Origin of the sequence: Klebsiella sp. CN_Kp113, assembly GCF_040064585.1 — a bacterium.
Taxonomy (GTDB): domain Bacteria; phylum Pseudomonadota; class Gammaproteobacteria; order Enterobacterales; family Enterobacteriaceae; genus Klebsiella; species Klebsiella michiganensis.
Genome location: NZ_JBEAID010000036.1, coordinates 1 through 57671, shown reverse-complemented (window position 1 = coordinate 57671; position 57671 = coordinate 1). Strand labels below are relative to the sequence as shown.

The window sequence follows — 57671 nt, the reverse complement described above, 5'->3', positions numbered from 1 at the left end:
TTCTGGCGCCGATATCCAGCACCTGTTTAATCAGGCTGCGATTGCCCTCTACCGGGCGAATGACCGGCTGGCTGGCGTAGGGCGCAATGGCCTGCAGCTGATGATAAAGATCCTGGATGGTATTGGGCGCATGTTCGCCGTCAATCAGCAGCCAGTCGTAACCCGAGGTGGCGGCAATCTCAGCCATATAAGAAGAGGTCGAGCTCAGCCACAGGCCAATTTGCGCTTCCCCTTGTAATAATCCCGCTTTAAATGGGTTCGATAAAATTGCGTTCATAGTTCTCCCTTACATTAATGCTGTACGCTGCCAGCCTGCGGCACGGCGCGGTTCACGCGCAGTGAAAAGATAATAACCACCCCGACAATCGCCACGCAGGCGAGCGTCACTAATCCGGCAGAATCACTGGCGAACATGGTTTCAGCCTGGACGCGGATAATGGGCGCCAGAAACCCGCCGATAGCGCCGAACAGGTTCACAAAGCCGATGCCAGCGGCCAGCGCCGTACCGGACAACAGCTGCGTCGGCATGGTCCAGAAGACCGGCTGCACGGCAATGACGCCGACGGCGGCAACGCACAGCGCGATAATCGCCAGCACCGGCGACACCAGCCCGGAGACCGCAATGCCAATTGCCGCCGCCAGCAGGGTGAATGCCGCCACATTACGCCGCTCGCCGGTGCGGTCGGAGTAGCGCGGAATCAGCCAGGTACCGAACAGCGCCGCCACCCACGGGATCGCGGTCACCACCGACGCCACGAACCCCACCTTGGTGCCGAGCAGCGCGGCAACCTGGGTTGGCAGGAAGAAGATCAGGCCGTAAACCGCCACCTGAATGGTGAGATAGATAATCGCCAGCTGCCAGACGCGGCCGTTACGCAGCGCATCGGACAAACGCGAGGTCACCTTTTTCTGCTCTTCGCTGGCCAGCTCGCTGATTAACGCCTGTTTTTCGGCAGCGCTCAGGAAGCGCGCCTTTTGCGGCGTATCGTCGAGCCAGAAGAAGGTGAAGAACCCCGCGCCGACCGCCAGCAGCCCCTCAATGATAAACATCCAGAACCAGCCGGGATGCCCCATAAAACCGTGCATTTCCAGCAGCGCGCCGGAGAGCGGCGACCCGAGGGTCAGCGCCAGCGGCGCGCCCATATAAAACAGCCCCATAATGCTGGCGCGGTTCTGCTGCGGAAACCACTGGGACGTCAGGTAGATCATGCCCGGGAAAAAACCCGCTTCCGCGGCGCCCAGCAGGGTGCGCACCAGCAGAAACTTCGCTTCGGTATCCGCCCACGCCATCGCCGCGGAGAGAAGCCCCCACAGCAAGGTGGTGCAGCCGATCCACTTTCTTGCGCCGAATTTGCGCATCAGCAGGTTAGCGGGCACCCCGAGAAAGGCGTAGACCACAAAGAAAATCCCCGCCCCCAGCGCATAGGCTTCGTTGCTAAGGCCGGTATCCAGCTGATAGGTCTCTTTGGCAAAGCCGATATTCGAACGGTCAAGAAACGCCAGCACGTACAGCGCCAGCATAAAGGGGATCAAACGGGCGCGGTTTTTCTTCACCACGCTCTCAAGCAAGGCGTTGCTCATCGTAATATCCTCAACAATAGGCCGCACATCTGCGCTGTGCGGCACGACGGGATCAGTGGCTATAAGGACGTTTCAGATTACAGTCGCGGTTCAGCTCCACGCCGAAGCCCGGTTTGTCCAGCACGGTTTTATGAATGCGCCCGTCCACCGGTACCGGCTCATCAACCAGAATCGGGTCAAACTGCGGACGCATCGTTGAACAGTCCGGGCTGGTCATCAGGAACTCGCTGAACGGCGTGTTGGTAAAGGTAATGACCGCATGGTGCGAATAGACCGACGAGCCGTGCGGCACCACCAGCTGGCCGCGCGATTTGGCGATCGCCGCAATCTCCACCAGCGTGGTCAGGCCGCCGCACCAGCCCACGTCAGGCTGCATAATATCGATGCCGGTTTCCGACAGCGTGCGGAAGGATTGCAGCGTACCGTGGTGCTCGCCGCTGGTGACCATCATGCCGGCAGGCGCATTGCGTTTAAGCTCGCGATAGCCTTCATACTGCTGCGGCGGCAGGCACTCCTCGATCCACTTAAGGTTAGAGGGTGCGCAGGCGTGGGCCAGTTTAGTGGCGTAGTTAACGTCCTGGCTCATCCAGCAGTCCAGCATCAGCCAGAAGTCCGGGCCGCACTTTCCGCGCATATCGGCCACCATAGCGGCATCTTTGCGGATCCCCGCGTCGCCATCGTGCGGCCCCCAGTGGGTCGGCATTTTGCCGCCAATAAAGCCCATCTCTTTCGCCAGGTCCGGACGCGCCCCGGTGGCGTAGAACTGAATTTCATCGCGCACCGCGCCGCCCAGCAGTTTGTAAACCGGCAGCCCAACCACTTTGCCGAACAGATCCCACAGCGCCAGGTCGACGCAGGAAATCGTATTCATCACCAGGCCGCCGGATCCGGAGTAGTACAGGGTGGCGTTGAGCATCTGGTCATGGATCAGTTTGATATCGCTGACGCACTTGCCTTCGATAAAGCGGTTGAGGTGTTTTTCCACGATAAAGCAGCCCATCTCGCCGGCGGTCGATACCGCAAAACCGGTCTGCCCGTTTTCGGCTTCGACCTCAACGATCAGCGTGCCGAGAACGTTGATGCCAAACGACTGGCGGGACTGTTCATACTGTTTATATTTGCTCATCGGCGTGGCGATATGATCGTCAATCCAGTGATTTGCCCCCTGGTCATGATAATCGCCGCCGCCAGCGCCTTTCTCTGCGGTAGCACCGCCGATAAACCAGGCGCGGACGTGTTTAATTTTCGGTAGGGTCATGATCTTCTCCTTATTATGAGGCTTGTTGTTCGAAGGGGCTTTTCCACCCCAGCAGACGGGAAATATCTTTGGCGCAGGCAATCGCCCTACCGGCGAGGTAATCGCGATTGTCTTCATTGATTTGCAGACGGGTACCCACCACGGAAATGGCGGCGGTCAGCTCGTTATTGGCATTAAAAACCGGCGCCGCCACGCAGCGAACGTCGGGATAGTCTTCGCCGTTATCGAAGCTCCAGCCGCGGGCGCGAATACGGCCCAGTTCATCACGAAGCTGTTGGGCGCTGGTGATGGTGGTTGGCGTCGCACGCTCCCACTGCAGCTCGCTGATAATCGACTCCTGAACCCGCTCGGGCTGCCAGGCCAGCAGGCATTTACCAATGCCGGAACGATATAACGACAGGCTCTTACCTTCGTGCGAACGCACGCTGATGGTGGCCGGGGATTCAATCTTCAGAATGTAGTAGGCGTTGCCGCTGTCGATGATGCCCAGGTGGCAGAGCAGCCCGCACTGATCCATCAGCTGCGTCAGGCGCGGGCGCGCCAGTTCGCGCAGGTCCATTTTGCTCAGCGCCTGCCCGGCCAGCTCAACCAGCTTGGTCCACAGGCAGTAGTTATCCTGATTATCCATGCTGAGGAAGCGCTGTTTTTTCAGCTCTCCCAGCAGCAGATAGGCGGTGCTTTTCGGAATACCCAGTTCGTCAATAATGGTCGCCGCGCTGCAGGGGCCGATGCGGGCGATCAGATTGAGAATATCAATGGCGCGGGTCAGCGCCGGGACTTTGCTTGATTCCAACATACTGGACTCCAATCCTGAATACTGGAATCAGTGTTGCGGTTGTCGGGCGTGTAAATTGTGAGCGACTTCAAATGACGACGCTATTCCAGCCGGGTGGACGTTCAGAGGGAGAAAAATGCGAGATAGTGCACAGAATATTTTAAAGCAAGTACAACAGGCTGGACTCATCGCGCGCCGGGAGGGGCTCCCGACGCGGAGGTGGGTTTACGCTGAGAGAGATTCGACGACGTTAATCCAGCCGTGTTCACCGGCCACCGGCTGGCCGTTCAGCCAGCGGCGCAGCATGTTGAGGGCCATCATCGCGCACACTTCCTGACGCACCTGGAGGCTGTGGCGGTTGGTGGTGAATTTCACCCGCAGCGCGTGGGTGCCGTCCGGCGTGGAAAGCGCAAAGTTCAGGTGATCGCTCTCCTGACCACTTACCGCCAGCGCCAGGCCGGCAAAGTGTTTTTCGCGCCGTTCCGCCGCCCAGCGCGCAGACTGCGCCAGGGTCTCCTCCTGCGCCGGAATGACTTCGCTGGCCAACAGCGGAGCGTTGACGCGAGAAAGCTGTAGCGCCAGCAGACCACCGGTAAACTGCTCGCTCAGCGTCAGGCTTAGCTGACGCTGCTGCAGGCGACGGGCGATCTGCGCAGGCAGGCCTTCGGTACCTTCGAAAATCATGCTCTCTCCGGCCACCTTCTGCACTTCCGGCCACAGCGCCAGCATCGCCTCGCGCTGTTCGGCAGGCCCGGTCAGCTTCAGTTCGATAATCGGCATCGAGGAGCGATAGCCCATTACGACGCCCGGCGGCAACTGCAGATGGTCGAGGCTCTGCGCCAGTTCGCTTTCGGAACGGCCGAAGGTGGTCAGGCGCAAACACAGCGGCGCAGCGGATAGCGGGAAACGTTCGCGCAGGCGCGGTAAGATTTCCTGTTCAACCATCACCTTAAATTCGGAAGGCACGCCGGGAGTAAAAAACATCAGGCAGCGGTTTAGCTGCACGGCAAAACCGCATGCGGTCCCGACCGGGTTGTTGATCATCTCGGCGCTTTGCGGAATTTCCGCCTGTTTACGATTGCTGGCGGCCATGGGTCTTCCGCGCTCGGCAAAGAAACGGGTCATGGTTTCCAGCCAATCTTCGTGCAGAATTAACCCTTCGCCTTTGGCCGTCGCCGCGGCCAGCGCGCTCAAATCGTCGCTGGTCGGCCCCAGGCCGCCGTTAACGATCAGCACGTCAGCGTGTTCGCTGCGCTCGCGTAAAATCGCCACCAGGGAGTCGAGGTCGTCACCCACGGTATGGCGACGCTTTAAGGGTAATCCTTGATTAAAAAAGAAATCCGCCAGCCACGCGGCATTGGTGTCGATGATTTGCCCATGCAGCACTTCATCGCCGGTGGACAGCATTTCCACGTTTAACATTGTGAACTCCAGCCTGATAAGTAGAAATACTATATCGCAAAGCGGCTGGTGAAAAAGCCTGAAAATCAGGCGCGGCGGAATACCGCGCCGGAGAGATTAGAAGCTGGCGTTGACGCCGACGTACGGACCGTCCGCGACCGCGTTATCGCGGTTGCCGTCTTTACCCGCCAGGTTAAGGTAGCGGTAACCAGCTTCGATGCTCAGAGGGCGCATAATGGTAAAGCGCGCGCCGGCATTGGCTTCCTGATAGCTGTCGATACCGCTGGAGAGTGAATCGGGAGAGTAATAGTATTCGCCGAACAGACGGAAGCTGTCGCCGATTTTCCACTGCAGACCGCCGCCAACCGCCGCCGCGTAGCCTTCATCGCCATTGTTCGGGTTGGTGTAAACGCCTTTTCCGCCCACGGTGGCCAGGAATGGCCCCAGGGGAATGTTCAGGCCCAATCCCAGCCCCGCCGCATCGCCGTCGTCATCATTGTGCAGCCAGTTGCCGGTTACCGCCAGGCCGGTCGATTCCGTACCGAATCCGACGCCAAGGTTAGTGTAGTGCTCGCCGGCCTGCCCGCTGACGCTGATCGCATTTGCCGCCGTCGAGACGAACATCATGCCGGCCAGGGCCATAAATATGCTTTTTTTCATTTTTATCTATCCAGAAAATAATAATAAGAAAATCCCAAAAAACCGCGAAATTGTACTGCTCCGTTTTAAGGAATCAATGCGTTATAGCGCGCTTTTACCGCGTGATTGTAACCAGTTGCTTCGGGAGCCTTGTTAACGGTCTCAGATATCAATTCAATAGTCAGGGTCAAATTGCTGGGTCTCAGCCTTTATTATACAAATAGGCTCCAGCTTATTTCGTCGTCGCAAAGAGATGAATAAGTTACATAAAACTTTGTCAGGAGATAAAGATGAGCAAAAAAGGATTAACCACCGCCGCCGGCGCCCCGGTTGTCGATAATAACAATGTCGTCACCGCAGGCCCGCGCGGCCCGATGCTGCTGCAGGATGTCTGGTTTCTGGAAAAACTGGCCCACTTCGACCGTGAGGTTATCCCGGAACGCCGAATGCACGCTAAAGGCTCCGGCGCTTACGGTAAACTGACCATTACCCGCGATATCACCCGCTATACCCGCGCAAAACTGTTTGCCGAAATCGGTAAAACCACCGATCTGTTCCTGCGCTTCTCAACCGTCGCCGGAGAACGCGGCGCCGCTGATGCCGAGCGCGATATTCGCGGTTTCTCGATCAAGTTTTATACCGAAGAAGGCAACTGGGATCTGGTGGGCAACAATACGCCCATTTTCTACCTTCGCGACCCGCTGAAGTTTCCCGACCTTAACCACGTCGTGAAGCGCGACCCGCGCACCAACCTGCGTAACCCCACCTGGAAATGGGACTTTTTCTCCCTGCTGCCGGAAACGCTGCATCAGTTAACGATTGATTTCAGCGACCGCGGCCTTCCGCGCTCCTATCGCCATATGCACGGTTTCGGCAGCCACGCGTTCAGCTTTATTAATGCCGATAACGAACGTTTTTGGGTGAAATTCCACTTCAAATCCCAGCAGGGGATCGCCAACCTGATGGATGATGAAGCGAAACGCCTGGTGGCAGAGGACCGCGAGAGTTCGCAGCGCGATCTCTATGAGTCGATTGAAAAAGGCGATTTCCCGCGCTGGACCTTCTACGTGCAGATCATGCCGGAAGCGGACGCCAGCCGGGTCCCTTATAACCCCTTCGATCTGACCAAAATCTGGCCGCACGCTGATTATCCGCTGATGGAAGTCGGCGTGCTGGAGCTCAACCGCAACCCGGACAACTACTTCGCAGAAGTTGAGCAGGTCGCGATGAATCCGGCCAATGTGGTGCCCGGGATCGGCTTCTCTCCGGATCGCATGCTGCAGGGACGGCTGTTCTCCTACGGCGATACCCAGCGCTATCGTCTGGGCGTCAACCATCATCAAATTCCGGTCAATGCACCGCGCTGCCCGTTCCATAACTACCACCGCGACGGCGCGATGCGCGTTGACGGCAATAGCGGCAACGGCGTCACCTATGAACCCAACAGCTTTGGCGCGTTTCAGGAACAGCCGGACTTTAGCGAGCCGCCTTTAAGCCTTGAAGGCGCGGCGGCCCACTGGAATCATCGGGAAGATAACGACTACTTCAGCCAGCCGCGCAGGCTGTTTGAGCTATTAAGCGAAGAGGAACATCAGCGTATGTTCCAGCGTATCGCCAATGATATGCGGGATATCCCTGAGTTTATTCAGCAGCGACAAATTGGCCTGTTCAGTGAAGTCCACCCCGACTACGGCGCGGGCGTGGCTGCGGCGCTGAAAGCCTTAAAGCACGGAGAGTAATGCTGATGGCAGCCCTTGCGGCTGCCATTTTACGGTTTTTAAACGCGCTTAGTGCTGAAGCTTGGCGAGCTGCCGCAGCGACAAACCGGTTAGCTTTGCGACCTGAGAGGGCTCAAGCCCATCATCCAGCATCGCCTGAGCAATGCGTTGCGTCGCCTCCTGCTGTCCTTGATGCCGGCCTTCTTGTCGGCCTTCATTCCGGCCTTCCTGTCGACCCTTTCGTAAACCTTTTTCTATCCCCGCCTTCATTCCCTGAAGGACCCCCTCTTTACGGCCACGCTCTTCCAGAAAATGAGCAATATTCATCAGCGTCTCCTTATGCGGCTTGAGTGGCGTCTTTTGCGCGAGCTTGCGTAAAAAGGCCACCGGATCGGCGGCGTTGCCCGCCTGAAGCATATAATTCAGCAAAGTTTTAAACTGCCGACGCGTAGTGTATCCCAAGGATAATATCCTGACCAGTTGCTCAGAAATGTCCATCAAATCCCGCTGGCGGATATGTTTTTGCAGCAGTTCCAGCATAGCGACACGGCGGTGCTGCACAAGCCGATCGTCAGGAATCACCGTGACGTCTATCAGTGGAAAACGCTGGCTATACAGCCGCTCGGCCACCTCTGGCTGAGGGAAATCATCCAGCCAGCGCGTCGAGTACGGGTAAGGAGCGATCCTGCCGTGATAAAATAGCAGAGGAATAACCAGCGGCAGCTGATGATGCCCTTTATCAAGGTGGCGCTGCATGGCCGCGATGGCGTATCGCATCAGGCGAAACGCCATATGCCTGTCGGGAGAGCTTTGATGCTCTATAAGAATGTAGATGTACCCCTCTCCGTGCTGGGTTTTTAGCGAATAAAGAATATCCGAATGGCTTGCGCGTAGGTCCTCTTCAATAAAACTGCCGGATTCCAGCTGCAGCGTTCGCAGATCGCACTGTTCCCGCAAATGCTTCGGCAAATGAATAGACAAAAAATCGCGCGCCGTTGCCCGTTGGGACAAAAGGTGTTTAAACACCGCATCGTGCGGTGAGTGGCTTGCAATCTGTTCCATGATGGCCCCTGACCCGTTAACCTACGCTCACCCTACCACCGCACGCGTTCGCCGCGCGTTTTCGCTTGCGGTTTGCCGAGGCGGCTCGCAAACTGGGCCTTCCCGTTAGTTATCCCTGTCATCAGTAAGGAGAAATCATGCGTCAAAGGACTATCGTCTGCCCGCTCATTCAACATGAAGGCCACTATCTGCTGTGCAAAATGGCCGACGATCGCGGCGTATTTCCCGGCCAGTGGGCGCTCTCCGGCGGCGGCGTCGAGCCAGGCGAGCGCATTGAAGAGGCGCTGCGGCGAGAAATTCGCGAGGAGCTGGGCGAAAAACTGCAGCTGACCCAGATTACGCCGTGGACCTTTAGCGACGATATCCGGGTTAAAACCTACGCCGATGGCCGCCGGGAAGAGATTTATATGATTTACCTGATCTTCGACTGCATCAGCGCCAATCGCGAAGTGACGATCAACGAGGAGTTTCAGGACTACGCCTGGGTGAAGGCAGAAGATCTTCCCCACTATGATTTGAACGCGGCGACCCGCAGGACGCTCACCCTGAAAGGCCTACTCTGAACCCACGGTCAAAAAGCGCAGTCTGACCTTCAGCCCGCCCAGCGTTTCGCTACGCAGCAGCTGCGGATGGCTGCGGTGCAGGCGCGCAATATCGCTGACCAGCGCCAGTCCAAGCCCGGCGCCGGGGTTGTCACCCACGTTTTCCAGACGATGGAACGGCATGAGCGCCTGCTGAATCTGCGCATCATCGATCCCCGGCCCGCTGTCTTCGACGTCCAGCAGCACCGCCTCTCCGTCACGATGCAGGCTGACCGTGACGATACCGCCCTGCGGCGTATAGCGAATCGCGTTATCCAGCAGATTCGCGCACAGCTCGCTCAACAACACGCCATCGCCGGCAATGGTCACCGTCGAGGGTTCCCCCTCATAGCCGAGATCGATAGCCTTGCTCCGCGCCTGCTGAAGACGCGAAAAACAGCTGTTGTGGACGATCTCATGCAGGTCCACCGGCGGGAACGCGTGTTCGCCCTGCTCTTTCCGTTTGATGGTAGCCAGCTGCAGCAGGCGTTCGGTAAGCAGAATAGTACTGTCAAGCGTGCCGCTCATCGCCTCCAGGCTCTCTCGCCACAGCCGGGGATCGCCGCTCGCCAGCGCCACTGAGGCCTGCGTTTTCAACACCGCTAACGGCGTTTTGAGCTGATGCGACGCGTCGGCGCTAAAGCGCTCCTGGCGGGAGATCATCACCCGTAACCGGTCGATATAGCGGTTAAAGGCCACGATCAGCAGACGGGTTTCCGACCACGGCAGCAGCTCCGGCAGCGGCGTCAGCAGGCCGGGTTCGCGCCGCACCATGAGCGCCGAAAGCCGGCGCATCGGCCGCAGCACGCGGCGCAGCAGCCAGCCGGTGAGCACCAGCGTCAACAGCACTAATAGCCCCTGCGAGATCCATGATGAAAACAGCAGCTGTCCCGCCAGCCAGCGCCGCGACTGCAGCGTTTCGGCGATGTAGATTTCCGCCATGCCGACAACGCCGCCTTCGTTAACCGGCTGCAGCAGGCGCGCTACGCGAATGGCCTGACCGCGATATTCAGTATGATAAAACCACGCCAGCGCCGGATAGAGTTCGGTACGAGAGGTCGATGGCGGCATCGACGGCAGGTCGTCAAAACCGGAAATCACCCGCTTCTCGGGATCGAGTACCTTATAGTACAGCCGATCGTTCATATTCAGCTCGAAGCTGTCCAGCACCACCCAGGGGACATTCACCTCCAGCCTACCGCGGCGAACCACCAGGCGCTCCGCCACCGTGCGGGCGGATGAAAGCAGCGTGCGATCGTAAGCCTGGGTTGCCGCCTGCAGAGCGCTGACGTAGCTATTGAACGCCGACAGCCCCCATAGCAAAACCAGCGGCAGGCCGAGAAACAGCAACAGTTGAGCGAATAACGACTGCGGTTTACCCCACCTCATGAGCGAGCTCCAGCACGTAGCCCAGGCCGCGCAGGGTCACGATACGCACGTTGCTCTCCTGAAGTTTCTTACGCAGACGATGGATATACAGCTCAATGCTTTCCGGGCTGACGTCATCGTTCAGGCTGAAAACCTGTTCAAACAGCTGCTGGCGCGACACCGGCCGCGTACGGCGAAACATCAGCACCGTCAGCAGCGCCTGTTCGCGCGGCGTCAACGACAGCGTTTGGCCGCAGAGTAAAAAATAGCCTTCATCGCGATATTCCAGCGCGCCGATCTGCTGAACCTCATGCACCTGGCCTTCGCTACGCCGCAGCAGCGCGCGCAGCCTGGCATCCAGCTCTTCAAGTTCAAAAGGTTTCGGCAAATAGTCATCGGCGCCGACGTTCAGCCCTTTCACCCGATCCGCCACCGCGCTGCGGGCGGTGAGTAGCAAGACGGGAAGGGTCTGCCCGCGCTTTCGCAGGCGCTGCACCACTTCCAGACCGTCGAGTCCCGGCATGCCAATATCCAGCACCGCCAGCGCATATTTTTCGCTTTGCAGCAGATGATCGGCCGCGCGACCATCAAATACGCAGTCCACTGCAAACCCGCCCTGCACCAGCGCTTTCTCCAGCCAGTGAGCCAGCTCACGGTTATCTTCTGCCAGTAAGAGACGCATATCACATCCTGAAAAGTTGCTGCCGCATTGAAAGGGAAATGAAAGGTAATTGTTTTAACAATCACGCAACCGAATAGCCACATGCCGGTTCACATAATTAAAAAAACGTCCCCTGTATCTGACTGAGGAAGCTTATGAATATGCCATTCCTGCGCCGAGCTGGCGCCATTGCATTATGCCTTTTAACCGCCTCTGCCCTTGCCGCCGAGGCGCCTTCCCGTACCGAATGTATCGCGCCCGCCAAGCCCGGCGGCGGCTTCGACCTCACCTGCAAGCTGATCCAGGTCAGTCTGATGGAAACCGGCGCCATCGAAAAACCGATGCGCGTCACCTACATGCCCGGCGGCGTAGGCGCTGTGGCCTATAACGCGATCGTCGCCCAGCGCCCCGGCGAACCCGGTACCGTGGTCGCGTTCTCCGGCGGCTCGCTGCTCAACCTGGCGCAGGGCAAGTTTGGCCGCTACGGCGTGGATGATGTGCGCTGGCTGGCCAGCGTCGGCACCGATTACGGCATGATCGCCGTCCGCACCGACTCGCCGTGGAAAGACCTGCCGTCGTTTATGGCGGCGATGGAAAAAAATCCCGCCAGTATCGTCATCGGCGCCGGCGCCTCCATTGGTAGTCAGGACTGGATGAAAGCGGCGCTGCTGGCGCAAAAAGCCAACGTCGATCCGCACAAAATGCGCTACGTGGCGTTTGAGGGCGGCGGCGAACCGGTCACCGCCCTGCTGGGCAATCATGTGCAGGCGGTCTCCGGCGATCTCAGTGAAATGGTGCCTTATCTCCAGGGCAATAAAATCCGCGTGCTGGCGGTGTTCGCTAACGAAAGGCTGCCGGGTGACCTCGCCGATGTGCCGACCGCCAAAGAGCAGGGCTATGACCTGGTCTGGCCGATTATTCGCGGCTTCTTCGTGGGTCCGAAAGTCAGCGACGCCGACTATCAGTGGTGGGTGGATGAGTTCACGAAATTGCAGCAGACCGACGCGTTCAAAAAGCAGCGCGAGCTGCGCGGCCTGTTCGAATTCAATATGAACGGTAAGGAACTGGACTCCTACGTTAAACAACAGGTGGAAGCGTATCGCCTGCAGGCGAAATCCTTTGGCCTGGCCAAATAATTTACGGAGGTTGCGATGAGCGATCGTATTTTTGCCGGAGTGTGGCTGCTGCTCTGCGCGGGTGGAATGTTTATCGCCTGGCAAATTCACAGCGAATACGCCTATGAGCCCGTCGGCCCACGCCCTTTCCCGGTCGGCATTATCGGCCTGATGCTGGCGTGCTCTGTCTTGCTGCTTCTGCGTCGGCCCGACGCCATCACGTGGCCCGGGCACCGGGTTTTACAACGTCTATTAACCATGGTGGTTGCGCTGGGGATCTATGCGTGGGGTTTTGAATGGCTGGGTTTTCCTCTGGCCACCGCGCTGCTGACCGCCGTGTTTGGCCTGCTGTTTGGTGCCACCCTGCCCGCCGCCGGGATAGCCGGCGTCGCGATGGGCATCGCGCTGTGGTACGTCTTTGACGCCCTGCTTGATGTCACCCTGCCGCTCGGCGTTTGGTTGAGTTAACGGAGAAGGTTATGGATATCTGGATTTATTTATCGCAGGGCTTCGCCGTTGCCATGACGCCGGGCAACCTGACCATCGCGCTAATTGGCTGCTTTGTTGGCACTATCGTCGGTCTCCTGCCGGGTCTGGGCCCGATTAACGGTGTCGCGATCTTACTGCCGCTGGCCTTTGCTCTGCACCTGCCCGCGGAATCAGCGCTAATCCTGCTGGCTACGGTCTATATTGGTTGTGAATACGGCGGGCGCATTTCGTCTATCCTGCTTAACGTACCCGGTGATGCCGCCGCCATTATGACCGCTCTCGACGGTTATCCGATGGCGCAGCAGGGACGCGGCGGCGTAGCGCTGTCGATCTCTGCCGTGAGCTCCTTTGTTGGTTCAACGATCGCTATCGGCGGGATCATCCTGTTCGCCCCGGTGCTGGCGCAGTGGTCGCTGGCGTTCGGCCCGGCGGAATATTTCGCCCTGATGATTTTTGCCATCGCCTGCCTTGGCAGCATGATGGCGGAAAATCCGCTGAAGTCATTTCTCGCCGCGTTAATCGGTTTAGGGCTGGCGACGGTGGGCGTTGATGCCAATACCGGCGTGTACCGCTTCACGTTCGACAGCGTTCATCTTTCCGACGGCGTGCAGTTTATCGTGGTGGTGATTGGGCTCTTTTCGGTTTCGGAGATTTTGCTGATGCTGGAGAGCACCAGCGGCGGGCAGAAGCTGGTACGGAAAACCGGACGCATGCTGTTTAACGCCAAAGAGGCGGGCCAGTGCGTGGGCGCGACCCTGCGCTCATCGGTGGTGGGTTTCTTTGTCGGCATTCTGCCGGGCGCAGGGGCGACCATTGCCAGCGCCATCACCTATATGACCGAGAAAAAGCTTAGCGGCAATAGCGCTACCTTCGGGAAGGGCGATATTCGCGGCGTCGCGGCGCCGGAAGCGGCGAACAACGCCTCCGCCTGCGGCTCGTTTATTCCGATGCTCACGCTCGGCGTTCCCGGCTCCGGGACCACCGCGGTGATGATGGGCGCCCTGACCCTCTACAACATCACGCCGGGACCGGCGATGTTTACCGAACAGCCGGATATCGTCTGGGGGTTAATTGCCGCGCTGCTCATCGCCAACGTGATGCTGCTGATTATGAACATTCCGCTGATCGGCCTGTTCACCCGCATGCTGACGATTCCGCTATGGTTTCTGGCCCCGGCCATCGCCGCCGTGTCCGCGGTCGGCGTCTACGCGGTGCACAGCACCACCTTCGACCTGCTGTTGATGGTTGGGCTGGGCGTGCTGGGCTACATTATGCGTAAGATGCACTTCCCGATGTCGCCGCTGATCTTAGGGTTTGTGCTGGGAGAGATGCTGGAGCAGAACCTGCGCCGCGCGCTGTCCATCAGCAACGGCAACGTGGCGATTCTGTGGCAAAGCGGCGTAACGAAAACGCTTCTGTTTCTGGCCATCGCGGTGATTGTTGTCCCTCCGCTGCTGCGGTACTGGCGGAAGCGCCAGCTTAATACGCAGGGCGACCTGCCCTCTTCCTGATGCTCAACGTCATTGGCGGTCGCTCTGCGCCGCCAATGACGGTATACGTTGAATTTCCACCACATCTGCCTGATAGTTATCGTTTTAACTTTCTGGTGATCCGTTATGACCGTCGCCGCATCCCGTTCGGGGTTAACATTCGCCGCGTTGGCGCTGGCCCTGATGCTTGTTTACACCGGTATCAGCGCAGGGGATAAGCTCACCTGGCTGATGGAAGTGACGCCGGTGATTATCATCGTTCCGCTTTTGCTGGCCACGCGCTCGCGCTATCCGCTGACGCCGCTGCTTTACACGCTGATTTTCTTCCATGCCATCATTTTGATGGTCGGCGGTATGTACACCTACGCGAAAGTGCCCATCGGCTTTGACGTCCAGGCGTGGTTGGGACTGAGCCGTAACCCCTATGACAAGCTGGGGCACTTTTTCCAGGGGCTGGTGCCGGCGCTGGCGGCGCGGGAGATTCTGCTGCGCGGCGGCTACGTTCACGGGCGAAAAATGCTCGGTTTCGTGGTCTGCTGTATTGCGCTGGCGATTAGCGCCGTCTATGAACTGATCGAATGGTGGGCGGCGCTGGCGCTGGGACAGGGCACTGATGAGTTTCTCGGCACCCAGGGCGATCCCTGGGATACCCAGTCGGATATGTTTTGCGCCCTGCTCGGCGCGCTGACCACCGTTTTAGCGCTGGGCCGCTGGCATACGAAGCAGCTACTGAACGTCCAGCGCGTCTGAGTCGGGCATCGCCTGCTGGTTGACCCAGTCACGTAGCGCCCGGCGGGAAATTTTAATTCCGCCGGTTTTCAGCGATTCAGGCAGCCGCAGCCAGCGCACTGGCTGCTGAAACCGCGCCAGCTTATCGGCGCACCAGCCCGCCAGCGCGGACGGGTCGTCATGCTCGCCGCACTCCACCACCGCCACCGGCCGCTGGCCAAACTCCGCATCATCCTGCGGCACGATGAAAACTTGCGTAATCCACGGATGAGCGCCAATCACCCGCTCCACTTCTTCCGGCTGAATACCTTCTCCGCCGCTAAAAAAGAGGTTGTCCACTCGTCCGAGGATAGTCAGCCTGCCGTGCTCCAGCCGGCCCCGATCGCGAGTGGCGAACCAGCCGTCGGCATTAGCGAGGGGGACAATTTGCCCATCGCGCCAGTAGCCTGCGGCGATGCTGTCCGACCGCAGCCACACTTCACCATCGACAATCCGCACTTCGCGCCCCGGCAGCGGCTGCCCGACATCCGCCAGGCCGTCCGCCTCCTTGGCGCATACCGTGGAGGCAAACTCGGTGAGGCCGTAGCCGCACCAGCAGCGAATACCGCGCTTACCGGCCTGCTCGGTTAGCGCCACCGGGATCGCCGCGCCGCCGAGCAGAACCGCTTTCAACGACACCTCGGCGTCGCCGCTGAGCAGGCGCCAGAGCTGGGTCGGCACCAGAGAGGCATGGGTACAGCCGCGTAACGCCTGTTCCAGCGGCTGCTTGTCGCGTACCGTCAGGCCTGCGCCAGCTAACAGCCAGCGCCAGAGAATCCCCTGGCCGGAAACGTGAAACAGCGGTAGCGACAGCAGCCAGTCGTCCTGCGGCGCAAAGGGTATCATCGCCAGCACGCCCTCTGCGCTGGCAAGATGGGCGCGAAAAGCGTGCACCGCCGCTTTCGGTAGTCCCGTCGACCCCGAGGTTAGCGTCATGGACGCGATACGATCTTCTCGCCAGGCGACCGCGTGCACGCCGTCGCCGGCGCGCAACGCTAATGGATTAAGCGCCACCGGAAGGTCGCCGCCGTTTAGCACCAGCGCGTGGCGCAGTCCCAGAGACGGCAGCAGTTCCGCCAACAGAGGAGCAGGCAGCTGCGGATTCAGCGGCAGGACGCGCGCGCCGCACTGCAGGAGGGCCAGCCACGCCAGCAGAGCATCGGGCTGGTTGTAAGCGCGAAGCAGCACGCCATCGCCGTCGCGAACGCCCTGGGCGTGGAATCCCCCCGCCAGCGCATCAATTTGCGCGCACAGTTCCCGCCAGCTTAGCCGCCGCTCGTTCAGGCGCAGCGCCTGAGCCTCTTCTCGCAGCCGCCGCCAGTGGCGCCAGGGCCAGTCGCTAAAGGTCACAGCAGCGGCTCCAGCTCATCAACGTGCAGACACGGCAGCTCGCTTTCCGGCCAACGGCGCACCAGCTGGGCACGCATCAGGCTCAGCGTGTCCAGACCGGGGATCGTGTCCGGGGTCAGCCAGGCGGCGATTCGCGCCAGCTGCGTCAGGCCAAGGCTCGACTCAATGGCGGAACTGATGACCGCCGTTAGCCCCAGGGCATGCGCCTGCGCCACCTGCTGCCGCACTTTTTGCAGACTGCCGGTCAACGTCGGTTTAATCACCACCGCCCGCAGCCCCGGCTCGGCGGAAAAGGTAAAGTCCGCCTCGCGCAGGCTCTCATCCCAGGCGATAGCGATACCCGTTTGTTGGGCAAAAGCGCGCGAATCATCGCGGTTTTTACAGGGTTCTTCGAGAAAGGCGATGCGGCTGCGATAGTGTGGATTCACGTATTTGGCAAACTGCTGCGCTTTCAGCGGCGTCCAGGCGCGGTTAGCGTCGAGGCGTAGCGTCAGATCGGGAATCGCCTCCAGCAGCAGGTTGACCACCATGCCGTCGCGCACCGCCTCATACAGGCCGACTTTGACCTTGGCGACTTTTTCGCCGGGCATCAGCGAAAGCCTGGCGAACAGCTCGTCCGGATCGCCGGCGCAGAGCGGCGCCGCGCGATAGTCCGCAGCCTGCGGCAGCTCGCCGCACAGTTCCGCCATTGCGCAGCTCGCCCCGAAAGCCGCCGACGGCGGCGTTGGCAACGCGCCCTCTTCGCCATCGCGCCAGGCGCTCGCCCACGCCAGCAGCGCAGCCTGCGCCTCATCCAGCGTTTCCAGGCTGAATCCGGGCAGGGGAGATATTTCCCCCCAGCCTTCGCGCTCGCCGTCGCGCAGGCGCAGAAGCAAACCATCGCGGGTTTTTAACCGCCGTTCACGCAGCACCACTCCCGCGTCCATCGGTAGCTGCCAGCGGTAGACCTGCGCCTGCCGCATTACGGATTCCGTTTAAATTTGCTGAAGTCCGGCTGGCGCTTCTGATTGAAAGCGTTGCGCCCTTCCTGACCCTCTTCGGTCATGTAAAACAGCATGGTGGCGTTACCCGCCAGCTCCTGCAGTCCCGCCTGGCCGTCGCAGTCGGCGTTCAGCGCCGCCTTCAGGCAGCGCAGCGCCATCGGGCTGTTCTGCAGCATTTCCCGGCACCAGCGCACGGTCTCTTTTTCCAGGTCCGCCAGCGGCACCACCGTATTCACCAGCCCCATATCCAGCGCCTGCTGCGCGTCGTACTGCCGGCACAGGAACCAGATCTCACGGGCTTTTTTCTGCCCGACGATGCGCGCCATATAGGAGGCGCCCCAGCCGCCGTCGAAAGAGCCGACTTTCGGGCCGGTCTGGCCGAAGATGGCGTTTTCCGCCGCGATAGTCAGATCGCACATCATATGCAGGACGTGGCCGCCGCCGATGGAGTACCCCGCCACCATCGCCACCACCGGTTTCGGGCAGGTGCGGATCTGGCGCTGAAAATCGAGAACATTGAGGTGATGAACGCCGGAATCATCCTGGTAGCCGCCGTAGTCGCCACGGACTTTCTGATCGCCGCCGGCGCAAAATGCTTTATCGCCTTCACCGGTCAGAACGATGACGCCAATATTGTCGTCATAGCGGGCATCCGCCAGCGCCTGAATCATCTCTTTGACGGTCAGCGGGCGGAAAGCGTTGCGTACCTGCGGGCGGTTGATGGTAATTTTGGCAATCCCGTCCGCCGATTTTTGGTAACGAATGTCGGTGTAGCCTTCGGAGCAGTCCTGCCATTCAATCGGGGCGTAAAGCATGGCTTCATCAAGAGAGATCATAAAGTGTCCTTCGGTTAACTCGCTAAAAACTGCGCCAGACAAGCCACGACAGCGTCAGGGTTTTCCCGATGCGCGTTGTGTCCGGCATGATTAATCACGTGCGCGGTGGCGGAGAGTTCACCCGCGATGGCGCGAAACTTGCCGTCGCGTTCGCCGCAAAGGTAATGAAAAGGGAAATCGCGCGCCCGTAACGACGCGCGCAGATCGAGTTGTTCCGCCAGCGAGCTGGCCTGCAGCATCGCCGCCAACGCTCCGCCGTTATTGCGGCTGCGTAGCGCAACCAGCGACGCCCGCTGCGCTGCGTCCAGGGAAGCGAAGACCGGCTGCTGATACCAGTCGGCAAAGACCTGGGTCAGCGGCTCGCGGCGAAAGCGTTCAACCCAGGCGGCATCGCTGTGCCGGCGCAGCCTACGCTGGTTATCATCCCCCAGGCCCGGATGCCCCCCCTCGACGACAAGCCCGCAGAGCCCTTCGCGCGGCTGGCTGACATAGAACATCGCCACCCGTCCGCCGAGGGAGTATCCCACCAGCCAGTAATTAAGTATGTTGTAACTATTAAGCGTATTCTTAATCAACTCGCTGACATCGGCAAAATGGTTGACGGTAATATGCGCCGATCCGCCGTGGCCCGGCAGGTCAATATAGAGACGCGGATACGCGCCAAACGCCTGCCCCACCGTGCGCCACTCATGACAATCCCCGGCAAAACCGTGCAAAAAGACCAGCCAGGGATAGCCCGGCAGGCCGCTTTCAGCCACCGCGTGCAGCGTCATAGCTGACTCACCTGCGCCAGCAGCTGCTGAAGCGTTTGCGTACCGTCGGTTTCATTAACCGCCAGCTCAATCAACGTCGCGCCGGGTCCTCGCCAGGCAACGTCCAGCACCTGCTCCAGCTCATTCCAGTCCGCAGGGCGATGGTAAGTCAGATTGAACATCGCCGCCGCGTGCGCGAAATGGATATTCTGCGGCATCAGATAGAACTGGCTGCGCTGCTCCTGCGGCGTGGGCAGCAGAGAAAAAATCTGCCCGCCGTTATTGTTGACGACAATCAGCACCAGCGGCGCGGAGGCCTGACGCAGCAGGGCCAGCGAGTTGAGATCGTAAAGCGCCGAAAGATCGCCGACGATAGCCAGCGTCGGACGCGCGCTGGCGCGCTGCACCCCGGCCGCCGTCGCCAGCAGGCCGTCTATTCCGCTGGCCCCGCGATTGCTGTAGACCGGGTAACCTGCCGGTAGCTGCGACAGCGCGTCAATTAAGCGCACCACCAGGCTGTTGCCGACAAACAGCTGGCCCTGTTCCGGCAGATAGCGCCGGATTCGCTGCGCCAGCTGGGCTTCGCCGAAATCCTCGCTGCTGGCGACCGCCGCCTGCCATGCCTGGCGCGAAAGCTCGGGAATGACGGTGGGCCACGGCTGTCGTTTTTCCGCCGGATGCTGTTCAAGCCAGCGGTCGATGGCGCACACCAGCCGGCGACCGCGATGCTGGGCGGGATCCAGTCGCCCCGGCAAATTATCCACCAGCCAGTACTCTTCGGGTTCGCAGGTGGCCTGCCACTGCAAAACGCGTTTGCTGGTCAGGCTGCTGCCCAGTTGAACAACGATTTGCGCCTGCGCCAGTTCACTGACCGCCTTGCCGTTGCCCAGCCACAGGTCGGCGCAGGGGAGCGGCTGCCCGGTTTGCGAGAGCACATCGCCAATCAGCGGCCAGCCGAGGGTTTTCGCCCACTCGGCCACCTTGACGCCCTCTTCCGCGCTCATCCGTCCGGCGACCACCACGCCGCGTTTCTGCCGCCAGAAAAACCAGTCGCGCTGCTTTTCACTTTCCAGATGCAGAGAGTGACGCAGCCAGGGCTTGTCGCTCTGCCACCAATCACCGAGCTGCTGCTGCCACTCGGCGCCGGTGTCGTCCATATCGCCATACAGCGGTTCGGCAAACGGACAGTTAATATGAACGCCGCCGCAGTGTAGCGCGCCGAGCGCCTGGTCGAGGGTCGAGACCAGCCAGCGGGCGGAGATATCCTGCGACGGACGCGGCAGGGATAGCGTCTGCGACGGGTGCGAAGCAAACATGCCCGGCTGGCGAATCGCCTGATTCGCGCCGCAGTCAATCAGCTCCGGCGGCCGGTCGGCGGTCAGTAAAATGAGTTTTTCACCGGTCAGCCCGGCTTCAATCAGCGCCGGATAGAGGTTAGCCGTCGCGGTACCGGAGGTCACAATCACCGCCACCGGCTGACCGCTGGCTTTCGCCAGCCCTAACGCCAGATGGCCGAGGCCGCGTTCATCAAAGTGGGTATGGTGAATAAATGCGCGGTTTTCCGCCGCCGCCAGGGTTAAAGGTGTCGAGCGCGATCCGGGCGCAATGCAGATATGCTGCACGCCGTGGCGCGTCAATGCTTCAAGGATCACCGCCGCCCAGCGTCGGTTAAATGCGCTTACAGACATGAATTTGTCCAGTATCAAATATTGAGGCTAAGTATAGATAAAGCAAACTGTTGCCGTTTTGATATGCATCGTTTTCTCTATACTTCTGACAGCAGTAACGAACGCAATCCCGCGGCTTTATTTTCAATTTCCTGCCACTCCTGCTCCGGGTCGGAACCGCTGACGATCCCCGCACCGGCGTAGAGTCTGAGCGTACGCTGTTCGATTTTCGCCGAACGCAGAGAAACGCAAAATTCGCTTTGCGCCAGCGACAGATAGCCGGCGGAGCCTGCATACCAGCCGCGGGTAAAAAGCTCATTACGGGTGATAAAATCCAGCGCAACCCGGCGCGGTAAACCAGCAACCGCCGCCGTGGGCTGGAGCTGATGAAGGCAGCGGGCATCGTCAGGCTTCTCCAGCTCGGCCCAAATACAGCGCCGGAGATGCTGTACTTTCCGCAAACGGACAATCTGCGGCGGCAGGACTTCCAGCGCGCGGGTCTCCCCTTGCATCCGCTGACAGATATCCTCCACCACCAGCATATTTTCGCGCTGGTTCTTATCGTCGGCCATCAGCCAGTTACCCAAACGCTGCGCCTGGCGATCGTCCGCATGGCTGGCAACGGTTCCCGCCAGCGCTTCGGTACGCAGCAGCGCCCCGCGACGCCGCCACAGCCGTTCCGGCGTAGAGCCCATAAAGGCCTCTTGCGCGTTAAAGACCATCATGAAGTGGAAGCAGTTAAGGTTGCTGCGGCGGCTGGCCGCCATAATCGCTCCGGCGTTTAACGGAGCGGCGAAGTGCAAATCGGTGGCGCGAGCCAGCACCACTTTATCCATCTCCCCCGCCGCTATCGCCTGCGTCGCCTGCGCAATCAGCTCTCTCCACTGCGGATAAGCCGGGAAATGCTGTTCGCTCAGCAGAGAGGGCATCGCGGTAGCCTGCGCCTGTTTCGCCACCAGCGAATCGAGAAATTCACGTGCCGCACGGGCATCGTCACGGAGCGAGGTCTCGCTATATAACACCAGGCGTAGCGTGGCGCTGCCGCCCAGCCGACGCCACTCCAGCCTCGGCAAGATCAACAGACCCTGCTGAGGATGAAAGGCGTTAAGGCCGCAAATTCGCAAATCTTCACGCCCCTGCTGGCGCAAAAAAGCGTGCGCCTGCTCAAGGGAAGCAAAGATTTGCACCGCCCCCAGCGCGGCCAGCTCTTCATCGCCGCTGCGCTGCTGCCAGTAGAACTGCGGCCACTGCGGCTGATGCGTGCACCACAGAAGGGGATCAAATGCGTCATTCAGCGCGAAGGGGACATCGAAAATTCGCGTGCCGGGCAAGGGCGGGAACGCTTCATCCAGGCAGCGATACAGGCTTTCCAGCGCGGTGGATACAGACAGCACGCAAACCTCCACGGAGTAAAAACCCCACATTATACGGGGTACTACTGAGGAATAGCAGTACCCACGATGAGGGAGCGGTTTTTAATTAGCGCGGCGGTTAGTGGGTGGCGATTTCGAACGCCATGCCGATATGGTCGATGCCGTCCTCGTCGTAAACCTCGGTCACCGGCACAAAACCGAAGCTGGCGTAGAATTTTTGCAGGTGCGCCTGGGCGCCAAGATAGATAGCCTTTTGCGGCCAGTGTTGCCGGCAGCTGGCCAGCGCCTGTTCCATCAGCTGATAGCCCAGCTTCTCGCCGCGTACCGCCTGGCTGACAATCACCCGGCCAATCACCACCGGTTCAAACTCATCATCGCTCTTGAGAATGCGCGCGTAGGCTACCAGCTCATCGCCGCGCCAGCCGAGAAGATGGCGATTCTCCCCCACCAGATCGTCGCCGTCGACGTCCTGATAGGCGCAGGTTTGTTCGACAACGAACACCGCACAGCGTAATTTCAGCACGGCGTAGAGCTGTGGGACGGTCAGTTCACCGTGGTGAAGATCCTGCCATGTAATCATCTGCGCTTCCTTAATTGATATACTTTGTTTTTTGACTCTCGCCCTGAGGACACTGGACGATGGAATTACTCTTTTTGGGGACATCCGCTGGCGTGCCTACCCGTACGCGTAATATGACGTCGATAGTGCTGAATTTGCAACAGCCAACAATGGCTGAGATGTGGCTGTTCGACTGCGGGGAGGGAACTCAGCATCAGTTTCTGCGCACCCCTTACCATCCCGGCAAGCTGAATAAGATTTTTATTACGCATTTACATGGCGATCATCTCTTCGGTCTCCCCGGCCTGCTGTGCAGCCGCTCGATGCAGGGTAATTCTCTGCCGCTGACGCTGTACGGACCGAAAGGACTTAAAGCGTTCGTGGAAACCGCGCTGCGCCTCAGCGGTTCCTGGACCGATTACCCGCTGACGATTATCGAAGTCGGGCCGGGACTGGTGCTCGATGAAGCCGGCTTCCGGGTCACCGCCTGGCCGCTCAACCACCCGGTCGAATGCTACGGCTATCGTATCGAACAGCATGATAAGCCGGGCACCCTTGACGCCGCGCAGCTTATCGCCGAAGGCGTGCCTCCCGGTCCGTTATTTCAGCGCTTAAAACAGGGATTAACGGTTGAGCTGGAAGATGGAAGGCGGATTGACGGCAGCCGCTACCTTGGCCCGGCAACGCCGGGTAAGAAGCTGGCTATTTTCGGCGATACCGCCCCCTGCGAGGCGGCGCGGGAGCTGGCCTGCGGCGTGGATGTCATGGTTCACGAGGTGACGCTCGAACAGGCGATGGCGGAAAAAGCGAACAGCCGCGGGCATTCAACCAGCCAGCAAACGGCGGCGCTGGCGCGCGACGCGGGCGTCGGCACGCTTATCGCCACCCACTTTAGCTCTCGCTATGACGCTGAAGGCTGCCAGCGTCTGCTGGCAGAGTGCAGAGAGATATTTCCGTCTACCGTGCTGGCGGAAGATTTCATGGCGTATAGCGTAGAATAAAAAAGCGGCGTACCGCGGCAGAGAGACGCCGCGAATACGCCAGCCATTACTCTTCAGCGTAGCTGTTATAACGCAGAATAGATTTTAAATTGCGATAGCCCAGGTAATCCTGGATCGAGTCGTCATCAATTCCTTTTTTTCCCAGCTCATAGCCGCACGCGTGGCGCAGCATCCTGGGATGAATATTTTGCTTCAGCTTCGCCAGCTCGCAGCACTCGCGAATAATTTGATAAAAACGCTGGCGCGTCATCTGATTGCCCCGGGAAGAGATAAACAGCAAATCGTTATGAGCCGGGTAACACTCTCTGGCCAGTAGCCAGCGCTGTAATGAGATAATTTCTTTGGGTTGTAAGGGATGATACCCAGAGATACCGTGACGCGCCCGGCGAATATAAACCCGTTTTCGCGACAGGTCGACATCCCGCAAGGTCAAGGCGGTAATTTCGTTAATCCGACAACCGTGCAAAAAACACATCTGGATCATGCAGCTATTTCTTTCCGGGTGCGCACAATAATGTGCAGCAAGTACCAGACGCTCAACGTCCTTGACGCTAAGATATTCCGTATCTACCTGCATACGTTATTCCTTTTCATCCATTTGACTATAAAATTACTGATAGGTAAATGTCAGCTGTACAATAGACTCAAATTTACCCACCGTTGCTCCACCCCGGGTTGAATATAAACGGGCAGCCAGCGGGAATACGCCTTTCCCGGTACTGCCGTCGATAGCAATACTCATCTGGTCCTGATTTTTATAAAGAGTAGAGTGATCGCTACTGGTGATTTGCAGTGCGATATTCTGCGCCGCATCGCTGGCGGCCATATTGGCAAAATGTCTGGCATCATCAACGTCGATAACGCCGTCAAATTTTACCGTTGCTTTTGTTGTCCCCGCCGGGCAGTTTTCGACATTCAGGTAAAAGGATTTCCACTCTGAAGCGTTGCCGGCCGTTTGAAAGTCAATATTCAGGAGCGGGCCAAAATTAACCTCTTGATACTTCGTGTCGGTACTGACGTCACAGGGGAGATAATAAATATTGCCGGTAATATTCAAAGGGATCCCGCCCGAGGATGAAAAAACAGGCAGCAATAATGCCAGCCATAGCGTCTTTTTCATTATCTACTCCTGCTATTCAATTTCTGCCTGAATGGTTGCCGTAGCGGTAAAGCCTCCGCCGCTGGGTAAATTCCCGGTGGTATTAATCGGATAAATTTTCATAGTGGTGTCCCCGGTCTGACTCGGGTAATTAAAATTGACCGGCAGCAGACCTGAAATGACCGGTATTTTGACGCCGGTAATATTTTCAATGCGCACCGCAATATCGCGATTGGTAGTCGCCAGCGCAGTGCTATCGTTAGTATCCGCCATTCCCTGGAACGACAGCGCGATTTTTACCCCGGCGGAAATATTGGTACAGGCCACCGTCATATTAACAACATGTGGAGAGAAGTCCTTCGGCATCTGGCCCGCGGTTTTAAAATGGTTGGCGGCAATATCCTCAAAATCAATATTAATCGCTTTACCGGTATTAATCTCGCAGGACTGCGGAACCGTTACCGACCCGCTCATTGAAATTTGCGTCAGGGGGATACCGCTGTAGCTGCCCGTTTTTCGCGTCCCGTAAACACTCAGGATAACCGTCGGAGGGATCGTCACCTGGCCAACAAAAGGCCGGGTAAAATAAAGCGAAATATATCCCAGTGACCCTGTGTCAAAAATGGAGCCGCCGGGATTACAGGCAAAACCTTGATTATTCTGATTACTCTTATCCTCAATCGGCGTAGGAATATACTTATTCACGCCCCCTGCAATAAATAACTCGGTGGCAATTTCCAGGTATTTATTTAGCTGGTAATAATTTAATCCATTGCGGCTTTGCGTCGCGGTAAGGCCTGGCACCGTGGCTTTAAAATACGTCACCCCGCTGGCGTTATCACAGTCACACTTTGCCTTGTAGGTTCCCCCGGTACTCCAGTGGTACAAACGGGAAAACTCCATTCCGGCCTGATTTTGTGAGGGATTAGTAAAGCTTTCAATAAATGAAAAGCTGTCCTGAAAAGGCGCCCCGCCATTACCGGTATTCTGACACCACCCGGTTGCCGCCATCGCCTGCGGCGCGATCGCCAGCGCCGTCAGGCCCGCTAATATTCCCCATGAAAATCGTTTCATTGTCTCTGCATCCTTTCGATTATCGGCATTGCGCCTGGGCCACAATAATGCCGGTAAGTTCTTTTGCTGACGGCAGCGCATAGTGGATCTGGCAGCGGTCTTGCGTCCCGGAGCCCCACTTCACGTTGAGTACGCCGTTAGATTCCAGTCCGGTCAGGTAGACCTGTCCGCCATCGCCAACGATAAACGCCTGCTCAGAGGATGCCGCCCCGGGGACGCTGACCATGGCCCCGAAAGGCAGGGGTTGCCCGTTCTCCAGGCGTACCGTCATCAGTACCCGGTTACCCACGCTGGTGGCATAATTTGCGCGAACCACCGCCCCACGGGTAGGCACGACCGTCTGCGTCGCCAACTCGAGGTCGACATCGTCCGGCATCGTTGTGGTATCGAGCGTCAGGATATTCTTACGATACGGCGAGGCGTAAGGCACGACGGTATACCCTCTCCAGTCGGTTCTGACCCCTGTCTGGCTATTCACGCCGACGCCGGCGGCGCCGGGCGCCTTGATGAGAGCGACGGTTTCGCCGAAAGGCTGCCCCAGCGTCAGGCCGTTTTCATGTACCAGCGCTCCGCCGCGCAGAGCGTAGTTCAGCCGATGGCTGTATTTATCATGGCTGTAGCCGCCGGTAAGTTCAGCATAGGTTGCGCGCCAGTCCGCATTGACGCTGCCGCTCTCCCCTCTTCCCTGGCTGGTGTAGCCTTCCTGCACGCTCCAGCTCAGGTTATTACGCTCCAGCAAGGTGCCGGAGAGGCCCAGATTGTTGCTGGTGGAGCCATTTTTGCTGCTGTTCAGGGAGTAGTTGGCATAAACCGGCTTCGGTAGCCATTCCCCCAAAGGTACGCTGATGCTCAGGGCAAAAAGGTGGTCTTCGTCATTACGCTTACCGGTGTTCTGGTCGGTCGTATTGCGGTTATAGCTGTAGTTCATGCTATAGCTGATGCCGCGCCAGCTATTGTTGTATCCGACGCCCACTGACTCCATAGTGCGGCCGGTATTCCAGTAATCTTCGCGAATATAGCTCAGCGACAGCGACCCCATTTCTTCGCCAAGGCTCTGGCTGATCGTCACCTCCCCGCGGTTGCGCCGCCGTTCAATAGAAGGCGTGTAGTTGTCATCCCGATAGGTATCCAGCACTTCCTGCATATCCCAGTAACCGCTGGTCGCATAGCGATATCCCGCCAGGCTTACGTTAGTCCCCAGGCCCGGGAGGTCTTTGCTGTAACGCAGACGTACCGACTGCCCGCTCTCTTTATCTTTATCCTGTCGGGTCGACCAGGCCTGGATGATATCGGTCGATACGGCGCCCAGTTCACCGAGGTTTTTCCCCATTCCCAGTGCCACCGACTGGTACTTACTGCTAAACTGGCCGCCGCCGTACAGGGTTAACCCCCAGGGCAAGCCGTAGATTGCCGTCGCCTGCGTGAGGGGCGTTTCGTCAATGCTGTTGTCGTAGGCGCGATACACGCCGGAGGTCATGCTATATTTCAGCCGCCCTTCGCGCTGCAGGACAGGGAGCGAAGCGTAAGGTACGATCAGGTTCTGCTCGCTGCCGTCCGCCTCTTTGATGGTGACGGCTAAATCACCCGAGCCGCCGGTCGGGTACATATCGGTGATTTCAAAAGCGCCAGGCGCGACGTAGGTCTGGTAAATCTCATAGCCGTTCTGGCGAATAATGACCTGAGCATTAGTGCGCGCAATCCCGCGAACGACGGGCGCGTAGCCGCGCAGGCTTTCCGGCAGCATATCGTCATCGGAAGCCAGCATCGCCCCGCGAAAGGGAACACCCTCAAAAACGTCGGCATCCGTGCTGCTATCGCCCAGCGTCATCACCCCCTGTAGCGATTTGATGTTGCGCTGCGCATAGGTATAAACCGTGTCCCAACTATTGCTGGACTCTCCCCCGCTGCTGCTGCGCGACCAGGTCGTGTAGTTACGTAAACGCCACGGCCCGACGTTGATACCGGGGCGCAGGTTAACGTATTGATTATCGCTGTCCGGCGTATCGTTCTGACGTGACCAGTTATTTGCCCCGCTAAAGGAGTAATTCAGCAGGATCGCCGGCACCCCCTCATCCCACTGTTTCGGATCCACCCAGCCGCGGGCGGCGCTGGTCACCGCCGCCTGCGGGAAGCTCAATAGCAGGCGCTGCAGGCTGAAGCGAAAATCGGATTTTGCCTGCGGTATCACGCTGATATCCGCGCAGCCGGGCGATCTGCGGCCCAGCTCTGGAAATTGGGAGACGCGCACGCCCCATTCGGCCAAATCGTCTACCGTCAGGCAAGGCTGTAATTCCGTTATTCCCGGCCCTTTGCTCTGCTGAAAAACCACATCGCGGGTGTCCATAAAAACGTTATTAAGATAAATATCTACCCGATAGGTCCCCGGCAGCTGTCCGCCAGCCTGCTCGTAAGCGGATAAATCCCTGACGCCCGTATGCGGGCCGTCCATTTCCAGCAGGGCCGGGTTAAAAACCTCCCGCGCCAGGACATCTTCACACAGCGGTAGCAGCGCAACGGCCAGAGCGCCGGCTATCCGGTTAAGCCGCCATTTATTATGATTATTTTTCATTTTCCCTGGAACTCCCTGGCCTGAAAGCCTTTACAAATTCGCGTGGTGCAGCGCGCCGGTACCGCCATAATCGTTAATCAGTTTCCACTGCAAAGCGCCCGCGCTAACGCCCGGCAGTTGAAAGCGCGCCGTTTCCCCTGGCCCCACCCAATTGGCCTCTTTAACTTCGGCGCCCGCCACTTTGACCTCGGCAAAATTCATATAAAAGGCGGTGGGATTCATGACCTGTAGCGTATTGCCGCTGCGCGTCCAGCGAAGCTGCTCCGTCACCATCTCCGGCGTTCCCTCAACGGATTTAGGTCGATAAATTAATTTGATGCGCGTTTTGATAGCGATCTGTAGGGTATTGGCGCCGGCTTTAGCCTGCGAGGAGGGAATCGCTTTGATGTTCATCCAGAACATACTTTCTTTATTTTCCGGTAAGCCGCCGCTGTAAATTACCCGCAGTCGGGTTTGCTGCTCGCCCTCAAGGCGAAATAACGGCGGCGTTAACAGAAATGGGGCTGCGCCCTTATTACTTTCAACCCAGCTTTGAATGAGATAAGGCGTAGCATCATTATTAGTTACGCTCAGTGAGGACTCTTTTTTACCGCCGGGATAAATCAGACGAGTACCGCCGGTCACCACGCCCGCATGCGCCGCAGCGCCGACCAACAGCCATCCAGCTATTAGCACTTTCAGGTATTTTTGCATCTCCAGCTCCCTGGAAAAGCGAGCCACATAGGGCTCGCTAACACTGTCATATAGACGGAAAATTAGTTATAGCTGATGGTAAAGTTGGCTGTACCGTCAGCTTTACCCGCAACGATAGTGCTTTCAGTCTGGATATAACGGACGCGGAACGGCAGATCGATATTGCCGGTAGCGGGGATGGTCAGGCTGGCAGAACGCGTATAGAGCGGCAGCGTCGCGTTGCTGCTGGCGTCAACCAGCTGCAGGGCCACGCCTTCGGCAACGGCAGGATCGGTACCCGCTCCGGTCAGCTGCAGTTTATCATTATCACCGTTGACGTTAGCGCCGGAGAACAGTACCGATGCTTTGGTGACGGTAGTCGGGCAGTTTTCCAGTTTAATCGCGAAATTCTGTTCAGCCGCAGTAGACCCCGTACCGCTAAACGCGGTCTTGGCAATCTGCCCCATCTGAACTTCCAGCGGGTTGGACAGGTCGTTCACCACGTCGCAGCCCGCATCGATAATATCGCCGATAAACTTCACCTGACCGTCATCCGCCAGCGCAGCACCAGAGAACGCCGCGCAACCGGCGACAACAGCAGCAAGTAATGTTTTTTTCATGATTTATCCTTTTCAATGCAGTCGATGCATTAACTTATAAGCGCAATACCCTGCGCATCCTTTTATTTACGTTTGATATTAATAACGCAACAAAACATTGACCCATGAAATGGATATAATATTTTGAAGTGGTCATTATGTATCAATATGACCACTTCAATTAATTAGAATATAAATTGCCAGGGAAGGCGTTTTTGATTTCATATTTATCAGGAAAAATCCCAATAAACACGATAAAAAGCTAAAGAATGAGAGGCGGAACAAACCATACATAAAGCCAATTAAAACAATTAAAAAATAAATGACACCTATACTTAATATAACTACATGAAAATAATAGTAAAAAATATTGTTAATCATAAATTGACATTGTTACTACCTGTGGATAGCATAGGAGTCAGTTTGATACAAAATGACTATTCCGTTTACCAAACTTCTCTAAACCTCGCATCGTTACTGGCTGTATAGATAACCGTGTGCTGAATATTCCGGTGTCCAAGAAAGTCCTGAATTAATCGCGTATCCACCCCCTTATTAGCCAGCGCGAAACCGCATGCGTGGCGCAGCATATGCGGATGCGCGTTGATTTCCAGCTGGGCGACGAGGCTCAGGTTCTTCATCATCTGGTATATTCTCTGCCGGGATAAAGGCTGGCCATTTCGTGACAGAAAGAGCCAGCCAGAATTATTTCCGGGATAATTATCACGCACGCGCAGCCATTCGTTGAGTACCTTTACCTCTTGTTTATAAATAGGATGAGTGGTTGAAAAGCCGTTCTTCAGTCGACGAATATAAATGACCCCGCTTTGAATATCGATATCAGAGAGCTTCCAGTGACGAATTTCGCTCACTCGACAACCATGATTAAAACACATCCACAGTAAACAGACATCGCGCTCCGGGTTTGCTCCCCGCCTGGCCGCTTCAACCAAACGCTGAACCTCCCCGACAGTCAAATGCTTACGTCTTGTTTTCATTCACTTTCTCCATCTACAAAACACAATAGCGTGCGTAGTAATAATAGTACGGAAAATAAGAGGATGAGTGGAAACGTAAAGTGAGATTAATATGATAAAAAGCATGAATAATACGAAAAAGAGTAAAGAAAGCGCCTGGCGCTTTTGCGTAGATAAAAAAAGGACCGCCGAAGCGATCCTTTTCTCTGGCTAAAGATAGCATTACATCAGCGGCGTAGCCAATTGTACGATGCTGATGAGCGGCTGCGGCCAAACGCCCAGCACCAGCACCAGCAGCGCGGAGATGAGCACCACGATGCCTCCGGCGCTGTACTGCCAGTTAGACGGCGCATCGCGATTCAGTTTCTCCGGCGCGCTCAGATAGAGGCTTACCGCCACGCGCAGGTAGTAGTAGAGGCCAATCGCTGAACCCACCACTACCGCGCCGACCAGCCACCACAGGTGCGCATGCACACCCACCGCCAGCACGTAGAACTTACCGATAAAGCCCAGCGTCATCGGAATACCGGCAAGAGACAGCATCATCACCGTCATTACCGCCGACAGAATCGGACGATGCCAGAACAGGCCGCGGTAGGAGTAGAGCGAATCGGCATCCGGGCCGCGGTACGGGCTGGACATCAGGCTCACCACGCCAAACGCGCCGAGGCTGCTGAACAGGTACCCTGCCAGATAAACGCCCACCGCTTCCATCGACATCTCACCGCTCTGCAGAGCAATCAGCGCCACCAGCAGATAGCCAAGATGAGAAATGGAAGAGTAGCCGAGCAGACGTTTAATATTGGTCTGGCTCAGGGCCATCAGGTTCCCGAAGATAATCGAAGCAAAGGCGATCAGGCCCAGCACCACGCGTACCGCCTCGCTGTCGCCCACCGGCATATAGAGGAACAGGCGCATGACCACGCCAAAGATGGCGATTTTACTGGCGGTCGCCAGGAAGGTGGAAACCGGAGCAGGCGCGCCCTGGTATACGTCCGGCGTCCACAGATGGAACGGCACCAGCGACAGCTTAAAGCCGAGACCGACAATCATCAGACCGAGACCAGCCAGCAGCAGCGGCTCGTGCAGCATGCCATCCGTCAGGCTCTTACCGAGCGCCAGGAAGGAGAGGTTACCGGAGTTGGCATACACCAGCGCCATACCGAACAGCAGAAACGAAGAGGCAACGGCGGACAGAATCGTATATTTGATACTGGCTTCCAGCGAACGTTTCTGGCGGAAGGCGTAGCCCACCAGGCCGAACAGCGGCAGCGAAATCAGCTCAATGCCGAGGAACAGCGCCGCCAGATGGTTAGCGCCCGCCAGCAGAATACCGCCCAGCGCGGCGATCAGCACCAGAAGATAGAACTCTTCTTTGTTGTCCTTGTAACCCTCAAGCCACGGGTAGGCGAAAGTACAGGTGGCGAGGCTCGCCAGCAGCACCAGCCCGGTATAGAGCATCGTGTATCCGTCAACGCGAATCAGCGGCGTGACGTCCATCGCTCCGTTCTGACCCACGAACCAGAGTGATATCAGCGCGGCGTTCAGGCCGAGAACCGACAGCGTGGCATTGAGGAAATGATTGCGTCGCCACGCAATGGAGAGCATCACAACCACCACCGTCAAGCCGACGATCAGCAGCGGTAGCAGTGCGATCAGTTGTTGTGGAGTTATTGTCATGGCGAATTACGGCCTTGTAGTAGAAACAGAATTAACAAACCACTGCTGAATGTTGCTCATCGCAGAGTGCGAGGTGTCCAGAATCGGCTGCGGGAAGAAGCCCAGCAGCACCAGCAGAACGACCAGCAGCAGGATGATCGACAGTTCACGCAGGGACATTCCCGGCAGCGCTTTCGCGGCGATTTCGCTTTTTGCTTTACCAAAGTACGCGCGATGCAGCATCGACAGCGAGTACACGGAAGCGAACACCAGACCAAAGGTCGAAATAACGGTAATCACCGGCACGGTTTTATAGCTGCCGAACAGAATCATAAATTCGCCGACGAAGTTACCGGTACCCGGCATCCCGAGGGTCGCGACCGCAAAGAACATCGACAGCGCAGGCAGCCACTTGATCTTGCTCCACAGACCGCCCATCTGACGCATATCGCGCGTATGCAGACGCTCGTAAAGCTGACCGCAAAGAATAAACAGGCCGGCAGCGGACAGACCGTGAGCAATCATCTGAATCACCGCGCCCTGATAAGCCAGCTGGCTGCCGGTGTAGATAGCAATCAGCACGAAGCCCATGTGGGAAACGGAGGTGTAAGCAATCAGACGCTTGATATCGTACTGGCTGAAGGCCATCCACGCGCCGTAGAAGATACCGATGACGCCCAGCCACATCGCGATGGGGGCAAATTCGGCGGAAGCGTTCGGGAACAGCGGCAGCGCAAAGCGCAGCAGGCCGTAGGCCGCGGTTTTCAACAGGATCCCCGCGAGGTCAACGGAACCCGCGGTCGGCGCCTGAGAGTGCGCATCCGGCAGCCAGCCGTGCAGCGGAACCACCGGCATTTTTACCGCGAAAGCGATAAAGAAGCCCAGCATCAGCAGGTATTCCACGCCGTGGGACATCGGCGTCTTCAGCAGCTCTTCATAGTTGAAGGTCCATACGCCGGTAGCGTTGAAGTGAACAAACGCCAGCGCCAGGATGGATATCAGCATCACCAGACCGCTCGCCTGGGTATAAATGAAGAACTTGGTTGCCGCCGTGATACGCGTTTTACCGTCGGAAGCCTTATGGCCCCACAGCGCGATCAGGAAGTACATCGGCACCAGCATCATTTCCCAGAAGAAGAAGAACAGGAACAGGTCGATAGCCAGGAATACGCCGATCACGCCGCCCAGGATCCACATCAGGTTAAGATGGAAAAACCCCTGATATTTCTCGATTTCGCGCCATGAACAGAGCACCGCCAGCACGCCCAGCAGCCCGGTCAGCACCACCATCAGCAGCGACAGACCGTCGATAGCCAGATGAATGCTAATCCCGAATCGCGGGATCCACGGCATCACGAATTCCGACTGCCACTGCGGAATACCGGTAGATTGCGTGAGAGAATAGCCGCCCTGCATCCACAACTGCAGGCCAAGCAGAAACGTCAATCCCATAGTGATCAGCGCGATCCAGCGCGGCATCTTCACGCCAAAGCGTTCAGTCTGCCAGCACAGGAAGCCGCCGATGAAGGGAATTAATATTAGCCAGGGTAATAACATGGCGATCTTTATTCCTTGTTAAAGTCCCGTTCAGGACCGATTTTCAACGAATTCTCACAGAAAATTCACTTCGGATTGCGGGTGTTATTGCCCGGCAGCGCTATGCTTGCCGGGCCTACTGCTTGTAAGTCGGGTTAACCGACAACGCCCACAATCCTCAAACTCAGCGCAATACCATCAGCAGTGCCAGCACCACGACAGCGCCGATGCCCATAGAAGCCACATACCAGCGCAGATAGCCGTTCTCGCTCACCACCAGGCCTTTGCCTGCGAAGCGGGAAAGGATCGCCGGAATGTTCATCAGGGCATTCAGCGGGTCGCTCTTCAGCAACCACGCCACGCCGAGGAACGGCTTAACGAACACTTTGTCATACAGCCAGTCAAAGCCCCAGGCGTTGTACCACCAGGTACCGAGCAGACGACCCGGCGCGCTGTTGGCAATCGACGTCACCAGCGTGCGTTTACCCAGCCACAGCCAGGCGGCAATCAGAATACCGGCGATAGCAATCACCCCGGAGGCAATTTCCAGCGTCATGACGCGTCCGTGATCAAGCTCGGTGGTCTGCGGCAGTACGCCTTCCAGCGGCGGCACAATCAGCGCGCCAACGAAGGTCGAGAGCACCAGCAGCACAATCAGCGGCAGATGATGGGTAATCCCCTTCCCTGCGTGAGCGTGAATTTGTTCTTTGCCGTGGAACACGATGAAAATCATACGGAAGGTGTACAGGGAAGTCATAAACGCCCCGACCAGGCCGGCAACCATCAGATTCAGATGACCGTTCGCCATCGCGCCCGCCAGAATCTCATCCTTACTGAAGAAGCCCGCCGTCACCAGCGGCAGCGCGGACAGCGCCGCGCCCCCCACCAGGAAGCAGACGTATACCAGCGGAATAGACTTACGCAGGCCGCCCATCTTGAAGATATTCTGTTCGTGGTGGCAGGCCAGAATCACCGAACCGGACGACAGGAACAGCAGCGCTTTAAAGAACGCATGGGTCATCAGATGGAAAATCGCCGCATCCCACGCCTGCACGCCGAGCGCGAGGAACATGTAGCCAATCTGGCTCATAGTGGAATACGCGAGCACGCGTTTGATATCGGTCTGCACCAGCGCGGCGAAGCCTGCCAGCACCAGCGTTACCGCTCCGACGATACCCACCAGATGCAGAATTTCCGGGGTCATCAGGAACAGGCCATGGGTACGCGCAATCAGGTAGACGCCAGCGGTCACCATGGTGGCGGCGTGGATCAGCGCGGAGACCGGGGTTGGGCCGGCCATCGCGTCCGCAAGCCAGGTCTGCAACGGCAGCTGCGCAGATTTACCCACCGCGCCGCCCAGCAGCATCAGGGTTGCCCACCACAGCATGTTATTACCGGCCTCGAAGTGCGCAGGCGCCAGTTCGACCATTTCGCGGAAGTTCAGGGTGCCCAGCTCGTTGTAGAGAATGAACAGCGCGAACGCCAGGAACACGTCGCCGACGCGGGTCACCACAAAGGCTTTCATCGCCGCCGCGCCGTTCTTCGGATCGGTGTAGTAGAAGCCGATCAGCAGATAGGAGCACAGGCCCACGCCTTCCCAGCCAAGATACATCAGCAGCAGGTTATCAGCGAGCACCAGAACCACCATGCTGGCGATAAACAGGTTGGTATAGGCGAAGAAGCGAGAGTAGCCCTCTTCGCCGCGCATGTACCAGGAGGCGAACATATGGATCAGGAAGCCGACGCCGGTCACCACGGACAGCATGGTCAGAGAGAGACCGTCCAGCACCAGGTTGAAGCCGACGTTGAAGTCGCCCACCGACATCCAGGTCCACAGCGGCACGCTGACCGCCTGTTTGCCGTTGGCGAAGAAGTCAACGCCGACAAACGCCGTGACCAGCGCCGCCAGGCCTACCGAGCCTACCCCCACGGTGGCGGATAAGTTTTCCGACCAGCGGCCGCGAGAGAAGGCCAGCAAAACAAAGCCAATCAATGGCAAAAGAATGGTTAAGGCAAGCATGTTCATCCGCGCAACTCACTTACTGAATCGATGTTCAGGTTTTGGCGACGACGATGGAGCTGCAGCAGCAGCGCCAGGCCGATACTCGCTTCCGCGGCGGCGAGGGTGATGGCGAGGATATACATTATCTGGCCATCGGTCTGGCCCCAGTAGCTCCCTGCAACCACGAAAGCCAGCGCCGCGGCATTGATCATGATCTCCAGGCTAATCAGCATAAACAGCAGATTGCGGCGGATGACCAGCCCCGTCAGGCCGAGGACAAACAGGACAGAGGCGAGGATCAGTCCATGTGTTAAGGGGATCATGCGTGTTCCTCCGTTTTTCTTTTATCGCTGTCGTTCGGACGGTTGCTCAGCACTTCCCCGACGCGCTCTTCACGGCCGATATGGAAGGCAACAACCAGGCCCGCGAGCAGCAGCATGGAGGCCAGCTCCACCGCCAGAACGTACGGACCAAACAGCGCAATACCGACCTCTTTGGCGTTAATCGCCGCGCCGTCGATACCCTGATCGTTAATATCAAGGATGGCGTAAACGATAACCACCAGCAGTACCGCTGCGAGAATGGCCGGACCGATCCAGATCCCAGGTTTCAGCCACTGGCGCTCCTGCTCAATTTCGCTGCCGCCCAGGTTGAGCATCATCACCACGAACACGAACAGCACCATGATGGCCCCGGCGTAGACGATAATTTCCAGCGCACCGGCGAAATAAGCCCCTAAGGAGAAGAACACCCCGGCGATTGCCAACAGCGAAATGATCAGGTACAGCAGCGCGTGCACCGGATTGGTGTGGGTGATCACCCGCAGGGTTGCGAGGATGGCTATCAGGCCACAGATATAAAAAGCGAATTCCATTGCCCTCTCCTTACGGTAACAGGCTCTTGACGTCGATAGGCTTAGCTTCGTTCTCTGCTTCGCCTTTATCTTTGCCGTCGATTGCCATACCCGCCATCCGGTAGAAGTTATATTCCGGGTATTTACCCGGACCGGAAATCAGCAGATCCTCTTTTTCGTACACCAGATCCTGACGTTTGTATTCGCCCAGCTCAAAGTCCGGGGTCAACTGAATCGCCGTGGTCGGGCACGCTTCTTCGCACAGGCCGCAGAAAATGCAGCGCGAGAAGTTGATGCGGAAAAACTCCGGGTACCAGCGGCCGTCTTTGGTCTCCGCTTTTTGCAGAGAGATACAGCCTACCGGACAGGCTACCGCACACAGGTTACAGGCAACGCAGCGCTCTTCGCCGTCCGGATCGCGCGTCAGCACGATGCGGCCACGGTAGCGCGGCGGCAGATATACCGGCTCTTCCGGGTACATCCGAGTTTCACGTTTGGCAAAGGCGTGCATCCCGATCATGCAGATACTGCGGACCTGGGTGCCAAACCCTACCAATAATTCTTTTAAGGTCATGGTCAATTCACCCCTTATTGCGCCTGCCAGAGAATGACAGCCGCCGTTACCAACAAGTTGATCAGCGTTAACGGCAGGCATACCTTCCAGCCAAAGGACATTACCTGGTCATAGCGCGGACGCGGTAATGATGCGCGGATCAAAATGAACATCATCATAAAGAACGCGGTTTTCAGCGCGAACCAGATGAAAGGAGGTAACCATGGGCCATTCCAGCCGCCGAAGAACAGCGTCACAATCAGCGCCGATACGGTAACAATCCCGATATATTCACCGACGAAGAACAGACCGAACTTCATGCCGGAGTATTCGATGTGATAACCGTCAGCCAGCTCCTGTTCCGCTTCCGGTTGGTCAAACGGGTGACGGTGACATACCGCTACGCCCGCAATCGCAAAGGTCACGAAGCCAAAGAACTGAGGGATGACGTTCCACAGATGCGCCTGGTTGTTGACGATATCGGTCATGTTGAATGAACCGGCCTGCGCCACCACGCCCATCAGGGAAAGCCCGAGGAACACTTCGTAGCTCAGGGTCTGGGCAGAAGCACGCATCGCGCCAAGCAGCGAGTATTTGTTGTTGCTCGACCAGCCGGCGAACAGCACCGCATAGACCGCCAGACCTGCCATCATCAGGAAGAACAGGATCCCGATGTTCAGATCGGCCACCACCCACGTCGGGCTGACCGGCACAATGGCGAAGGCCAGCAGCAGCGAAGTAAAGGCAATCACCGGCGCCAGAGTAAAGATCACGCGATCCGAGAAGCGCGGAACCCAGTCCTCTTTAAAGAACATTTTGATCATGTCGGCGACGAGCTGCAGCGAACCGCCCCAGCCCACGCGGTTAGGCCCGTAACGGTTCTGGAACAGGCCCAGCAGACGACGTTCGCCAAAGCTCATAAACGCGCCGCAGGTCACCACCACCAGCAGAATCACCACCGCTTTAAGGATGCCTAACAGAATGTCGATGAGATCGGGAGTTAACCAACTCATGCTTTCGCCTCCTGCAGAGTATCAATACGCGCTCCGGTCAGCACCGGCGCAATCCCTGGCATGCCCATCGGTAAGCCAACCTGCCCTGCCGTCAGCCCCGCCGAGATTACCAGCGGCAGGCTAAGCGCCTGGCCATCAACGCTGAAGGAAACCATCGCCCCTTCGTTCACGCCAAGCTTCGCGGCATCTGCCGGGTTCAGCTTAACGTACGGCTGCGGCATGCGGCTCTGGAATACCGGAGCACGCTGCGACAGTTCGTCGCTGCCGAACAGATGGTAGTAAGGCGCGATACGCCATTTCCCTTCTTCAGCCTGGAAGCTTGCCGGTACCGCGGTAAAGTACTCAAGACCGCTGGCGGAGGCTTCAATCAGACGCACGCCCGGATCGCCGTGGCGCAGTTTACCGCCCACTTCATCCTGGAACTTGTTCCACGCCTGCGGGGAGTTCCAGCCCGGAGCCCAGGCAAAGGGAATTTGCGAGCGCGGCGCGGACGGCTGGTTGTTCCCTTCCATGGAGAAGGCAAACATGGTGTCTTTATCCTGCGGCTGACGGGGTTCATGCACGCTGATGTTGGCGCGCATCGCCGTACGACCGCTATAGCGGTGCGGTTCACGGGCCAGCTTCTGACCGCGAATGCGGAAGGTCGCATCCGGCGCGGCGTCTTTGATACCGGCCAGCTGCGGTAGCGCGGCAATGGCGGCGTCAATCACGTGGTCCAGCTGCGTCCAGTCAACCTGGCGATTGTTAACGGTGCTGTGCAATGAGTGCAGCCAGCGCCAGCTTTCCAGCATCACGGTTTTCGCGTCGTAGTAGGCCGGGTCGTAAACCTGGAAGAAGCGCTGGGCGCGACCTTCGTTGTTGACCACGGTACCGTCGCTTTCCGCGAAGCTTGCCGCGGAGAGCACCAGATGCGCTTTTTCCATAATCGCGGTACGCTGATGGTCAACCACCATGACCAGCGGCGCTTTCGCCAGCGCCGCGTCAACGCGGGCGGCTGAAGCGTGGCGGTGCAGGTCGTTTTCCAGCACGATAACCGCATCGGCGTTACCGGTCTCCAGTTCGCTCAGCGCCTCTTCAAGCGAGCCGCCGCCGATCATCCCGAGGCCTACGCTGTTCACTGCCCGGGCGACCATGGTCACGCCAACGTCAGCGCCGCGGCCCTTCAGGGCTTTCGCCACGTTGGCGGCGGCCTGAATCACCTCGATGCTGCCGGCGTTGGTTCCGGAAACAATCAGCGGTTTTTTCGCTCCGGCTAACGCCTGAACGATCACGTCGATTTTGCCTTTCAGCTCGCTGCTCAGCCCTTCGACCGCCGGCGCGCTATCGTCCAGCGCGTGGGCGATGGCGAAGCCAAGACGCGCCTGATCTTCCACCGGCGCGCGGTAGGTCCATGCGGCGATATCATCAAGACGCGTGTCGTCGATATTGGTCACGAACAGCGGATGCTTCGCGCGCTGGCCGATGTTAAGGATCGCGGCGATCTGCCAGTCGGCGACTTTCTGCGCCGCCGCCATTTCACGCGCTTTGCCTTTCACCGCCTGACGCACCGCCAGCGCGATACGCGCGCCGGTCTGGGTGATGTCCTCACCGAGGATCAGCACCGCATCGTAGGATTCGATCTCGCGCAGCGCCGGGGTATGAATACCGCCTTCGCGCAGCACTTTCAGCATCATCTGCAGGCGCGCCTGTTCGCCCTTCGCGATGCCGGTATAGAAGTTTTCGGCGCCGACCAGCTCGCGCAGCGCAAAGTTGCTTTCAATGCTGGCGCGCGGGGAGCCGATACCAATCACCTTCTTCGACTGGCGCAGGATATCTGCCGCCCCCTGCATCGCCTGTTCGGCGTTGAGGGTGATCAGATCGTCGCCGCGGCGCTGAACCGGCTGACGCGGACGATCTTTCAGATTGACATAGCCATAGCCGAAACGACCGCGGTCGCAGAGGAAGTAGCGGTTAACGGTACCGTTATAACGGTTTTCGATACGACGCAGTTCGCCGTAGCGCTCGCCGGGGCTGATGTTACAGCCGATGGAACACTGCTGGCAGATGCTTGGCGCAAACTGCATGTCCCACTTACGGTTATAGCGCTCGGAGTGCGTTTTATCGGTAAAGACGCCGGTCGGACAGACTTCCACCAGGTTACCGGAGAACTCGCTTTCCAGCGTACCGTCTTCCGGACGGCCAAAGTAGACATTGTCGTGAGCGCCGTAGACGCCCAGGTCGGTACCGTCGGCATAGTCTTTGTAGTAGCGAACGCAGCGGTAGCAGGCGATGCAGCGGTTCATTTCGTGAGAGATGAACGGCCCCAGATCCTGGTTGCGGTGGGTACGCTTGGTAAAGCGGTAGCGACGGAAGCTATGACCGGTCATTACGGTCATATCCTGTAAGTGGCAGTTGCCGCCCTCTTCGCACACCGGACAGTCGTGCGGGTGGTTGGTCATCAGCCACTCAACTACGCTTTCACGGAACTGCTTCGCTTCTGCGTCGTCGATGGAAATAAAAGTGCCGTCGGATGCCGGTGTCATACAGGACATCACCAGGCGGCCACGCGTGTCTTCCGCGTTCTGATATTGCTTCACCGCACACTGGCGGCAAGCACCAACGCTTCCCAGCGCCGGATGCCAGCAAAAGTAAGGAATATCAAGACCCAGAGAGAGACAAGCTTCTAACAGGTTGTCCGCTCCGTTGACCTCGTACTCTTTGCCGTCTACATGAATCGTAGCCATTAGCGTGCTTCCAAAATAAAAAAACCTTTAGATTACCAGCGCGTCTTAAGCAGGTTCGGCTGAATCCCGTTGATTGCATGGGTATTGCTGAACTGCTGTTTAATGCCAGCTTCGAATTCTTCGCGGAAATATTTAATCGCGCTCTGTAGCGGCTCAACCGCACCCGGCGCGTGCGCGCAGAAGGTTTTACCCGGACCGAGGAATCGACACAGTTGCTCAAGCGTCTCGATATCCCCCGGCTGGCCTTCGCCGCGCTCGAGAGCGCGCAGAATTTTCACGCTCCACGGCAGACCGTCACGGCAAGGCGTACACCAGCCGCAGGACTCACGGGCAAAGAACTCTTCCAGATTGCGTACCAGCGGCACCATGCCGATCTCATGGTCAACCGCCATCGCCAGCGCGGTGCCCAGACGGCTGCCCGCTTTACCAATGCTTTCGAACTCCATCGGCAGGTCGAGATGCGCTTCGGTCAGGAAGTCGGTGCCCGCGCCGCCCGGCTGCCAGGCTTTGAACTTCAGGCCATCGCGCATGCCGCCCGCGTACTCTTCGAGGATCTCGCGCGCGGTGGTGCCGAACGGCAGCTCCCAGACGCCCGGATTCTTCACGCGGCCGGAGAAACCCATCAGCTTGGTGCCGGCGTCTTTACTGGTCGAAATGTTCTGATACCACTCGACGCCGTTGGCCAGAATCGCCGGGACGTTGCACAGGGTTTCAACGTTGTTTACGCAGGTCGGTTTGCCCCAGACGCCGGAGCTGGCCGGAAACGGCGGCTTCGAACGTGGGTTGGCGCGGCGGCCTTCGAGGGAGTTAATCAGTGCGGTTTCTTCGCCGCAGATATAGCGCCCTGCCCCGGTGTGCACAAACAGTTCGAAGTCAAAACCGGTACCAAGGATATTTTTACCCAACAGGCCCGCTTCGGTCGCTTCGGCAATGGCCCGGCGCAGATGCTGCGCCGCTTCGATATATTCGCCGCGCAGGAAGATATAGCCGCGCCAGGCTTTCAGCGCGAACGCGGAGATCAGCATGCCTTCCACCAGCAGGTGCGGCAGCTGTTCCATCAGCAGGCGGTCTTTATAGGTGCCCGGCTCCATTTCATCAGCGTTACACAGCAGGTAACGGATGTTCATGGACTCGTCTTTCGGCATCAGGCTCCACTTCAGACCGGTGGAAAAGCCCGCGCCGCCGCGCCCTTTCAGGCCAGCGTCTTTTACCGCAGTGACGATTTCATCCGGCGCCATGCCGGAGAGCGCTTTACGCGCCCCGGCGTAGCCGTTTTTACTCTGGTATTCATCCAGCCATACCGGCTGTTTGTCGTCGCGCAGACGCCAGGTTAACGGATGGGTTTCGGCAGTACGAATAATGGTTTTCATTTATACCGCTCCAGGAGGTCAGGAATCGCTTCCGGCGTCAGATAACTGTGAGTGTCCTCATCAATCATCATGGTCGGCCCCTTGTCGCAGTTGCCCAGGCAGCAGGTCGGCAGCAGGGTGAAGCGGCCATCAAAGGTGGTTTGACCCGGTTTGATATCCAGCTTCTTCTCAATCGCCGACTGAATGCCCTGGAACCCGGTGATGTGGCACACCACGCTGTCGCAGTAGCGAATCACGTGACGGCCCACCGGCTGGCGGAAAATCTGGCTGTAGAAGGTCGCAACGCCTTCTACGTCGCTGGCCGGGATCCCCAGCACATCGGCGATAGCGTAGATTGCGCCGTCCGGCACCCAGCCGCGCTGCTTCTGAACGATCTTCAGCGCTTCAATGGACGCCGCACGCGGGTCTTCGTAGTGGTGCTTCTCGTGCTCAATCGCCTCACGCTCTGCCGCACTCAGCTCAAAAGCCTCGGTTTGTGGTTGTTGATTCTCGTGCATAATTAGCGGTCCACGTCTGACATAACAAAATCGATACTACCCAGATAGACAATCAGGTCGGAGACCAGACTGCCGCGAATAGCGGCCGGGATCTGCTGCAGGTGCGCGAAGCTTGGCGTGCGCACGCGGGTGCGGTAGCTCATGGTGCTGCCGTCGCTGGTCAGGTAGTAACTGTTAATACCCTTGGTCGCTTCAATCATCTGGAAGGATTCTTGCGCCGGCATGACCGGGCCCCAGGAAACCTGCAGGAAGTGCGTAATCAGGGTTTCGATATGCTGCAGCGTGCGCTCTTTTGGCGGCGGCGTCGTCAGCGGATGATCCGCCTTGAACGGGCCTTCCGGCATGTTATCGAGGCACTGCTGAAGAATTCGCAGGCTCTGGCGCAGCTCTTCCACTTTCAGCATCACGCGGGTGTAGCAGTCGGAGACGCCACCGCCGGTCGGGATCTCAAAGTCGAAGTTTTCATAGCCAGAATAGGGACGCCATTTACGTACGTCGAAGCCGATGCCGGTCGCGCGCAGGCCCGCGCCGGTGGTGCCCCACTCCAGCGCTTCTTTCGCGTTGTAGGCGGCAACCCCTTTCGAACGACCGATGAGGATGGTGTTGCGCAGCGCGGCTTTCTCATAGGAATCCAGACGCTTCGGCATCCACTCGAGGAATTCGCGCAGCAGGCGATCCCAGCCGCGGGGCAGGTCGTGCGCGACGCCGCCGATGCGGAACCAGGCCGGGTGCATACGGAAACCGGTGATCGCTTCCACCAGATCGTAGATCTTTTGACGGTCGGTAAAGGCAAAGAACACCGGCGTCATCGCCCCGACGTCCTGAATAAAGGTGGAGATGTACAGCAGATGGCTGTTGATACGGAACAGCTCGGAGAGCATCACGCGGATCACGTTGACGCGATCCGGCACGGTTATCCCCGCCAGTTTCTCAACCGCCAGCACGTAAGGCATTTCGTTAACGCAGCCGCCGAGATATTCAATACGGTCGGTATACGGAATGTAGCTGTGCCAGGACTGGCGCTCGCCCATTTTCTCGGCGCCGCGGTGGTGGTAGCCGATATCTGGCACGCAGTCGATGATCTCTTCGCCATCAAGCTGCAGAATAATACGGAACGCACCGTGAGCGGAGGGGTGGTTCGGGCCGAGGTTAAGGAACATGAAGTCCTCGTTTTCGGTCCCGCGCTTCATGCCCCACTCCTCCGGTTTGAAGGTCAGCGCTTCCATTTCCAGATCCTGTTTGGCTTTGGTCAGCTCAAACGGGTCAAATTCGGTGGCGCGCGCCGGGTAGTCTTTACGCAGCGGGTGACCTTCCCAGGTCGGCGGCATCATGATGCGGCGCAGATTCGGGTGACCATCGAAGGTCACGCCAAACATCTCCCAGGTTTCACGCTCATACCAGTTGGCGTTAGGGAACAGTTTGGTGAAGGTCGGCAGATGCAGATCGTTTTCAGACAAGGCAACCTTGAGCATGATGTCGCGGTTGCGGTCTATTGAAATCAGATGATAGAAAACGGAAAAATCCGCGGCGGGTAAACCGTCGCGGTGCGTGCGCAGACGTTCATCCATGCCGTGCAGGTCAAACAGCATCACGTAAGGCTTCGGCAATTTCCTCAGGAAATCACCCACCTCAAGCAGCTGTTCACGCTTCACCCAAACCACCGGAACGCCGGTGCGGGTTGGCTGAACGGTAAAGGCATCCGGCCCAAAACGGTTGCGCAGTTCGCCGATCACCGGGTCATCAAGGTGATCGCGGGTTTGCCAGGCTGGTGCGGCGTCATGCGCGGTTAAATCGGTCATATTGTTCACCATTGCAAAAGGTCCGTGGTGACTGCCGGCGAGGCTTCGCGCTGTAGTAGATTGATTTGCGAAGTTTTTATCCCGCCCGCAGGCGCAAGTTAAATCTCGTCCGGAGTCCGCAGATTGGTCACTGCAATACGTTCGCCGCGTTTACGCTCGCGTTCCGACTGCATATTGGCGCGGTACACGCCCTGATCGCCAACCACCCACGAGAGCGGACGGCGTTCTTTACCAATGGATTCCTGCAGCAGCATCAGCGCCTGCATATAAGCTTCCGGACGCGGCGGGCAGCCCGGGATGTAAACATCGACCGGAATAAACTTATCCACGCCCTGGACGACAGAGTAAATATCGTACATTCCGCCGGAGTTGGCGCATGCGCCCATCGAGATAACCCACTTCGGCTCCAGCATCTGGTCATAAAGACGCTGAATGACCGGCGCCATTTTGGTAAAGCAGGTGCCGGCAACCACCATCAGGTCAGCCTGACGCGGGGAGGCACGTAATACTTCTGCACCAAAGCGCGCAACGTCATGCACCGCGGTGAATGACGTCACCATTTCCACGTAGCAGCAAGAAAGGCCGAAGTTGTAAGGCCAGATTGAGTTCTTACGGCCCCAGTTCACCATGTCATGCAAGGCGTGTTCGAGTTTCCCCATATACACGCTTTTATTGACTTCTTGCTCCAGGGGGTCGGTTACGATCTCCTGTTTTTGCAGGGGGTAACGGTCGTTCTCACCGTTAGGATCGATGCGGGTGAGCGTATAATCCATCTTATTGCCTCGCTTTTACTGCGTATGACGGTTAGTGGGACTGTCTGTTTCCGGGTTAACCAGCGTGCGACGGGAGCGCGCAGGCGTCCAGTCCAGTGCGCCGATACGAACGAGGTAAACCAGACCAGCCAGTAGCACTAAAATGAAAATTGCGGCTTCCACAAAGCCGACCCAGCCGCTTTCACGGATAGAAGTCGACCATGCGTAGAGATACAGGGCTTCCACGTCGAAGATAACGAAGAACATGGCAACCAGATAAAACTTCGCAGAAAGACGTAAGCGAGCCGAACCGACGGAGTCGATCCCGGATTCAAACGGCGTGTTCTTGCTTCGCGCGCGCGCGCGTCCGCCAAGGTACCAGCCGCCGACGAGCATCAGGCAGCACAGGCCGATAGCGATGATGAGAAATATAGCGAATGCCCAATGATGAGCGATGACTTCAGTGGATGTTGACATACGCATTGCTTAACCAAAAAAGTGTAGCGCTAAAACCCTCTGCTCTTACTGGCAGATGAACGCCACAGCGTTTCACGGGGAGGAATAAAAAAATAGCCGTGCAAAAAAGCGTCCCTGGGTGATGTGGAAGGCCAGTTGCGGTGGCTTTTTACTCCTTTCATTAACCTTTTGTCAACTTTAACAAAAGTTTTCACAACATTAATTTACATTGGATTTTTTTCATTAACATTAAATGCCCTTTCATGCGGAATAACCTTGCATACTGTTCGGCTTTAGTGTTGTTGAATCGTGTCCGTTTCCGCCGTAAATCAAAATGGCCCGCCTATTTTGACAGGATTCAGACACGATTCCTCCCCCTAAGGAGGGGTATTTTCTTGATCTGCGACACGCTTTTGTTAATTCAACCAAGAAAACAGCAACAAACCAGATGGTTTTTTAACATTAGCAGGAAGTATTGAAAGTGCAGAGAAAAGTCGAGAAATGAGAGGAGGAGCGGATCTAACTTACTGATTTAGCTCAAAAGAAATCAACAAAAGTTTCTATTAATCAATAAAATTTGAAAAAAACGAACCGCAGCGGCAATTTCACACGTCTGGGGTTCGTTTTTACACTTACATTTTGTTACCAGTTTTTGTGATGTTTGTTAGCTTTTCCCGCTCAGGAAATAAGGGAATTATCTCCCCCTTCGGGAGTATAAACGCGTTGCGTTGACCACGGCTGGTACTCTGCGCTCAGCGACTGAAAAATGGCCTGCGTCAGCTCGCTTGCCTTTTGCGGATTGCAGTTCAGCATGTAGCGGGTATCCGGCAGCACGGGTAAACCGTCACTCCGGCCCGGTACGCGAAATTCGGGGCTCATCATCTCTACTGGCTGCGCGGTCACGCCAAGCCCGGCTTTCACCGCCGCCTTCACCCCCGCCATTGAGCTTGCAGCATGGGAAAGATGCCACGCAACGCCGGCGGCGTTGAGTACCTCAACGATCTCTTCCCGAAACGGATCCGGGGCATCCAGCAAAACAAGCGGGACAGACTCGCCCTGAGGGAGGACATAATCCGCTGCGCAGTACCACAGCGTTGGCGACGTGCGCAGCGTCAGCATGTCAGAACCCTTGGTTTGTCGGGTCGTCAGCGCAAGATCGATTGCCCCGCTCTTCAGCATATCGACGATATCAAGGTGTTTGAGGACTTTGATTTCCAGCGTCAGCCTGGGATAAAAACTACCAATCCGGTTTAACAGGCACGGTAAAATGGTATCCGCCGTCTCATCAGAGGCTCCCACGGTCAGCGTTCCCTGCAGGCTGCCAAACATGAGCGACATACAGGCTTCATCGTTAAAGCGCAGAATTTTCCGCGCATAGCCCAGCAGCTGAATGCCCTGCTCGGTCAGAAGCTTATTGCGCCCGTGGCGAGCAAACAGCTCTTTGCCAACCAGCTGCTCCAGCCGCTGCATCTGCTGGCTAACCGCTGACTGGGTCCGGCGCACCGCGACGGCGGCAGCGGCAAAGGTACTGAGATCGGCGACGGCAACAAAGGTTCTCAAGAGATCGAGGTCTAAATTTAGTATCGAACGATTTTCATTTATCATATTTGCTTCACATTCAGGCGGCTAATGCTGACCTGCCTTGTTGATGCTGTGCTCCAGGCTTCCGGCTAATCCTTAAGCTTCGCGTTACCCGCCAGAGACGGACGGATGAACAACTGGACGAACGTTATTGCATTAGAAAGCACTCATCCGCAGCAAATGCGCGGAATTTCAGAGTAATATTTTGCTCGTACGCCTAAGCACTTTTAATTACGACGCATTTGTTTTTGTGATGTGACGCAAAAAATAGCCGTCAATGACCATTGTCTGCATCCTCACCGGCGACAAACCTTGCCATCGGGCTCAGGCAGAACAAAAACCTGCAATAACAATGTATTAATAAAGAAATAAGCTACCTGGCATAGCCATATGTCGGTATTAACGGCGATATTCTAACCGAAAACCACAATATTTATAAGCGTTAATCAGTATTATCTCAGGCCACTTTAAATGCTGGTCAGCACTTTAATTAAATTAACAGATCTAAGAATATTCCTTGCATAAAATAAAACTCATTTAGCTATTAAATACTTTCATTAAAAATATCTAGCAAAGTTGTTACAACCTTCAGCGTATTGTGAATTAAACGTTCACCAGACGATGATTCGTTTTACGCGCAAAAAACAAGCGCCGGTCCTCTTTAAATCAACAAACCAGATAAACGTTCGCCAAAACACCACCAGGCACAATATAAGACCATCAATAAAAGTATTAAAGGTGTAATGTATAAACAAAAGCGCAGCTCACCAGACAAATTGATTAAACCAAAAAGCGATGAATAGCAAAATCTTCTCCTGTTAACCCTTCAAAACAGCGGGGAGGCGGAGTACATTATTCCGTGCTGACTTCCACGGCAGGGAGTGGCGATAACAGCTAAAAGGTCAAGGTTCATGTCCCCCATCGAAAAATCCAGCAAGTTAGATAACGTCTGTTACGACATCCGCGGCCCGGTTCTGAAAGAGGCGAAACGCCTTGAAGAAGAAGGCAATAAAGTCCTGAAGCTGAACATCGGCAACCCAGCGCCGTTTGGCTTTGACGCGCCTGACGAGATCCTCGTTGACGTTATCCGCAACCTCCCTACCTCGCAGGGCTACAGCGATTCAAAGGGCCTCTATTCCGCCCGTAAGGCCATCATGCAGCATTACCAGGCCCGCGGTATGCGTGATGTGACGGTCGAAGATATCTATATCGGTAACGGCGTTTCGGAGCTTATCGTCCAGGCCATGCAGGCGCTGCTGAACAGCGGCGATGAAATGCTGGTCCCGGCGCCGGATTATCCGCTGTGGACCGCCGCGGTCGCGCTTTCCAGCGGTAAAGCGGTGCACTATCTTTGCGATGAGTCTTCCGACTGGTTCCCGGACCTCGACGATATCCGCGCGAAAATCACCCCGCGTACCCGCGGCATCGTGATTATCAACCCGAATAACCCAACCGGCGCGGTGTACTCAAAAGAGCTGCTGATGGAGATCGTCGAGATCGCCCGCCAGCATAACCTGATTATTTTCGCCGATGAGATCTACGATAAGATCCTCTACGATGAAGCGCAGCACCACTCAATTGCGCCGCTGGCCCCGGATCTACTCACCGTTACCTTTAACGGCCTGTCAAAAACCTACCGCGTTGCCGGCTTCCGCCAGGGCTGGATGGTGCTGAACGGGCCGAAGAAACACGCAAAAGGCTATATCGAAGGCCTGGAGATGCTGGCCTCTATGCGCCTATGCGCCAACGTCCCGGCCCAGCATGCGATCCAAACCGCTCTCGGCGGCTATCAGAGCATCAGCGAATTTATTGTTCCCGGCGGACGCTTGTATGAACAGCGTAATCGCGCCTGGGAGCTGATTAACGACATTCCGGGCGTCTCGTGCACTAAGCCGAAAGGCGCGCTGTATATGTTCCCGAAAATCGACGCTAAACGCTTTAATATTCACGATGACCAGAAGATGGTGCTCGATTTTCTGCTGCAGGAGAAAGTCCTGCTGGTTCAGGGTACCGCCTTTAACTGGCCGTGGCCGGACCACGTGCGTATTGTGACCCTTCCGCGCGAAGACGATCTTGAAATGGCAATTACCCGTTTCGGGCGTTTCCTTTCCGGCTACCACCAGCTCTGATTTTATCTGTCCAGCCGCCGGGATTTGCATCCGGCGGCAATCCCTGCGCACAATGGCACCCGACGTCGTAACTGATTAAGGGTTCCTATGAGTCAGAGTCATTTCTTTGCCCACCTCTCCCGCCTGAAACTGATCAACCGCTGGCCGCTGATGCGTAATGTGCGCACCGAAAACGTCTCCGAACACAGCTTACAGGTCGCGATGGTGGCCCATGCGCTGGCGGCGATCAAAAATCGTAAATTCGGCGGCCGGGTTAACGCCGAACGCATCGCGCTGCTGGCGATGTATCACGATGCCTCGGAAGTCCTGACCGGCGACCTGCCGACGCCGGTAAAATATTTCAATTCGCAGATCGCGCAAGAGTACAAAGCCATCGAAAAAATCGCCCAGCAGAAGCTGGTCGATATGGTTCCTGATGAACTGCGCGACATTTTTGAACCGCTGATCGATGAACATCACTACAGCGAAGAGGAAAAATCCCTTGTCAAGCAGGCGGATGCGCTTTGCGCCTACCTGAAGTGTCTGGAAGAGCTATCGGCGGGGAACAATGAATTTCTGCTGGCCAAAGGCCGCCTTGAGAAAACGCTGGAATCGCGCCGCAGCGCAGAGATGGACTACTTTATGCAGGTGTTCGTCCCGAGCTTCCATCTTTCCCTCGATGAAATCAGCCAGGATTCGCCTTTATAACCCCACACTTCCCCGGCCAGCGTCAGCCTGACCGGGGAAGGATGCCGCTGAATCAGAACGGAAACAGCACCGGGATCAGCAGGACGCACACCACCATCACCAGGAGGGTGAACGGCACGCCGATTTTGACAAAATCGCTGAATGAATATTTCCCCGGCCCCAGCACCAGGGTGTTCACCGGCGACGATACCGGGGTCATAAACGCCGCCGAGGCCGCCATGGCGACCACCATCGCAAAGGGATAAGGCGAAACGCCCATCGACTTTGCCGCGGCCAGCGCAATGGGCGCCATCAGCACCGCGGTGGCGGTATTGGAAATAAACAGGCCGATAGCCGCGCACATTACGAACAGGCAGCCAAGCATCAGGTACGGTCCTTTGCTCCCCGCCACATCCATGAGTCCCTGAACCACCAGATCCACGCCGCCGGTTTTCTGCAGCGCCAGAGCAAAAGGCATCATTCCGACAATCAAGATAATGCTCGGCCAGTGGATAGCTTTATAGGCGCTCTCGGCGTTAATACAGCGGAATTTCCCCATCAGCAGGCAGGCAATGATGGCCGCTATAGGGTTAGGAATTTCGTCAGTCAGCATCAGCGCGACCATCAGCACCAGACAGAAAATCGCGTGCGGCGCCTGGCTATGCGCCGGCGAGGCGTCGTTGACCTCGATGGGCATATTCAGCACCACAAAGTCACGGCCCCGCTTAGCCAGCAGCGCTATCTGCCGCCAGTTGCCCACCACCAGCATGATATCGCCAAGCTGCAAGGCTTCATCGGTCACCGCGCCGTCAAGGGCTTTGCCATCGCGTTTCAGCCCCACGATGTTCAAATCGAAACGGGTACGAAAGGCGATTTCGCGCACCGACTTGCCAATCAGTTCTGAATCCGGGATCAGAGAGACTTCCGCCATCCCCACGTCCAGCGCCTGATCGGAAAAATATTCGCCGCGCAGCACCATCGGTTCGAGCATCTGCTCGCCGCAGAACTGGCGTAAATCCACGTCTGAGGCCGACATATCGATCAGCAGGACGTCGCGGGCGCGGAATTCCGATACGCCGTTAACGTTAACGATAACCCGTCGAAAGCGCCGCCAGCGCTCAACGCCGATAACGTTCGCCCCGTAGCGCTCGCGTAGCTTCAGGTCGTCCAGGCGCTGGCCAATCATCGGCGAGCCGGGGCGTATGGCCAGGCGGCGCGCGCGCCCCGTGAGATGATAATCTTTAATGAGATCGCGGAAGGTGCTTCTTTTTCGGCCATCTCGCGCTTGCTCGCCCTCTTCCCCTTTGAGCATAAAGCGCATCACCAGCATATAGAAAACGCCCAGAACCAGCACCACCAGACCTATCGGCGTAACGCTAAAAAAGCTGAATCCTTGCAGCCCTTCGCGTAAAAGTTCGCTGTTAACGACCAGGTTGGGCGGTGTGGCCACCAGGGTCATCATCCCGCTGATAAGTCCGGCAAAACTGAGCGGCATCATCAACCGCGAAGGGGAGGTGTTCATGCGCATCGACACGCTGAGCACCACGGGGATAAAAATGGCCACCACGCCGGTCGAGCTCATAAACGCCCCTAATCCGGCAACGGTTAACATCAAATAGACCAGCATTTTGGTTTCGCTGTTCCCGGCAACCTTCACCAGCCAGGAGCCCATTTTGGTGGCGACCCCGGTGCGCACCAGCCCATCGCCAATAATAAAAAGCGCGGCAATAAGAATAACGTTAGGATCGCTAAAGCCGGAGAAGGCCTCGCTGAGCGTTAAAGTGTCGCTGAGGACGAAAGCGACAATCACCAGCAATGCGATAGCGTCCATGCGCACTTTTCCGGTGGCAAAGAGCACGACGGCTACGGCAAGAAGAGATAACACCCAAATCAATTCACCGTTCACAACTTATCCTTGTCAGAAGATGGAGTTGGAAGTCTGGCATAAAAAAGCCCCGCCGGCGCGGGGCTAAATCATGAGATTAATCTTTAAGGATAATATTCACGTTGCCGTCAGGCAGGCGTTCAACCTGCAGGCTCTCCAGCGTCGTTAATACTAAATCCGCTTCATCAAGACGCGGCGCATCGGCGGGCACATTGACCGCGATGGTGCGACAGCCGGCATTCAGCCCGGCGAGCAGACCGGCAGGCGCATCCTCCACGACGGCGCAATCCCCCGGCGCCAGCCCCAACAGTTCAGCCCCCAGCAGGTAGGCGTCCGGTGCGGGTTTCCCGTGCTTTACGCGCTCGGCGGTAACAAAAACCTTCGCCTCAGGCAGCCCCGCGGCACGATGACGAGCGTGGGCGACGGGTATCGACCCCGACGTCACGATCGCCCACGGAATCCCCGCGCGATCGAGCGTCCTGAGCAACGCCACCGCGCCCGGCAGCGCCGTTACGCCATCCGTATCCGTTGCTTCTACCGTTTCCAGCAGGGTGAACTCTGCCTGAATCTCCTCTTCGCTGCGGCCGGGGAGAAAATGACGCAACGAGGTTATCGCCTGTTTGCCATGAATGAAGTTCAGCACTTCATCATGAGGGATACTGAACCGATCCGCCCATTTGCACCACGAACGCTCCACTACCGGCAACGAATCGACCAATGTCCCGTCAAGATCAAACAGGAAACCTTTACACTGCACGGGAACCTCCATCAGGCGTTGATAATTTGGTTAATTTCGTTACTGCTTAAATGGTACTGACGCGGGCAGGAGTGCCAGGTGCTCAGCATGCGCTGGTATTTTTCCCACATCGGGGTCTGGGAGTTAAAACCGTGAGTGCCGGCGTCAAAGTGGCTGTAGCGCCCTTCAACGTTAACCATAAAGCGAACATAGCCGAGATAGCGGGCTTCGGTCGCCACGTCGAAGCCGAGGAAGGTGACCCGACGCTCGTCAATTCCGCTGGCATCCTTCAGGTTCGTCCAGGAGACATGCAGCGCGTGATACATCTCCATGATATCAATGATGGTACGACACGTTTCCTCGGTAAGCTGGCCAAACTCGCGGTCCAGCTCGCGCATCTGCAGCCCGTATCCACGCTCAATGATGGTCTGCAGGCGGCGGTAACGTTCAGCGTTGTCCGGATCGAGCATCGTCATCATTTTGTATTGATTCGACAGAATCAGACGCTGCGCATTGGTCATTTCCATTTTTGACTCCTGTGGCACTTTTACGACGTGAAAAAAGAAGGCGCATAATTCATGCGCCTTCTTTTATATGCGTTTTCCCGATGCAATTACAAATCATCAAGGAAAGTTTTATCCAGTTGTTTGAAGGCGCGCTTAAGCGTGTCAGCTAAAGCCTGATAATCCGGCTTGCCGTCAACCGGCGTCAGCGCCTGTCCCGCCTCCTGCAGTTTACCCCGTACTTCATAAAACCAGTTCAGTATCGACGGCGGCAGCGGCGTTACCGAACGCTTACCCAGCCACCATAAGCCTTGCATCGGCAGACTCAGCGCGAACAGCGCGGTAGCCACGGCAGGGCCCAGCTGGCCGCCGAGGGCGATTTGCCAGCACAGCGTGAAAATCGCCACCGGCGGCATGATGCGAATCGCATAGCGCGTGGCGCGAATAATACGGTTTTCAATAAACACCGGGGCAAGGCGCTTATCCAGGGGCCAGGTCTTTGCATAGTGCTGCCCGTGGCGAAACAAGCCAAAAAAACTCACAGGGCGATTCTCGGGACCGGACATGGCTTACCTCAACTTTACATATAAAACTTAAAAAATTTGTGCAAAACACCAACTGTGCATGACAACGTTCAAAAGATTTTGGCAATGGCGGCCTCAATCAGGTATTCTGTGCGCACCTGAGGGGCGGTTAGACCCTTTTACCAGGTTAGTCAAATTATCGCATATTCTGCCACCGGCTGAAAATTATGCAAAATGACATAAAATCAAATGTACTTCTCTCATCGTGCCCGAAAACAGTACAAGGCATGATGTTAATCATAAATGTCGATGTCATCCTGCGCTACGCTTTGTGACACACTGACGTTTTTTTAGCCACGTATCATAAAAGGTACTTCCATGTCGAGTAAGTTAGTACTGGTTCTGAACTGCGGTAGCTCCTCTCTGAAATTCGCTATCCTTGATGCCGTCAACGGCGACGAATACCTGTCTGGTTTAGCAGAATGTTTCCATCTTCCTGAAGCCCGTATCAAATGGAAAATGGACGGCAGCAAGCAAGAAGCCGAATTAGGCGCTGGCGCTGCTCACAGTGAAGCGCTGAACTTTATCGTTAACACTATTCTGGCACAAAAACCAGAACTGTCTGCTCAGCTGACCGCAATCGGCCACCGCATCGTTCACGGTGGTGAAAAATACACCAGCTCCGTCGTTATCGATGACTCCGTGATTCAGGGAATCAAAGACTCCGCCTCTTTCGCTCCGCTGCACAACCCGGCGCACCTGATCGGTATCGCTGAGGCGCTGAAATCTTTCCCTAATCTGAAAGACAAGAACGTTGCCGTGTTCGACACCGCGTTCCATCAGACCATGCCGGAAGAATCTTACCTCTATGCCCTGCCGTACAGCCTGTACAAAGAACACGGCGTACGTCGCTACGGCGCGCACGGCACCAGCCACTTCTATGTGACTCAGGAAGCCGCGAAAGTTCTGAACAAACCGGTTGAAGAACTGAACATCATCACCTGCCATCTGGGCAACGGTGGTTCCGTTTCCGCTATCCGCAACGGTAAATGCGTTGACACTTCCATGGGGCTGACTCCGCTGGAAGGTCTGGTTATGGGTACGCGTTCTGGCGATATCGACCCGGCAATCATTTTCCATCTGCACGATGCCCTGGGCATGAGCGTAGATGCCATCAACAAAATGCTGACCAAAGAGTCCGGTCTGCTCGGTCTGACCGAAGTGACCAGCGACTGCCGCTACGTTGAAGACAACTACCAGGAAAAAGCTGACGCTAAACGTGCCATGGACGTTTACTGCCACCGCCTGGCGAAATATATCGGCTCCTACACCGCGCTGATGGACGGTCGTCTGGACGCCGTCGTATTCACCGGTGGTATCGGTGAGAACGCCGCGATGGTTCGCGAACTGTCTCTGGGCAAACTGGGCGTACTGGGCTTTGAAGTTGATCACGAGCGCAACCTGGCAGCCCGTTTCGGCAAGTCTGGCTTCATCAACAAAGAAGGCACTCGCCCGGCTATCGTCATTCCGACCAACGAAGAGCTGGTCATCGCGCAAGACGCCAACCGTCTGACCGCCTGATTCCACACCGCCAGCCATAACCCTAAATAATTCGAGTTGCAGGAAGGCGGCGACGCAGAGAATCCCCAGGAGCGTACGAGTAGTACGTAACTGGGGTGAGCGAGTAAAGCCAACGCACATGCAACTTGAAGTATGACGGGAAGCTGGTGGTGCAGTTTTGTATCCCGCCTGATACTGGCGGTAACGAAAGAGGATATATCGTGTCCCGTACAATCATGCTGATCCCTACCGGAACCAGCGTAGGCCTGACCAGCGTCAGCCTCGGTGTTATCCGTGCTATGGAACGTAAAGGCGTTCGTCTGAGCGTCTTTAAACCTATCGCTCAACCGCGTGCCGGTGGCGATGCGCCAGACCAGACTACCACTATTATTCGCGCGAACTCCGACCTTCCGGCCGCAGAACCGCTGAAGATGAGCCACGTTGAGTCGCTGCTCTCCAGCAACCAGAAAGACGTGCTGATGGAAGAGATCATCGCCAACTACCACGCCAACGCTCAGGATGCGGAAGTGGTGCTGGTTGAAGGTCTGGTCCCGACCCGCAAACATCAGTTTGCCCAGTCTCTGAACTACGAAATCGCGAAAACGCTGAACGCTGAAATCGTTTTTGTGATGTCCCAGGGTACCGATACTCCTGAACAGCTGAAAGAGCGCATTGAGCTGACTCGCAGCAGCTTCGGCGGCGCGAAAAACACCAGCGTCACCGGCGTGATCGTCAACAAGCTGAATGCGCCGGTTGACGAACAGGGCCGTACTCGCCCTGACCTGTCGGAAATCTTCGACGACTCTTCCAAAGCAAAAGTCGTGAAGATCGATCCGGCTCAGCTGCAGAGCGGTAGCCCATTACCGGTTCTGGGCGCGGTGCCGTGGAGCTTCGATCTGATCGCCACCCGCGCGATTGATATGGCGCATCACCTGAACGCCACCATCATCAACGAAGGCGACATCAATACCCGTCGCGTGAAGTCCGTCACCTTCTGTGCGCGTAGCATTCCGCACATGCTGGAACACTTCCGCGCAGGTTCCCTGCTGGTCACTTCCGCAGACCGTCCTGACGTTCTGGTCGCCGCCTGCCTGGCCGCGATGAACGGCGTGGAAATCGGCGCTATCCTGCTGACCGGCGGCTACGAAATGGACGCCCGCATCAGCAAACTGTGCGAACGCGCGTTTGCAACCGGCCTGCCGGTATTCATGGTTAACACCAACACCTGGCAAACCTCTCTGAGCCTGCAGAGCTTCAACCTGGAAGTTCCGGTTGACGATCACGAGCGCATCGAGAAAGTTCAGGAATACGTGGCTAACTATATCAACGCCGACTGGATTGAATCGCTGACCGCAACTTCCGAGCGCAGCCGTCGCCTCTCTCCGCCAGCCTTCCGCTATCAGCTTACCGAGCTGGCGCGTAAAGCAGGCAAGCGCGTCGTGCTGCCGGAAGGCAACGAGCCGCGTACCGTTAAAGCCGCGGCTATCTGCGCCGAGCGCGGTATCGCCACCTGCGTACTGCTGGGTAACCCGGATGAAATCACCCGCGTGGCCGCCTCTCAGGGCGTAGAGCTGGGCGCCGGTATTGAAATCGTTGACCCGGAAGTGGTTCGCGAAAGCTACGTTGCTCGCCTGGTCGAGCTGCGTAAGAGCAAGGGGATGACCGAAGCGGTTGCCCGCGAGCAGCTGGAAGACAACGTGGTTCTCGGCACCCTGATGCTCGAGCAGGACGAAGTTGACGGTCTGGTATCCGGCGCGGTTCACACCACCGCCAACACCATCCGTCCGCCGCTGCAGCTGATCAAAACGGCTCCGGGCAGCTCTCTAGTCTCCTCCGTATTCTTCATGCTGCTGCCGGAACAGGTTTACGTTTACGGCGACTGCGCGATCAACCCGGATCCGACCGCTGAACAGCTGGCTGAAATCGCCATCCAGTCCGCAGACTCCGCAATTGCCTTCGGCATCGAACCGCGCGTGGCCATGCTCTCCTACTCCACCGGCACCTCTGGCGCCGGCAGCGATGTAGAGAAAGTACGCGAAGCCACGCGTCTGGCGCAGGAAAAACGTCCTGACCTGATGATCGACGGCCCGCTGCAGTACGATGCGGCGGTCATGGCTGACGTTGCGAAATCCAAAGCGCCGAACTCCCCGGTTGCCGGCCGCGCGACCGTGTTCATCTTCCCGGATCTGAACACCGGTAACACCACTTACAAAGCCGTACAGCGTTCTGCCGACCTGATCTCCATCGGGCCGATGCTGCAGGGGATGCGTAAGCCGGTGAACGACCTGTCCCGTGGCGCGCTGGTTGACGATATCGTCTATACCATCGCCCTGACCGCGATTCAGTCGTCCCAGCAGCAAGCATAATCTGCCCGCTGCATGAAAAAAGGCGACCGGATGGTCTAATGCCGATCAGTTAAGGATCGGTTGATCGATCCAGTGGCTGTGTAAGAATCCG

General features: G+C 57.2%; 52 protein-coding genes (1 of these 52 running past the window's edge). 11 read left to right on the top strand and 41 right to left on the bottom strand.

Translation table 11 applies throughout. From position 1 onward, the window contains the following. The 6 genes from yfaU to ABLV30_RS23270 form a co-directional block, all read right to left on the bottom strand. Nucleotides 1-277, bottom strand: partial view of a 2-keto-3-deoxy-L-rhamnonate aldolase gene (gene yfaU, locus ABLV30_RS23295; protein WP_014839099.1) — the beginning only. Its footprint begins 527 nt before the window's first position; the window shows 277 of its 804 coding nt (coding positions 1-277); its start codon is at nt 275-277; its stop codon lies off the left edge, out of view. A 14-nt stretch (nt 278-291) separates the two neighbouring features. Then, nucleotides 292-1581: an MFS transporter gene (locus ABLV30_RS23290; RefSeq protein ID WP_004852770.1), complete on the bottom strand. Its 1290-nt coding sequence runs from the start codon at nt 1579-1581 to the stop codon at nt 292-294. Nucleotides 1582-1633: 52 nt separating this feature from the next. Beyond that, a complete protein-coding gene (gene rhmD / locus ABLV30_RS23285; protein ID WP_064391586.1) occupies nt 1634-2839 on the bottom strand; it encodes an L-rhamnonate dehydratase in 1206 nt (401 codons plus the stop codon). Nucleotides 2840-2852: 13 nt separating this feature from the next. Next, complete coding sequence (locus tag ABLV30_RS23280; protein WP_004852774.1) at nt 2853-3635, bottom strand: IclR family transcriptional regulator; 783 nt, start codon at nt 3633-3635, stop codon at nt 2853-2855. 204 nt (nt 3636-3839) lie between these two features. Next, complete coding sequence (locus ABLV30_RS23275; RefSeq protein WP_032750698.1) at nt 3840-5036, bottom strand: nicotinamide mononucleotide deamidase-related protein YfaY; 1197 nt, start codon at nt 5034-5036, stop codon at nt 3840-3842. 96 nt (nt 5037-5132) lie between these two features. Then, nucleotides 5133-5675 (bottom strand): YfaZ family outer membrane protein, encoded by a 543-nt coding sequence (locus ABLV30_RS23270; protein WP_004123076.1) that lies wholly within the window; start codon nt 5673-5675, stop codon nt 5133-5135. A gap of 269 nt (nt 5676-5944) precedes the next feature. Here ABLV30_RS23270 and ABLV30_RS23265 point away from each other — a divergent pair, with 269 nt between their 5' ends. Then, the gene (locus ABLV30_RS23265; protein WP_032750700.1) at nt 5945-7393 is read left to right on the top strand and encodes a catalase; all 1449 of its coding nucleotides are present in this window, start codon (nt 5945-5947) and stop codon (nt 7391-7393) included. Nucleotides 7394-7441: 48 nt separating this feature from the next. Here the strand turns inward: ABLV30_RS23265 and ABLV30_RS23260 are convergent, their stop codons facing one another. Continuing rightward, the gene (locus ABLV30_RS23260; RefSeq protein WP_064404443.1) at nt 7442-8434 is read right to left on the bottom strand and encodes an Rpn family recombination-promoting nuclease/putative transposase; all 993 of its coding nucleotides are present in this window, start codon (nt 8432-8434) and stop codon (nt 7442-7444) included. Between the two features lie 137 nt (nt 8435-8571). Between ABLV30_RS23260 and nudI the strand changes: the two genes are divergently transcribed. Continuing rightward, nucleotides 8572-8997, top strand: coding sequence for a nucleoside triphosphatase NudI (gene nudI, locus ABLV30_RS23255; RefSeq protein ID WP_014230231.1), 426 nt, complete (start codon nt 8572-8574; stop codon nt 8995-8997). On the opposite strand, the gene ABLV30_RS23250 is transcribed toward nudI, so the two are convergent. Both ABLV30_RS23250 and tctD read right to left on the bottom strand, forming a co-directional pair. Further along, the gene (locus ABLV30_RS23250) at nt 8989-10404 is read right to left on the bottom strand and encodes a sensor histidine kinase (protein ID WP_025106694.1); all 1416 of its coding nucleotides are present in this window, start codon (nt 10402-10404) and stop codon (nt 8989-8991) included. The two genes, nudI and ABLV30_RS23250, sit on opposite strands and share 9 nt — an antisense overlap. Continuing rightward, on the bottom strand, nt 10391-11065 hold the full coding sequence (tctD, locus tag ABLV30_RS23245) for a transcriptional regulator TctD (RefSeq protein ID WP_032750708.1): 675 nt from the start codon (nt 11063-11065) through the stop codon (nt 10391-10393). The genes ABLV30_RS23250 and tctD overlap by 14 nt, the downstream gene beginning before the upstream one ends. A gap of 140 nt (nt 11066-11205) precedes the next feature. Between tctD and ABLV30_RS23240 the strand changes: the two genes are divergently transcribed. From ABLV30_RS23240 to ABLV30_RS23225, 4 genes are all read left to right on the top strand, one after another. Further along, a complete protein-coding gene (locus tag ABLV30_RS23240; protein ID WP_265801589.1) occupies nt 11206-12180 on the top strand; it encodes a tripartite tricarboxylate transporter substrate binding protein in 975 nt (324 codons plus the stop codon). A gap of 15 nt (nt 12181-12195) precedes the next feature. Then, nucleotides 12196-12627, top strand: a complete 432-nt coding sequence (locus ABLV30_RS23235; protein ID WP_200914073.1) for a tripartite tricarboxylate transporter TctB family protein — start codon at nt 12196-12198, stop codon at nt 12625-12627. 11 nt (nt 12628-12638) lie between these two features. Further along, the gene (locus ABLV30_RS23230) at nt 12639-14159 is read left to right on the top strand and encodes a tripartite tricarboxylate transporter permease (protein WP_014230236.1); all 1521 of its coding nucleotides are present in this window, start codon (nt 12639-12641) and stop codon (nt 14157-14159) included. A gap of 105 nt (nt 14160-14264) precedes the next feature. Continuing rightward, nucleotides 14265-14888 (top strand): DUF2238 domain-containing protein, encoded by a 624-nt coding sequence (locus ABLV30_RS23225; RefSeq protein WP_265801545.1) that lies wholly within the window; start codon nt 14265-14267, stop codon nt 14886-14888. On the opposite strand, the gene menE is transcribed toward ABLV30_RS23225, so the two are convergent. The 7 genes from menE to ABLV30_RS23190 form a co-directional block, all read right to left on the bottom strand. Then, on the bottom strand, nt 14865-16256 hold the full coding sequence (gene menE / locus ABLV30_RS23220; protein WP_265801543.1) for an o-succinylbenzoate--CoA ligase: 1392 nt from the start codon (nt 16254-16256) through the stop codon (nt 14865-14867). The genes ABLV30_RS23225 and menE overlap by 24 nt on opposite strands. Then, a complete protein-coding gene (menC, locus tag ABLV30_RS23215) occupies nt 16253-17218 on the bottom strand; it encodes an o-succinylbenzoate synthase (protein WP_049083371.1) in 966 nt (321 codons plus the stop codon). The genes menE and menC overlap by 4 nt, the downstream gene beginning before the upstream one ends. Next, complete coding sequence (gene menB / locus ABLV30_RS23210) at nt 17218-18075, bottom strand: 1,4-dihydroxy-2-naphthoyl-CoA synthase (RefSeq protein ID WP_004123101.1); 858 nt, start codon at nt 18073-18075, stop codon at nt 17218-17220. Before menB ends, menC begins: the two co-directional genes overlap by 1 nt. A gap of 14 nt (nt 18076-18089) precedes the next feature. Beyond that, nucleotides 18090-18848 (bottom strand): 2-succinyl-6-hydroxy-2,4-cyclohexadiene-1-carboxylate synthase, encoded by a 759-nt coding sequence (menH, locus tag ABLV30_RS23205; RefSeq protein ID WP_348865682.1) that lies wholly within the window; start codon nt 18846-18848, stop codon nt 18090-18092. Further along, nucleotides 18845-20515: a 2-succinyl-5-enolpyruvyl-6-hydroxy-3-cyclohexene-1-carboxylic-acid synthase gene (menD, locus tag ABLV30_RS23200; RefSeq protein WP_265801539.1), complete on the bottom strand. Its 1671-nt coding sequence runs from the start codon at nt 20513-20515 to the stop codon at nt 18845-18847. Before menD ends, menH begins: the two co-directional genes overlap by 4 nt. Nucleotides 20516-20592: 77 nt before the next feature. Continuing rightward, entirely contained in the window at nt 20593-21888 is a 1296-nt protein-coding gene (gene menF / locus ABLV30_RS23195; RefSeq protein ID WP_265801537.1) for an isochorismate synthase MenF, read from the bottom strand. Between the two features lie 97 nt (nt 21889-21985). Then, nucleotides 21986-22447: a GNAT family N-acetyltransferase gene (locus ABLV30_RS23190; protein ID WP_004852808.1), complete on the bottom strand. Its 462-nt coding sequence runs from the start codon at nt 22445-22447 to the stop codon at nt 21986-21988. 59 nt (nt 22448-22506) lie between these two features. On the opposite strand from ABLV30_RS23190, the gene rnz reads away from it, so the two are divergent. Further along, entirely contained in the window at nt 22507-23427 is a 921-nt protein-coding gene (gene rnz, locus ABLV30_RS23185; RefSeq protein ID WP_014230243.1) for a ribonuclease Z, read from the top strand. Nucleotides 23428-23473: 46 nt separating this feature from the next. On the opposite strand, the gene ABLV30_RS23180 is transcribed toward rnz, so the two are convergent. The 21 genes from ABLV30_RS23180 to ABLV30_RS23080 form a co-directional block, all read right to left on the bottom strand. Next, nucleotides 23474-24004, bottom strand: a complete 531-nt coding sequence (locus tag ABLV30_RS23180; protein ID WP_025106684.1) for a tyrosine-type recombinase/integrase — start codon at nt 24002-24004, stop codon at nt 23474-23476. Between the two features lie 33 nt (nt 24005-24037). Next, entirely contained in the window at nt 24038-24547 is a 510-nt protein-coding gene (locus tag ABLV30_RS23175; RefSeq protein WP_025106683.1) for a fimbrial protein, read from the bottom strand. A gap of 12 nt (nt 24548-24559) precedes the next feature. Then, nucleotides 24560-25600, bottom strand: a complete 1041-nt coding sequence (locus ABLV30_RS23170) for a fimbrial protein (protein WP_032750734.1) — start codon at nt 25598-25600, stop codon at nt 24560-24562. 19 nt (nt 25601-25619) lie between these two features. After that, nucleotides 25620-28169, bottom strand: a complete 2550-nt coding sequence (locus tag ABLV30_RS23165) for a fimbria/pilus outer membrane usher protein (RefSeq protein WP_224266003.1) — start codon at nt 28167-28169, stop codon at nt 25620-25622. A 30-nt stretch (nt 28170-28199) separates the two neighbouring features. After that, the gene (locus tag ABLV30_RS23160; protein ID WP_064357792.1) at nt 28200-28862 is read right to left on the bottom strand and encodes a molecular chaperone; all 663 of its coding nucleotides are present in this window, start codon (nt 28860-28862) and stop codon (nt 28200-28202) included. Nucleotides 28863-28924: 62 nt separating this feature from the next. Continuing rightward, nucleotides 28925-29461, bottom strand: coding sequence for a fimbrial protein (locus ABLV30_RS23155; protein ID WP_014230249.1), 537 nt, complete (start codon nt 29459-29461; stop codon nt 28925-28927). 425 nt (nt 29462-29886) lie between these two features. Further along, nucleotides 29887-30438, bottom strand: coding sequence for a tyrosine-type DNA invertase (locus ABLV30_RS23150; protein WP_025106679.1), 552 nt, complete (start codon nt 30436-30438; stop codon nt 29887-29889). A gap of 201 nt (nt 30439-30639) precedes the next feature. After that, a complete protein-coding gene (gene nuoN / locus ABLV30_RS23145) occupies nt 30640-32097 on the bottom strand; it encodes an NADH-quinone oxidoreductase subunit NuoN (RefSeq protein ID WP_348865681.1) in 1458 nt (485 codons plus the stop codon). Between the two features lie 6 nt (nt 32098-32103). Continuing rightward, on the bottom strand, nt 32104-33633 hold the full coding sequence (nuoM, locus tag ABLV30_RS23140; RefSeq protein ID WP_004104059.1) for an NADH-quinone oxidoreductase subunit M: 1530 nt from the start codon (nt 33631-33633) through the stop codon (nt 32104-32106). A gap of 163 nt (nt 33634-33796) precedes the next feature. Next, entirely contained in the window at nt 33797-35638 is a 1842-nt protein-coding gene (gene nuoL / locus ABLV30_RS23135) for an NADH-quinone oxidoreductase subunit L (protein WP_014230251.1), read from the bottom strand. Next, on the bottom strand, nt 35635-35937 hold the full coding sequence (gene nuoK / locus ABLV30_RS23130; protein ID WP_004104062.1) for an NADH-quinone oxidoreductase subunit NuoK: 303 nt from the start codon (nt 35935-35937) through the stop codon (nt 35635-35637). Before nuoK ends, nuoL begins: the two co-directional genes overlap by 4 nt. Continuing rightward, complete coding sequence (gene nuoJ / locus ABLV30_RS23125) at nt 35934-36488, bottom strand: NADH-quinone oxidoreductase subunit J (RefSeq protein ID WP_348865680.1); 555 nt, start codon at nt 36486-36488, stop codon at nt 35934-35936. Before nuoJ ends, nuoK begins: the two co-directional genes overlap by 4 nt. A gap of 10 nt (nt 36489-36498) precedes the next feature. Continuing rightward, the gene (gene nuoI / locus ABLV30_RS23120; RefSeq protein ID WP_004104066.1) at nt 36499-37041 is read right to left on the bottom strand and encodes an NADH-quinone oxidoreductase subunit NuoI; all 543 of its coding nucleotides are present in this window, start codon (nt 37039-37041) and stop codon (nt 36499-36501) included. A gap of 14 nt (nt 37042-37055) precedes the next feature. Beyond that, entirely contained in the window at nt 37056-38033 is a 978-nt protein-coding gene (gene nuoH / locus ABLV30_RS23115) for an NADH-quinone oxidoreductase subunit NuoH (RefSeq protein WP_004104068.1), read from the bottom strand. Then, a complete protein-coding gene (gene nuoG / locus ABLV30_RS23110; RefSeq protein WP_025106677.1) occupies nt 38030-40756 on the bottom strand; it encodes an NADH-quinone oxidoreductase subunit NuoG in 2727 nt (908 codons plus the stop codon). The genes nuoH and nuoG overlap by 4 nt, the downstream gene beginning before the upstream one ends. A gap of 32 nt (nt 40757-40788) precedes the next feature. Beyond that, a complete protein-coding gene (gene nuoF, locus ABLV30_RS23105; RefSeq protein WP_004852841.1) occupies nt 40789-42126 on the bottom strand; it encodes an NADH-quinone oxidoreductase subunit NuoF in 1338 nt (445 codons plus the stop codon). Next, nucleotides 42123-42623 carry an NADH-quinone oxidoreductase subunit NuoE gene (gene nuoE / locus ABLV30_RS23100; protein ID WP_004104075.1) on the bottom strand — a complete coding sequence of 167 codons (501 nt, stop codon included), beginning with the start codon at nt 42621-42623 and terminating at the stop codon, nt 42123-42125. The genes nuoF and nuoE overlap by 4 nt, the downstream gene beginning before the upstream one ends. Nucleotides 42624-42625: 2 nt before the next feature. Then, entirely contained in the window at nt 42626-44434 is a 1809-nt protein-coding gene (gene nuoC / locus ABLV30_RS23095) for an NADH-quinone oxidoreductase subunit C/D (RefSeq protein ID WP_025106676.1), read from the bottom strand. A gap of 86 nt (nt 44435-44520) precedes the next feature. Further along, nucleotides 44521-45195, bottom strand: coding sequence for an NADH-quinone oxidoreductase subunit NuoB (gene nuoB, locus ABLV30_RS23090; protein WP_002913178.1), 675 nt, complete (start codon nt 45193-45195; stop codon nt 44521-44523). Between the two features lie 15 nt (nt 45196-45210). Next, a complete protein-coding gene (gene nuoA, locus ABLV30_RS23085; RefSeq protein ID WP_004123140.1) occupies nt 45211-45657 on the bottom strand; it encodes an NADH-quinone oxidoreductase subunit NuoA in 447 nt (148 codons plus the stop codon). 651 nt (nt 45658-46308) lie between these two features. Next, a complete protein-coding gene (locus tag ABLV30_RS23080; protein ID WP_014839121.1) occupies nt 46309-47235 on the bottom strand; it encodes a LysR family transcriptional regulator in 927 nt (308 codons plus the stop codon). Nucleotides 47236-48122: 887 nt separating this feature from the next. Between ABLV30_RS23080 and alaA the strand changes: the two genes are divergently transcribed. Beyond that, entirely contained in the window at nt 48123-49340 is a 1218-nt protein-coding gene (gene alaA, locus ABLV30_RS23075; RefSeq protein WP_004852849.1) for an alanine transaminase AlaA, read from the top strand. A gap of 87 nt (nt 49341-49427) precedes the next feature. After that, entirely contained in the window at nt 49428-50027 is a 600-nt protein-coding gene (gene yfbR / locus ABLV30_RS23070; protein WP_004852850.1) for a 5'-deoxynucleotidase, read from the top strand. A gap of 52 nt (nt 50028-50079) precedes the next feature. Here the strand turns inward: yfbR and ABLV30_RS23065 are convergent, their stop codons facing one another. The 4 genes from ABLV30_RS23065 to yfbV form a co-directional block, all read right to left on the bottom strand. Then, a complete protein-coding gene (locus tag ABLV30_RS23065; RefSeq protein WP_014230256.1) occupies nt 50080-51912 on the bottom strand; it encodes an SLC13 family permease in 1833 nt (610 codons plus the stop codon). Nucleotides 51913-51988: 76 nt separating this feature from the next. After that, nucleotides 51989-52648, bottom strand: a complete 660-nt coding sequence (locus ABLV30_RS23060) for a sugar phosphatase (RefSeq protein WP_009654668.1) — start codon at nt 52646-52648, stop codon at nt 51989-51991. A gap of 11 nt (nt 52649-52659) precedes the next feature. Then, nucleotides 52660-53154 (bottom strand): YfbU family protein, encoded by a 495-nt coding sequence (locus ABLV30_RS23055; protein WP_004123152.1) that lies wholly within the window; start codon nt 53152-53154, stop codon nt 52660-52662. Between the two features lie 86 nt (nt 53155-53240). Next, entirely contained in the window at nt 53241-53696 is a 456-nt protein-coding gene (gene yfbV / locus ABLV30_RS23050; RefSeq protein WP_004104090.1) for a terminus macrodomain insulation protein YfbV, read from the bottom strand. A gap of 336 nt (nt 53697-54032) precedes the next feature. On the opposite strand from yfbV, the gene ackA reads away from it, so the two are divergent. Beyond that, the gene (ackA, locus tag ABLV30_RS23045; protein ID WP_004123156.1) at nt 54033-55235 is read left to right on the top strand and encodes an acetate kinase; all 1203 of its coding nucleotides are present in this window, start codon (nt 54033-54035) and stop codon (nt 55233-55235) included. A 200-nt stretch (nt 55236-55435) separates the two neighbouring features. Then, on the top strand, nt 55436-57580 hold the full coding sequence (gene pta / locus ABLV30_RS23040; RefSeq protein WP_014230257.1) for a phosphate acetyltransferase: 2145 nt from the start codon (nt 55436-55438) through the stop codon (nt 57578-57580). Nucleotides 57581-57671: the final 91 nt, after the last annotated feature.

What these genes read in the sequence shown, in the direction of transcription:
- ABLV30_RS23290 (WP_004852770.1), bottom strand. Translation starts at nt 1,581, where the DNA reads ATGAGCAACGCCTTGCTTGAGAGCGTGGTGAAGAAAAACCGCGCCCGT.
- rhmD (WP_064391586.1), bottom strand. Translation starts at nt 2,839, where the DNA reads ATGACCCTACCGAAAATTAAACACGTCCGCGCCTGGTTTATCGGCGGT.
- ABLV30_RS23280 (WP_004852774.1), bottom strand. Translation starts at nt 3,635, where the DNA reads ATGTTGGAATCAAGCAAAGTCCCGGCGCTGACCCGCGCCATTGATATT.
- ABLV30_RS23275 (WP_032750698.1), bottom strand. Translation starts at nt 5,036, where the DNA reads ATGTTAAACGTGGAAATGCTGTCCACCGGCGATGAAGTGCTGCATGGG.
- ABLV30_RS23270 (WP_004123076.1), bottom strand. Translation starts at nt 5,675, where the DNA reads ATGAAAAAAAGCATATTTATGGCCCTGGCCGGCATGATGTTCGTCTCG.
- ABLV30_RS23265 (WP_032750700.1), top strand. Translation starts at nt 5,945, where the DNA reads ATGAGCAAAAAAGGATTAACCACCGCCGCCGGCGCCCCGGTTGTCGAT.
- ABLV30_RS23260 (WP_064404443.1), bottom strand. Translation starts at nt 8,434, where the DNA reads ATGGAACAGATTGCAAGCCACTCACCGCACGATGCGGTGTTTAAACAC.
- nudI (WP_014230231.1), top strand. Translation starts at nt 8,572, where the DNA reads ATGCGTCAAAGGACTATCGTCTGCCCGCTCATTCAACATGAAGGCCAC.
- ABLV30_RS23250 (WP_025106694.1), bottom strand. Translation starts at nt 10,404, where the DNA reads ATGAGGTGGGGTAAACCGCAGTCGTTATTCGCTCAACTGTTGCTGTTT.
- tctD (WP_032750708.1), bottom strand. Translation starts at nt 11,065, where the DNA reads ATGCGTCTCTTACTGGCAGAAGATAACCGTGAGCTGGCTCACTGGCTG.
- ABLV30_RS23240 (WP_265801589.1), top strand. Translation starts at nt 11,206, where the DNA reads ATGCCATTCCTGCGCCGAGCTGGCGCCATTGCATTATGCCTTTTAACC.
- ABLV30_RS23235 (WP_200914073.1), top strand. Translation starts at nt 12,196, where the DNA reads ATGAGCGATCGTATTTTTGCCGGAGTGTGGCTGCTGCTCTGCGCGGGT.
- ABLV30_RS23230 (WP_014230236.1), top strand. Translation starts at nt 12,639, where the DNA reads ATGGATATCTGGATTTATTTATCGCAGGGCTTCGCCGTTGCCATGACG.
- ABLV30_RS23225 (WP_265801545.1), top strand. Translation starts at nt 14,265, where the DNA reads ATGACCGTCGCCGCATCCCGTTCGGGGTTAACATTCGCCGCGTTGGCG.
- menC (WP_049083371.1), bottom strand. Translation starts at nt 17,218, where the DNA reads ATGCGGCAGGCGCAGGTCTACCGCTGGCAGCTACCGATGGACGCGGGA.
- menB (WP_004123101.1), bottom strand. Translation starts at nt 18,075, where the DNA reads ATGATCTCTCTTGATGAAGCCATGCTTTACGCCCCGATTGAATGGCAG.
- menH (WP_348865682.1), bottom strand. Translation starts at nt 18,848, where the DNA reads ATGACGCTGCACGCGGTGGCTGAAAGCGGCCTGCCGGGCTATCCCTGG.
- menD (WP_265801539.1), bottom strand. Translation starts at nt 20,515, where the DNA reads ATGTCTGTAAGCGCATTTAACCGACGCTGGGCGGCGGTGATCCTTGAA.
- ABLV30_RS23190 (WP_004852808.1), bottom strand. Translation starts at nt 22,447, where the DNA reads ATGATTACATGGCAGGATCTTCACCACGGTGAACTGACCGTCCCACAG.
- rnz (WP_014230243.1), top strand. Translation starts at nt 22,507, where the DNA reads ATGGAATTACTCTTTTTGGGGACATCCGCTGGCGTGCCTACCCGTACG.
- ABLV30_RS23180 (WP_025106684.1), bottom strand. Translation starts at nt 24,004, where the DNA reads ATGCAGGTAGATACGGAATATCTTAGCGTCAAGGACGTTGAGCGTCTG.
- ABLV30_RS23175 (WP_025106683.1), bottom strand. Translation starts at nt 24,547, where the DNA reads ATGAAAAAGACGCTATGGCTGGCATTATTGCTGCCTGTTTTTTCATCC.
- ABLV30_RS23170 (WP_032750734.1), bottom strand. Translation starts at nt 25,600, where the DNA reads ATGAAACGATTTTCATGGGGAATATTAGCGGGCCTGACGGCGCTGGCG.
- ABLV30_RS23165 (WP_224266003.1), bottom strand. Translation starts at nt 28,169, where the DNA reads ATGAAAAATAATCATAATAAATGGCGGCTTAACCGGATAGCCGGCGCT.
- ABLV30_RS23160 (WP_064357792.1), bottom strand. Translation starts at nt 28,862, where the DNA reads ATGCAAAAATACCTGAAAGTGCTAATAGCTGGATGGCTGTTGGTCGGC.
- ABLV30_RS23155 (WP_014230249.1), bottom strand. Translation starts at nt 29,461, where the DNA reads ATGAAAAAAACATTACTTGCTGCTGTTGTCGCCGGTTGCGCGGCGTTC.
- ABLV30_RS23150 (WP_025106679.1), bottom strand. Translation starts at nt 30,438, where the DNA reads ATGAAAACAAGACGTAAGCATTTGACTGTCGGGGAGGTTCAGCGTTTG.
- nuoN (WP_348865681.1), bottom strand. Translation starts at nt 32,097, where the DNA reads ATGACAATAACTCCACAACAACTGATCGCACTGCTACCGCTGCTGATC.
- nuoM (WP_004104059.1), bottom strand. Translation starts at nt 33,633, where the DNA reads ATGTTATTACCCTGGCTAATATTAATTCCCTTCATCGGCGGCTTCCTG.
- nuoL (WP_014230251.1), bottom strand. Translation starts at nt 35,638, where the DNA reads ATGAACATGCTTGCCTTAACCATTCTTTTGCCATTGATTGGCTTTGTT.
- nuoK (WP_004104062.1), bottom strand. Translation starts at nt 35,937, where the DNA reads ATGATCCCCTTAACACATGGACTGATCCTCGCCTCTGTCCTGTTTGTC.
- nuoJ (WP_348865680.1), bottom strand. Translation starts at nt 36,488, where the DNA reads ATGGAATTCGCTTTTTATATCTGTGGCCTGATAGCCATCCTCGCAACC.
- nuoI (WP_004104066.1), bottom strand. Translation starts at nt 37,041, where the DNA reads ATGACCTTAAAAGAATTATTGGTAGGGTTTGGCACCCAGGTCCGCAGT.
- nuoH (WP_004104068.1), bottom strand. Translation starts at nt 38,033, where the DNA reads ATGAGTTGGTTAACTCCCGATCTCATCGACATTCTGTTAGGCATCCTT.
- nuoG (WP_025106677.1), bottom strand. Translation starts at nt 40,756, where the DNA reads ATGGCTACGATTCATGTAGACGGCAAAGAGTACGAGGTCAACGGAGCG.
- nuoF (WP_004852841.1), bottom strand. Translation starts at nt 42,126, where the DNA reads ATGAAAACCATTATTCGTACTGCCGAAACCCATCCGTTAACCTGGCGT.
- nuoE (WP_004104075.1), bottom strand. Translation starts at nt 42,623, where the DNA reads ATGCACGAGAATCAACAACCACAAACCGAGGCTTTTGAGCTGAGTGCG.
- nuoC (WP_025106676.1), bottom strand. Translation starts at nt 44,434, where the DNA reads ATGGTGAACAATATGACCGATTTAACCGCGCATGACGCCGCACCAGCC.
- nuoB (WP_002913178.1), bottom strand. Translation starts at nt 45,195, where the DNA reads ATGGATTATACGCTCACCCGCATCGATCCTAACGGTGAGAACGACCGT.
- nuoA (WP_004123140.1), bottom strand. Translation starts at nt 45,657, where the DNA reads ATGCGTATGTCAACATCCACTGAAGTCATCGCTCATCATTGGGCATTC.
- ABLV30_RS23080 (WP_014839121.1), bottom strand. Translation starts at nt 47,235, where the DNA reads ATGATAAATGAAAATCGTTCGATACTAAATTTAGACCTCGATCTCTTG.
- alaA (WP_004852849.1), top strand. Translation starts at nt 48,123, where the DNA reads ATGTCCCCCATCGAAAAATCCAGCAAGTTAGATAACGTCTGTTACGAC.
- yfbR (WP_004852850.1), top strand. Translation starts at nt 49,428, where the DNA reads ATGAGTCAGAGTCATTTCTTTGCCCACCTCTCCCGCCTGAAACTGATC.
- ABLV30_RS23055 (WP_004123152.1), bottom strand. Translation starts at nt 53,154, where the DNA reads ATGGAAATGACCAATGCGCAGCGTCTGATTCTGTCGAATCAATACAAA.
- yfbV (WP_004104090.1), bottom strand. Translation starts at nt 53,696, where the DNA reads ATGTCCGGTCCCGAGAATCGCCCTGTGAGTTTTTTTGGCTTGTTTCGC.
- ackA (WP_004123156.1), top strand. Translation starts at nt 54,033, where the DNA reads ATGTCGAGTAAGTTAGTACTGGTTCTGAACTGCGGTAGCTCCTCTCTG.